The following is a 48,448-nucleotide window of genomic DNA, read 5'->3' on the forward strand; positions in this document are numbered from 1 at the left end:
CACCTTCCTGATGAGAAGTCAGAAGGTGTAAACCTTATTCAGGACGAGACACGGGAATAAAAAAAGCGCGGCATCCCTGCCGCGCTTTTTTTCAACTCGACGCCTTACTGCGCTTTGGTATCGGTCGCTGCCGGGGTCGTTGCAGCAGGTTTGGCTGCTGGTTTCTTCGCCGGTTCAGCTTTCTTCGCGGCAGGTTTTGCCGGAGTTTTCTTGGCATCGGTTTTCGCCGCAGGCTTCTTCGCCACAGGCTTGGCCGCTTTCTTCGCAGGCTCAGCCTTGACCGGTGCCGCTGGCTTCGGTGCTTCCACTGGCGCAGGGGCCGGGGTTGGCACTGGAGCCGGTGTCGGTGCTGGCGGAGTCACTGGCTCCGGAGCCTTGACCGGTTCCGGTTTCTTGTCGTCATCCGAACCGCCAAACAGGTTGGTGAAGAAGTTACCTTTCTTCGCCGCCACTGCGCCGGCCGCTGCAGCGGTCGCCGCTGGAACAACTTTCACAGGCTCAAACGACTTGCCCGCCGCCAGGTCTTCAACCTGACTGGCCGCACGCTGACCGGTGCGCAATGCGCCTTCCAGGGTGCCCGGGTACAAGGTGTCGGTGTGTTCACCGGCAAACGCTACACGTTGCAGCGGACGCTCCCACAAGCGCCAGTACTTGCTGATCTGGCCCGGGCCGAAGGCCAGGTAAGCGCCACCCATCGACGGGTCGGTGCTGTAGCGGCGGATTTCATAACCGGTGAACGAACCGCGAGCCTGTGGATAAAACGCGTGCAGACGAATCAGCACCTGATCGACCATCTGTTTGTCGCCGAAGGCCTGCATCACGCGGGCGTTGTCGCCGGACAGGTTGATCACCACGTTGGCGCCGCCCTTCAGCGCTGGTTCTACCCACAACATGCCGAGGCCGGCGTTGCTGTAGATCTCGCCGGACATCCGCGCCTTGCTTTCCCACACCGGCGTCTTGAACTTCAGCATGATCTGGTCGCGCCAGCCGTAGTTGGTGCCCTTGATCGCGCCCATGTGCTGGGCATCCAGCGACGGGGTCATGATGATTTTGCTCAGCGCGCGCAATGGCACCGCGACTACGACGTAGTCAGCCTGGTAGCCCACGCTGCCGACCTTGACGGTCACGCTGTCCTTGTCCTGGGTGATAGCCGACACCGGGGAGCTGGTCTTGATGGTTTTCAGCTGTTTGACGAAGGCCTGGGCCAACACCGGGCTGCCGCCGAGCAGGCGCGAGGCGCGCAGGTCACGGTCGGAAACACCACGGTAAACGCGGTTCTGCTGAGCGAAGTACAGCAGCGACAGGCGCGAAGGCTCGTCGTAATGGGTACGTATTTCCTGGTTGACCAGTTGGCGAGCCGTAGCCGGCAGCGTCAGACGGTCGAGCCAGTTGGAGACGTTGATCTGATCCAGGGCATACAGCGTGCTGTTCGCGGCCGGGTTCTGCGGATCTTCGATCGAGCGTGCCAGGTCATCGACGGTTTTTTCGTAGCGCTTGAGTGCGTCGGCCGTCACCGGGTCCTTGGTGGCCAGGTCAGCGGCGGTGAAATACACGCCGTCGATCAGGTAGCCCGGGGTACGCACGAACTCAGGCGCTGGCGTGGTGCTCAACTTGAAGGTCGACACGTACTGGTTCAGTACCGGCTGAGCCTTGTCGTTGCCGATCCACTCGCTGGTGGCCATGCCGGAGCGGCCGCCCAGGCTTGGCTTGGCTTCCAGCAGCGTCACCTGCCAGCCTTTGTTTTGCAGCTCGTAGGCCGCAGTGAGGCCCGAAAGCCCGCCGCCGATCACGATCGCCGTTTTATCCTTGGCCAGCGCCGAAACGCTGAACAGCCCCAACATCACCAGCGCACAGGCGCGCAGCCAACCAGCAGACATTCAGCGAACTCCGGAAATACACGAGAAAAAGCGGTTTTGCGAGCCAGACGACTCAAAGAACCGCGAAGAATACGTCAGCCATCAAAACGCCGCCAGCGACGTCTATCACCCCATACAAAGTAGCTCAATCGACACAATGGGTTGTCCCGGCGCGATGCATTGCATAGGCTTGCGCGATTGTTTGCCCGCGCCTGCCGCGGACCGCCTCGAGGAGACTGTAAATGGGCCTGAATAATCAGTGGATGCAACGGGACCTGGCCGTGTTATGGCACCCCTGCACCCAGATGAAAGACCACGAACAGCTGCCGCTGATTCCAATCAAGCGCGGTGAAGGCATCTGGCTGGAAGACTTCGAAGGCAAACGCTACCTCGACGCCGTCAGCTCCTGGTGGGTCAACGTGTTCGGCCACGCCAACCCGCGAATCAACCAGCGCATCAAGGATCAGGTCGATCAACTGGAACACGTGATCCTCGCCGGTTTCAGCCACCAGCCGGTGATCGAGCTGTCCGAACGCCTGGTGAAGATGACCCCGGAAGGCCTGACCCGGTGCTTCTACGCCGATAACGGTTCGTCCTGCATCGAAGTCGCGCTGAAAATGAGCTTTCACTATTGGCTCAACCGCGGCCAGCCGAACAAGAAGCGCTTCGTCACCCTGACTAACGGCTACCACGGCGAAACCATGGCGGCGATGGCCGTGGGCGACGTGCCGCTGTTCACCGAAACCTACAAAGCCCTGCTGATGGACACCATCAAGGTGCCGAGCCCGGATTGCTACCTGCGCCCGGAAGGCATGAGCTGGGAAGAACATTCGCGCAACATGTTCGTCGCCATGGAACAGACCCTGGCCGAGAACCACAACACCGTGGCTGCGGTGATTCTGGAGCCGTTGATCCAGGGCGCTGGCGGCATGCGCATGTACCACCCGGTGTACCTCAAATTGCTGCGCGAGGCCTGCGACCGCTACGGCGTGCACCTGATCCACGACGAAATCGCCGTCGGCTTCGGCCGCACCGGGACGATGTTCGCCTGCGAACAGGCCGGCATCCGCCCGGACTTCCTGTGCCTGTCCAAGGCCCTGACCGGCGGCTACCTGCCGTTGGCGGCGGTGCTGACCACCGACGACGTCTACAGCGCCTTCTACGACGACTACCCGACCCTGCGCGCCTTCCTGCATTCCCACAGCTACACCGGCAACCCGCTGGCGTGCGCGGCGGCCTTGGCGACTTTGGATATCTTCGAAGAAGACAACGTCATCGAGAACAACAAGGCCCTGGCCCAGCGCATGGCTACCTCCACTGCGCACCTGGTCGATCACCCGAACGTGGCGGAAGTGCGCCAGACCGGCATGGTCCTGGCCATCGAGATGGTCAAGGACAAAGCGACCAAGGAAGCCTACCCGTGGCAAGAGCGCCGTGGCTTGAAAGTGTTCAAGCATGCGCTGGAGCGCGGTGCTTTACTTCGTCCGTTGGGCAGCGTGGTGTACTTCTTGCCGCCGTATGTGATTACCCCGGAGCAAATTGATTTCCTGGCGGAAGTGGCCAGCGAAGGGATCGACATCGCGACCCGCAATAGCGTCAGCGTGTCGGTGCCGAAAGAATTTCACCCCGGTTTCCGCGATCCGGGCTAGTACATTCGCTCGTTCCCACGCTCTGCGTGGGAATGCATCCCGTGACGCTCTGCGTCACATCCAGAGCGGACGCGGAGCGTCCGTGGCGGCATTCCCACGCAGAGCGTGGGAACGATCAAACTACAGAGACCCAAGATGAGACTGTCCCGCTTCTTTATCGACACCCCCCTGAGCACCGGCGAGCACGAGTTGCCCGAGGCCCAGGCCCATTACATCAGCCGCGTGCTGCGCATGGCCGAGGGTGATGCGGTGCAATTGTTCGACGGCTCGGGCTTTGAGTTTCGCGGCACGCTGGCCGACGTCGGCAAGAAGCGTGTCACGGTGCAGATCGATGAAAGCTTCGCCGGGCAAGTCGAGTCGCCGTTGCAGATCCATCTCGGCCAAGGCCTGTCCCGTGGCGAGCGGATGGATTGGGCGATTCAGAAAGCCACCGAACTGGGCGTGACCGAGATCACCCCAATCTTCACCGACCGCTGTGAAGTCCGCCTCAAGGACGAACGCGCCGACAAACGCCTGCTGCACTGGCGCCAGGTGGCGATCAGCGCGTGCGAGCAGTGCGGGCGCTCGACGGTGCCGGTGATTCATCCGCCGCTGTTGTTGGCGGATTGGCTGAAGCAGACCGAGGCGGAGTTGAAACTGGTGCTGCATCCGGTGGCGGAGCCGTTGGTGAGTCATGCCAAGCCTGGGACCCTGGCGTTTCTGATCGGCCCTGAAGGTGGGTTGTCGGATGCGGAAGTGGATCAGGCCAAGGGGGCTGGTTTTCATGCCGCCCGGCTTGGGCCTCGGGTGTTGCGGACCGAGACCGCGCCGGTGGTGGCGTTGGCGGTGGCTCAGCAACTTTGGGGGGACTTCTAAAAAGATCGCAGCCTTTGATCGTTCCCACGCTCTGCGTGGGAATGCCTCTTCGGACGCTCTGCGTTCGGCTCTGGATGGGACGCGGAGCGTCCCGGGCTGCATTCCCACGCGGAGCGTGGGAACGATCAGGATCAGGAGTCGGTTATTGCACCGGCTCACTCACCGGTTTGGCGATGATCGCTTTCAACTCGCTGGTCATCGGAAATTCCAGGTTCAGGCCCTTGGGCGGGATCGGCTGCTGGAACCAACGGTTGTAGATGCCATTGATTTCCCCTGAGCTGTACAGGTCGGCGAGTGTCGAGTTCACCAACTCGAGAAATTGCGGGTCGCCCTTGCGCACCATGCAGCTGTAGATTTCCCGCGATTGCTCCTCACCCACTACGACCCAGTTATGCGGATCGCGAGCCTTGGCCCGTTCGCCGTAGAGCAGCGCATCGTCCATGTAAAACGCCGCCGCCCTGCCCGACTGCAACATCTGGAATGCTTCGCCGTGGTCCTTGGCGCTGATCACGAACATGTCGATCTTGTGATCAACGTTGTAGCTCTTCAAAAACCGTTCGTTGGTGGTGCCGGCGGTGGTCACGACATTCTTGCCGCGCAGGTCGGCGAAGCTTTTGATGCCGCTGTCCTTGGCCGTGAGCAACTGCCCCTTCACATAAATAAACCCGTAGGAAAACGCCACTTGCTGCATGCGCTCGGCCGTCACCCCGGTGGAGCCACACTCAAGATCGACCGTGCCGTTCTGCACCAGCGGAATACGGGTTTGCGAGGTCACCAGGTTGTACTTCACCTGCAAGTCCGGCTGATCGAGTTTTTGCTTGATGCGCTCGACAATCTTGCCCGCCAGATCCACCGAGTAGCCCATCGGCTGCCCCGAGTGATCACCCACGTAGGAGAACGGCACCGACGCATCGCGATAGCCCAAGGTGATGCTCTTGGCATTGGCGACCTTGTTCAATGTGCCAGTCAGCGGCACTTCAGTGGCCTGGACCTGACTGCCGAGCAACAGGCCGAGGGTGCAGCCGATCAACGTGATTTTTTGCATTGTTATTCTCCGTTGTGGGTGGGGGTGATTAGCGGCGGGCGGCGATCACGGTGATTTCCACCAGAACCTCTGGACGAGCCAGTTGCGCCTGCAATGTGGTTCGGGTCGGCGCTTTGCCCGGCGACAGCCAGTGTGACCAGACCTCGTTCATGGCGGCGAAATCACGGCCGATGTCGCTCAAGTAAATGGTCGCGCTGAGCAGGTGATCCTTGTCGCTGCCGGCCTCGGCCAGCAGCCCATCGATTTTCGCCAGCACCTCGACGGTCTGGCCGCTGACATCACGGCTCTCGCCCGGCACCTGACCCGAGAGAAACACCAGTTCGCCAAAGGTCAGGGCCGCAGAGAGTCGGCTGTTGCTGTTGATTCGGTTGATGCTCATCTGGTTCTTCCTTATCTAGATCAAGTCAGGCGACGCGAGGCGCGAGGCCGTGCATTTCAATCGAAGGTGCGCGCTGGGTCAGCAAATCGCTAAGCAACCGTGCGCTGCCGCAGGCCAAGGTGAAACCCAGCGCGCCATGGCCGAGGTTGAGCCAAAGGTTGCGGTACGCCGTGGCGCCAATCAGCGGCACGCCGCTGGGGGTGGCCGGGCGCATGCCGGCCCATTCAATGGCGGCGTCGTAGTCGCCGGCATTGGGCAAGGTGTCCTGGGCCTGGCGTTTGATCAATGCCAGGCGCTTGGGATCGAGCGCCGGGTCGAAGCCGACAATGTCGACCATCGCCGCCACCCGCAGTTGAGCACCGATGCGGGCGTAAACGATCTTGCGGTTGTAATCGGTAATGCTCAGGTCCGGCGCACGATGTTCGGCGCGAATCGGCACGGTCAGGCTGTAACCCTTGAGCGGGTACAGCGGCAGGTTCATACCGGGCAACGCCAGCGCCGGGCTGCGATGCCCGGCGGCAATCACCAGTTGTTCGACCGGCAACACCTGCGCGCCCATTTCAATGGCCTGCACCGCGCCGTCCGAATGACGAATGCCGGTGACCGTTTGCCCGAGCAAAAACTCGCAACGCCCCGACGCCTTGAGCCGGGCCACCAGTTGCTGGCAGAACCCGTGGCAGTCGGCGACTTCTTCATCGGGGGTGTAAATCGCGCCCACCAACGGCGCCTCGGCGAGTGCCGGCTCCAGTTGGGCGCATTCGGCCCGGGACAACACCTGTTGCTGTTGCGGATCGGCCAGACCGTGGCGCGCATGCTCGAAACTCGCGGTTTCACGAAACGTCACCAGTTTGCCGTTGCGCCGCCAGTCGAAACCGTCGAGGCGATCCTCGTCCCGCCAGCCTTGCAACGTGGTCTGACTGAGCAGCGCCAGGCGCAGCAAATGCGCGCTGTTGCGCTGGTTCACCGAACGCCGGCAGGCCGCCAGAAAGGACGCCATCCAGCGCCATTGCGCCGGATCAAGGCGTGGGCGCAGCTTCAAGGGCGAGTCACCGCGCAGCATCCAGCCAATCGCCTGCAATGGTACGCCGGCATCGGCCAGCGGCGCGACGTAGCGGTAGGACAACTGGCCGCCGTTGGCGAAACTGGTTTCGCTGGCCAGCGATTCCCGGGCCTCGACCAGCGTCACGTCGATGCCGTCGCGCACCAGTGCGTAAGCCGTTGTCAGCCCGATCACGCCGCCGCCGATGATGCAAACCCGCTGAGCCATGTCAGTCCTTAACCGTTGTTGAAACAGGCCTCAGGTTAGGACCAGGTGACAGCCGTTGAACAATGCATAAAGATGGCTGCCCCATAAACAAAGGTTATGGACTCGCCATGCGCCTGCGCCACATCGAGATTTTCCAAGCCATTCGCCAGACCGGCTCGGTCAGTGGCGCCGCCCAGTTGCTGCACGTCTCGCAACCGGCGGTGAGCAAGGTGCTGCAACACGCCGAACAGCAATTGGGCTTTGCGTTGTTCCTGCGGGTGCGCGGTAAATTGCAGGCCACGCCCGAAGCGCTGGAGCTGGAGCGCGAGGTCGATAAGGTCACCGAAAGCCTGCAAGGCGTGCGACGCCTGGCCCAGAGCCTGCGCCGCGAGCCGGGCCACAGCGTGCGGATCGGCGCGATCCCGGCGTTGGCGCTGTCGCTGCTGCCACCGGCAATCAACGAGTGGACGCAACGTTACCCGGACATCGTCTGCGAACTATCCAGCGCCCACAGCCGTGAGCTGATGCAAAACCTGTTGATGCGCGAAGTGGATGTCGCCCTGACGTTGCAGCCGCCGGATCATCCGGGGCTGAAGGCGCAAGCCCTGGCCAGTGGCATGCTGGTGGCGCTGGCGCCGCTGGGCTATTGGCCCGTCGCCAGCCACGGGCAACCGTTGCCATTGATCGAGTTGGCTGGCGCGCCGCTGATCGGCCTGTCCAGCGCTGACCCGCTGGCGGCCCGGCTCGACAGCTACCTTGAAGCCGTCGATCCGCCGCCCCGGGTGCGCATCGCCGTGCAAACTTATTCGCTGGCCCGGGCGATGGTGGAATCCGGGGCCGGGCTGGCGGTCATCGACCCGTTCACCGCGCTCGGCGCCTCGCCTGCCGCCACCGCGATTCGTCCCCTGGCGCCGGCGCTGCCGATCACCCTGTACGCCGTGACCCGCGCCGACGAACCGCCGCCTCACACCTTGAGCGATTTGTTACAGGTTTTCAGCCGCCGGGCACAGGCGCAGCTGGATCGTTTGATTCTGTAGTGTGTTGCTGTGGGAGCGAGCCTGCTCGCGAAAGCGTCAGGTCAGTCGACATCATCGCTGACTGATCCACGCTTGCGGTGGCTCAGCAATTGTGGGGGGACTTCTCGGGCCCCATCACCTGTAGGAGCGAGGCTTGCCCGCGAAAGCGTCGGTACATTCAACATTTATGCTGACTGACACGCCGCCTTCGCGGGCAAGCCTCGCTCCTACAGGACGCATTATCGTTTAGAGGACGTAAAACAAAATCGCCACAAAATGCAGCAAACTCCCCGCAATCACGAACAAATGCCAGATCCCATGGGCATGCCGCAACCGATGGTCGAGGGCAAAAAAGATAATCCCCACGGTGTACAACACCCCGCCCGACGCCAGCCAGGCGAAGCCAGTCGCGCCCAGTGCCGCAAGCAGCGGTTTGACCGCCACCAGCACAATCCAGCCCATCACCGCGTAGATCACGATCGACAGAATCCGCGCTTCCGAACGCGGCTTGATCTCTTGCAGAATGCCGATCAGCGCCAGCCCCCAGACAATCCCGAACAACGTCCAGCCCCATGGCCCGCGCAGGGTCACCAGGCAGAACGGCGTGTAGCTGCCGGCGATCAGCAGATAGATCGAAAAGTGATCAACCTTCTGCATGATCTCTTTCTTGCGCCCGCGCACGCTGTGGTACACGGTCGAGGCGCTGTAGAGCACCATCAAGGTGAAACCGTAAATCGCCACGCTGACAATCTTCCACGGGCTGCCGTCCATGCTGGCGATCACCAGCATCCACACCACCCCAACCGTCGCCGCCACCGCCCCGACCAAATGCGTCCAGGCGTTCAATCGTTCCCCGTGATACATGAATCGCTTCCCTCAAAATTCGTTACAACATGGCGCAAGGCTCAGGCCTTGAGACTAAAAGCGCAATGTTTCAGGACACATATCTCCCTGCCGTGCACAATCAGGTCATTCCAAAAAGAGTCCGCGCGATGCTGATCGACGAAGAGTTGACCCTGAAAAAACTCGAGGTGTTCCTGGCCTTCATGCGCACCGGCAACCTGGCCCGTGCCGCCGCGGAGTTGCAGACCAGCAATGTCAGCGTGCACCGTGCCATTCATTCCCTGGAAAGTGCCCTGCGTTGTCCGTTGTTCAAGCATGAAGGACGCAACCTGACGCCGCTGGAAAGCGCTTACGTGTTGGAAGAACGGGCGCAGAAGTTGATTCAGGACGTGGTCGAAAGCGTGCGCCTGACCCGCGAAGCTGCCGGGTTCTCGGCGGAACGCTTCAAGCTCGGCTCACTGTATTCGCTGACGGTGAAGACCGTGCCGCAGTTGATCATGGGCCTGAAAATCCGCCGCAGCGAACTCAACATCGACCTGATCCTCGGCTCGAACATTGACCTGCTCTACAAACTCAAGAATATGGAAGTCGACGCGATCCTCGTGTCGCTGGACGACAGCGTCAACGACCCGGATTGCGAGCACATTCAGCTGTTCTCCGATGACATCTTCCTCGCCACCCCGGCGGATTCGAAGTTTGCCCAACGGGCGGAAGTCGACCTCGCGGAAGTGCGCGACGAAACCTTCATCACCCTGACCCAGGGCTTCGCCACGCACCAGGACGGGATCCGGGTGTTCAAGCAGGCGGGGTTCGAGCCGAAAGTGGCGATGCAGGTCAACGACATCTTCACCCTGCTGAGCATGGTCAGCTCGGGGGTGGGTTATGCGTTGCTGCCGGGCAGGATTGCGGCGGTGTATGAGAACCGGGTGAAACTGATTCCGTTGCAGGAAAAGTACCGGTTGCAGCAGCACATTGGCGTGGTGTTCTTGAAGGCCAAGGAGCGTGATCCGAATCTGCTGGCGTTGCTGGCCGAGTGTCGGATGTATGCCAATCGCAATACCTCCACCTGATCGTTCCCACGCTCCGCGTGGGAATGCAGCCCGGGACGCTCCGCGTCCCTACTCAAGCGTGACGCAGAGCGTCACAGGAGGCATTCCCACGCGGAGCGTGGGAACGATCATTAAATCCCGACTTAACCCACAATCCCGCGAACAATGAAGTACAACAACGAAGGCCCAAGCAGACAGCCCAGCCCGGTATGAAACGTCGCGGTCAACGCGCCATAAGGCACCAACCGCCGATCCGTCGCCGCCAGCCCCGCCGTCACGCCGCTGACCGTACCAGCCAACCCACCAAACACCATCGCCGAACGCGGGTTATCCAGGCCCATCCATTTCGCCGCCATCGGTGTACCCACCATCACCAGAATCGCCTTGATCAACCCGGTGGCAATCGACAACGCCACCACATCCGAACTGGCACCAATCGCCGCCCCGGTCACCGGCCCGACGATGTACGTCACCGCGCCCGCGCCAATGGTGGTCATGCTGATCGCATCGCGATAGCCGAACGCCCAGGCAATGCTCGCGCCGACAATAAACGGCAGCACCGTACCCAGCAGCAGCGCAATCGCGCCGACCAACCCGGCCTTTTTCGCTTCGGTGGCTTGCACTTCGAACGCGGTGGCGACGATGGCAAAGTCCCGCAGCATGGCGCCACCCATCAAACCGATACCGGAGAACAGCGACAAGTCCGCCAGGCCTTTTTGCCCGCCGGTCATGGTGCCGCCGACCCAGGCCAGTACCAGGCCGATGACGATGGCAATCGCCGAGCCATGAATCCGCCCGTAAGTCAGGCGTTTGGACAACACCACCGACACCCACATGATGATGCCGACAAACGCGAACGCGGTGACCAGACCATTCGCGGTCAGGCCTTTATCAATGAGTTCCCACATATCAGCGGCCTCCTACTGGCGTGCCGACCGGCGTCACTTGCGCCGGTTCATCGGGCAGTGGCTCGCCTTTGTGGGTCCGGCTGATCAGGGCAATGGTGCAGCCGCAAATCACCACCGAACCGATGGCCGCCAGCACCGCGACCGGGCCGCCGTGCAAGGCAGTCACAACGTTTTGTTGCGCTGCCATCGCCACCACCACCGGAATGTACATCGCGCCCCAGAAGCCGACGCCCATCTCGCAATCCTTGGTCATACCGCCGCGCTTTTGCATGTAGAGCCGCGCGCAGATCAACAGGATCATCGCGATCCCGACCCCGCCGACGTTGGACTTCACGCCCAACAACATGCCCAGGGCATCGCCCATGATCACCCCTGCCAGCGTACAGATCGCCAACAGCGCCACACCGTAAATAATCATTGTTGTAGTCCTCAAAGTGCATCGTCGAAGTTGTTGTTTTTGTGCTTCGCAAGCCTGAGTCGGTGTTCTAGGGTTGGCGGCTTCCCTCCTCACGCAACAGCGCTTGCAAGGTGTCCAGCCGCGCACCGTCGAAGGCAATCACGGTGCCCTGCTCGAACACCCGGCGCGCCAGCCCGGTTAACACCGCACCGGGCGGCAGTTCGATTTGCAGACGCACGCCGCGCTCGTAAGCGCTTTGCACCGTGCCGCGCCAATCGACGACGCGGCACATGTTGAAAGCGAGGTCATCGCGCAGGGCTTCAAGGTTGACGATGGGCCGGGCGCGACTGCCGCTCAGGTAGCCCATCGTTGGGGTTTTCAGGGTCACTGTGGCGAAGGCTTCTGCCAGGGTTTTGGCTGGAGCATCCAATAAAGGACAGTGCGACGGCACGCTGACGGCCAGGCGTTTGGCCAGACCTGCGCCGTGACCTTTCGCCAACTGCGCCACGGCTTTCATCGCGTCGTCGCTGCCGGCAATCACCACCTGGTTATCGGCGTTGATATTGGCCAGGTACACCGGCGTTTCGACGCTGTGAACCTGCGCGAGCAACTGTTCGACTGTGGATAAATCGAGACCGATGATCGCGGTCATGCCGTAGCCCTGTGGATAAGCCTGTTGCATCAGCTCACCCCGCAGGCTGACCAGATGCAGCGCATCGCTGAACCCCAAAGCGCCGGCGACCACCGCTGCCGGATAGGCACCGATCGACAATCCCGCCACGTAATCCGCTGGCTCCTGCAATTGCCGTGAAGCCGCGACCCCGGCGATCAGCAGGCACAGCTGCACCGCCCTCGTCGACTTCAATGCTTCTGCCGAATCCAGCAACAACGCGTCTTCACCGAGGACGTCACTCGCCTCAACTACCGTTTCCCGAGGCAAACGATGGAGCATGCCCGGCTGCTGCGCGCCCTGGCCCGGGAACACCAACAGGCTGCTCACGCTGCTTGCTCCTGAGGGTTCCACGGATCCAGCACCAGACAAGCTTCAGTAGCGTTTTTCAGCAGGACTCGCCGCGCAGGGCCGGCCCATTCGCGCAGGGCGATGGCACCGGAAGGCGTCTGCAACTGCATGTCCACTTGGCACGCAGCCGTATCAAAAATCTTCACCAGTTCCTGAGCCTGTACGCGACTCAAGGGTTGCGGTGTGCGCAGGATCAAGTCGAGATCGCTGCGCTCATGCAATGCCCGGACACCGCTGGCCAATTCAAAACCGGCGCTGCCGCTGATGCCCCAGACGAAACCGCAAGCATCCAGCATCGCCCGCAGTTGAGTCAGGGCACGTAATGCGGGTAGATCCCGATCAATCGAGGCATGACAAAGGTCTTCCGGTTTGACCCGACGCTGAATCGCCTCGACTGACATCACCGTCGCAAACCGCTGCTCACGCAACGGCCCGCGCACGCCCACGGCAATCTGACCCGCCGCGCACAATTCACGCCGCACGACCACCGGTTGGCCAGCGCCAATGGACTCAATCGCCCACAACGGCGCGTCGGCAGGCATCTGCTCCGGGGTCATGCCCCAGAGCAGGTCGTGGGCCAGAAACGTGTTCACCACTGCGCGCTCAACAGTTCGCGAACCTTGCTCGACGCGGCGCGGTTACTGGCGCCCAAGCGGCTGCTCAGATCGCGCCCCTTGGCGGCGACATCACTGATTGCCAGGCTCAGGCATTCAGTCACGCGGGTAAGATCCTGCGCCGTCGGCTGTTCAATCTGTTCCACCGACAAGGTTTCCCAGAGCAAACCGAGGCTGGCATAGCTTTCGATGTCATACGCCATCGGCGGCACGCTGGCGGCCAGTGCTTCCAGTTCTTCAACACTGCGCAGGGTTACTCGCGCCGCCGAGGCCTTGCCCATGGCGTGAACCATTACGCCCGGATCACGCAGGGCGATCAGCCGATTGGCTTGATAGCCGTGAGCGAGAAACGCCCCGGACATGGCCTTGCCCACCAGCAGACCGATTACCGCGTGGCCGGCCAGTCGAGCGCGAGCATAACTGTCCGCCGCACCGGCCAATGCCTGATGAATACCGAGTGCTTCTTCACGGCGACCATAGGCCTGGCTCGGTACATCGACGATGGCGATCAAGGCACGCTTCTGCGATTTGTCGCTGTCGGCCGCAATGACTTCATCGACGGCTTTGGCCAAACCCCAACCTTCCAGCAATCCAACCTCGCCATTACGGGCACGGGCAAAGCGGTTGTCGGGATCAGTCACCACCGCGATAAATCGCACAGGTTGATCACCCAATACACCGTCCGCCACCTTCAACGAAGCAGGCAAACCTTCGACCGGTTTCGCACCGGTACTCAAGGCGTTGAACCAGTTCAAACCTCTCATGAGCGCTCTCCTTGATACAGATCGCGAACCACCGACGGCTCGATTTGCGGCTCAGCATCCAGCCGCGCCAAGCGCTCTAAAAACAACCCGGCCTGTTGGCTACGCTGTTGCGCCGGCAAACCTTGCTTGAGCAATTCACTGACCTGCTGCTGAATCTGCGCCACGTCATCGGCGACGTAACGATCCACCAAACCACTGGCAAACCGCTGCTCGCCCCCGGTCAGGCTCCAGATGAAAGGACGATCCCGCGAATCGTATTCCTCAAGCCCCGCTTCCTGCTCGATCACTTGCGGGCCGTTGAGGCCAAGCCGTGCTTCCTGAGTCACCAGCAAATAACTGCACAACCCGGCGGCAATCGACATGCCGCCAAAGCAACCGACACTGCCAGCCACGACGCCAACCACTGGCTGGTACTGACGCAGATCGACAATCGCCGCATGGATATCGGCAATCGCCGCGAGCCCGAGGTTGGCTTCCTGCAAGCGCACGCCACCGGTTTCCAGCAGCAGCACGGCGCGAGTCGGAATGCCTTTGCGGTTGTCTTCAGCCGCCAGTTCCAGCGCACCGGCCATCTTCGCGCCGCCGACTTCGCCGAGGCTGCCGCCCTGAAACGAACCTTCAATCGCGGCGATCACTACCGGCAAACCACCGATGCTGCCCTTGGCGATCACCACGCCGTCATCCGCTTGCGGCACCACGCCCTGACGCGACAGCCACGGCGACATGATTCGTTGAAACGGGTCGAGCAATTCGCGGAAGGTGCCGGCGTCGAGCAAGGCTTTCGCTCGTTGCCGCGCGCCGAGTTCGACGAAGCTGCGTCTTTGTAGGGATGGCTGGAGGAGATCAGTCATGGCCAATCTCCTCAAAGCCTTGTTCCAGACGCAAGCGCACCACGCCCGGCGTCGCCCCGAAATCATGAATATCAATCGCCATCGCTGGCGGCGTTTGCCCATCAAACATCCGCGCAAACAGATGCTGCCAGCGCTGTTCCGCGCCGTTGACCGAGGTCTGTACCTGGATGGTCAACTTGCCAGCCACACCCGGTTCGATCAGCACTTCCAGATCGCCCGAGCCAACACAGCCCACCAGCGTCCGGCCCCGGGGCGGCTGCCCGGCGGGGAATTCAAAGGATAAGGTTTCCATCAGAAAGCTCCGGATTCGATGCGGTCGATGAACAGGCAGGCGGCGAGCAAGTCGGCAGCGCCGCCGGGCGAGGCGTTCAACGCGATGAGTTGTTCATCCAGTTCATGCAAGCGGCGGCGACCGCCGAGGCTGGCACTGCCGCCCGCGTCGAGTACGGCTTGGGCACCGAGTTGCATGGTTTGCAGGCCTTGTTCGCCAGCGCGGTAGAGCACGCAGGTGTCGGCCAGTCGGGTCATGATCGCCAACAAGGCGTCGAGGCGAGCGTTTTGTTCGCCATGGCCCAAGGCACGGCTGCGTTTGAGTTGAGGCAGTGCGCGTTGCAGGACGGAAGGAAAGCCGAGTTGTGCTTCTTCACGAGCACCGCGTGCGCCGTAGCGTTGCGCGACTTGGGCGCCGTGGCTGAGCGGGCGAGGAGCGTAACGGTCGTCGAGCAACGCCAAACGGGCAGCGCACAAAGTGACGGCGCTCGCGTTAGTGTTTTCAAGGGCGGCGGCAGCGACCAACAGGCCCAGCGCCCAAATCGCGCCGCGATGAGTATTCACGCCGCTGGTGGTGGCGAGCATCGCTTGCTCCCCGTCCCGGCCAATGCGCCCGAGGGCTTCGCGCAGCGGCAAACCGACGTCGCCGAACTGGATGGCCGCTTCCGCCATTTCCTTGAACGCCGGCCACAACGACAACGCCGAAGCGTGCATCAAGCCCAGGTGCAAATCGGTGTGCGCGCCATTGCCGCGACGGTCCACCAGCGCCGGTTTAGGCGACAGGTCCGCTTCGTCGATCAGCGCGTCCACCGCCAAATCCGCCAGCCGATCGGCCAGGGTCAGTGTTTTGGGTTGCAGGTTAAGTGCGTGCATTTACCAGCTCCTGAACTTGGCGGGCGGGTTGTAGAGGCCACCGGACCACTCCACCAGATCGGCCACGCTTTTGGCCGCGAGCAATTCGCGGGTGGCGTCGGTGCGGCGGATGCCGAGGTCTTCGGGCAAGGCGATCAAGCCTTCGCGGCGCATACGCGCGGTGTCTTTCGGGTTGTGGCGCATGCCGATCACGGTGACGCCAGCGACCGCCGCGATCATCGCTTGGCGTTCTTCCAGCGAGCGCGCCTTGTACAAATAGGCGATGCCTTCTTCGGTCAGCAGGTGGGTGACGTCGTCGCCGTAGATCATGATCGGCGCCAACGGCATGCCGCTTTTACGCGCCACTTCCACCGCGTCGAGGGTTTCGACGAAGGTCGGTTTGCCGCCCTCCTGGAACGTCTCGACCATCTGCACCACGAGTTTTTTACCGCGTTCGAGCAAGGCTTCCGGCGCATCGTCGTGACGCATGTCGAGCCAGGCCGGGGTGCCGTGGCGGCGACCGCGGGGGTCGTGACCCATGTTCGGCGCGCCACCGAAACCGGCGAGACGTCCGCGAGTCACGGTGGAGGAATGGCCGTCGCCATCGACTTGTAGGGTCGCGCCGATAAACAGGTCCACCGCGTACTGCCCGGCCAATTGGCAGAACATGCGGTTGGAGCGCAGCGAGCCGTCGCGGCCAGTGAAGAACACGTCCGGCCGGGCGGCGATGTAGTTTTCCATCCCCAGTTCGGTGCCGAAGCAATGCACGCTTTCGACCCAGCCGCTTTCGATGGCCGGGATCAGGGTCGGGTGCGGATTAAGGGTCCAGTTGCGGCAGATCTTGCCTTTGAGGCCGAGGGATTCGCCGTAGGTCGGCAGGATCAATTCGATGGCCGCGGTGTTGAAACCGATGCCGTGGTTCAGGGACTGGACGTTGTGTTTTTCGTAGATTCCACGAATCGCCATCATCGCCATCAACACATGCACAGGCTTGATGTGCCGTGGGTCGCGGGTGAACAGCGGTTCGATGTAGAACGGCTTGTCGGCCACCACCACGAAATCGACCCAGGATGCGGGGATATCGACGCGGGGCAGATCGGTGACGTCGTCCACCAGTTGATTGACCTGGACGATGACGATGCCATCGCTGAACGCCGCCGGTTCGATCAATGCGGGCGTGTCTTCGGTGCTCGGGCCGGTGTAGATGTTGCCGGCGCGGTCGGCCATGAAACCGGCGGAGAGCACGACGTTGGGAATCAGGTCCACCACCAGTCGCGCATAGAGTTCGATGTAGGTGTGGATCGCGCCGATTTCCAGCAGGCCATCTTCCAGCAACTGGCTGATGCGCAGGCTCTGGGTGCCGGCAAAGGAGAAATCGAGCTTGCGGGCGATGCCGCGTTCGAACAGATCGAGGTGCTCAGAGCGGCCGACGCTGGGCATGATCATGTGCAAATCGTGCAGCTTCGCGGGGTCAGCCTTGGCCAGGGAGCGCGACAGGAAATCCGCCTGCTTCTGGTTATTGCCCTCCAGCACCACCCGGTCGCCGGGCAGAATCAACGCCTCCAGCGCCGCGACGATTTTGTCGGTGGGCAACACCACGCCGTCGGCAAAACCTTTGACCAACTCCAGACGCCGCTGCTTCTCGCTGCGCCGCCGCGTCCATCGCGAGTCGGGGGATATTATTGTTGTCATGACCACTCCACGGGTTCGCTGTCGTGGGGTCACCTTAGGAGGGATTGGGAGTGGGCATCAATCAAGCAGAGTGTCGGATCGTTACGCTCACCGTAACGAACCACACAGCCCTCGATCGTTCCCACGCGCAGCAAAGGAATGCCTCAAGGGACGCTCCGCGTTCCAGCTCTCGAATGGGACGCAGAGCGTCCCGGGCTGCATTCCCACGCGGAGCGTGGGAACGATCATGTCCGCGATGAACTGAAGGAAGGGTTTTGCCCCATCAGATTGATCTTTTCCTGCTGCGCCACACGCACGACAAAACTGTTTTCAGCCGCCAGTTTTGCGGCCCAGTCGTCGGGGGTGTAGAGCGTCGGGTTGAGGACGCGGCCCAGTTGCTCTTCCAGAGGCATGAGCCGCTCCATCACTTCACTGTAGTGCAGGCCTTCGCCGATCAGCATGAGATCAATGTCACTGGATGCGTTTGCCGAATCCTTGGCGATGGAGCCGTACACGAAGGCCCAGGTGATCTGTTCGGTAAAGGGTTGCAGCACCTGGCGCAGGGGCTCGGCGATGCCGAAGGTTTTGCGGGCGATGCCCAACAGTTCGGCATAGATCGGGCAGTCGGGATTAGCTTGGTAGTGGGTCTGGTTACCTTGGCGGGTCAGGGTCAGCACGCCAGCCTGCTGCAACCGATCGAGTTCGCGCATAAGGCTGCCTTTACCCACTTGAGCCCAGCGGGCGATTTCGTTGGCGTAAAAGCTCTGGTCGGGTTTGCCGAACAACAAGCCCAGCACTTTTTGCTGGGTGGTGGTGAACAAGGCTTCGCTGAGAGAAAGGTTTTTCACAGTGGCAACCGAAGAGTCCCAAAAAGGGAACGATAGGTCCCTTTTTGGGAATCTTCAACCTTGGCCCACCGATTGATCGTTCCCACGCTCTGCGTGGGAATGCAGCCCGGGACGCTCTGCGTCCCATTCGAGAGCTGGAACGCGGAGCGTCCCTTGAGGCATTCCCACGCGGAGCGTGGGAACGATCACTATGGGGATTTGTGTTTAAAAGTTGCGGCGTAGGAAGGGTTGGCGGCTACGCGGTCTGACGTCGCTGCCTACAGCAATGCGGGAAGCCGCTGACTGGTGGGGTTTTGTGTTGGTCTTTATCGTTTGGGGGTCGCTGCCAATTCAGCGACCGGGTCTGGAATCCCGAGGTGTAGAAGGCGCGAAAGCGCCCCTCATGACGTATGCTTGCGCACCTTTAATGTGTGCATTCAGTTATGGCGGCTGTGCGCGGGAGACCTTCGGGTCTACCGGGTTTTCTCCACCTCGGGTTCCAGCCCGCGTACAGCTGCCACCCCTTCGGCTGGAACCGAGGGAGCAGCTGAAACTCATTACTGGAGATTTCACTATGTTCAAAGCTACCCCCAACCCCCCGGAATCCGGCACCGATTCCAAACCATCCCTCGATGCAGAAAAAATGAAAGAAGCCGCCGACCGCGCCTTCGCCCATTACTTCCCTCCAGCTGATGAAAAACGATCCAAGCGTCGTAAATACCACCTTTTCGCCGTCGCCCCGGGTGTCGACGATCCCGAGGCTATGCTGGCCAGTGCTTCCGAAGATTTGCTGTCGATCAGCGCGATTGCGGCGGATTTGGCGGACGATGTGGAAGGCACGCGCCGTTCGGTGGTCCTGGCGATTAGTCGTCTGACCGATGGCGTGCAGTTGTTGGTAGAGCGCACGCTGGATCATTACGAGGCATTGCAGATGCAGTTGCGCGAACAAGCCAAGGTTTAGCCATTACGCCTGATCGTTCCCACGCGCAGCAAAGGAATGCAGCCCGGGACGCTCTGCGTCCCTTTTGAGAGCTGGAACGCGGAGCGTCCCTTGAGGCATTCCTTTGCTGCGCGTGGGAACGATCAGTGGGCTAGGCCGGCAGTGATCAGCAGTTCTTCCAGCGCCAACAAATCCGGCACCTTCGCCACTTGCTCCCCCACCTGCACCGCCGCTTGCTCAAGCGAACACAACGGCACATCCACATAGCTCAACTGGCTATCCAACTTGTAGGAACGCGGAATCCCCTGCACCAGCAGCGCAATAAACTTCAACTCCGGTCGCCCGCCCAGCGCATTGAGGATGACGATCCGTACGCGCTCGCCAATCACCACTTTGTTGCCACACGCCGACTCGAAACTGAGCAACGGAATTTGCCGATCCCGCCAGGTCACCAATCCCAGATACCACGGTGGTGTATCCAGATCGAACGCCGCCGGTTGATAGTCGATCAACTCCGCAACCGCGACGTTGGGCAGGATCAAATTACGATCCGCCAAGGGCAGCAACAGGCCCGTAAGGTTGCTGGTGCGATGCTCAAGCATGGGTTTTGCTCCACAACGCGATGCTTTCGAGCAGCACCGATTCCTGGTACGGCTTGCCGAGGTAGTCGTTGACGCCAATGGCCATGGCGCGGTCGCGGTGTTTTTGGCCGGTGCGGGAGGTGATCATGATGATCGGCAGGTGCTGCAAACGTTCGTCGGCGCGCACTTGGGTCGCGACTTCGAAGCCGTCCATGCGCGGCATTTCGATGTCGAGCAGCATCACGTCGGGCAGGTGGTCTTCGAGCAGCAGCATGGCATCGACGCCGTCCTTGGCGGTCAGCACGTTCATGCCGTGGCGTTCGAGCAACCGGCTGGTGACTTTGCGCACGGTCACCGAGTCGTCCACTACCAATACCAGCAACGGTTTATGCGGCTCGGCCTCGACATCCTGGGTCACCGGCCGTTGCGGCACGCGGGTTTGCATGGCGCGGATCGGCGCCAGCAAATCGAGAATCAGCACCACCCGGCCATCCCCCAGAATCGTCGCCCCAGACAAACCCTGCACCGCCGCAAATTGCGGGCCGAGGCTTTTGACCACAATCTCGCGGGTGCCGGCCATGGAATCCACTTGCACGGCGATGTGTCGTTCATTGCATTGCACCAGCAGCACCGGCAACGGCAGGCTCTGGCCCAGCAGTTTCGGGCGGGTGCTGGTTTTCAGCAGTTCGCCGAGGTAGCACAGTTCATAGTGTTGCCCGGCGTATTTGTAGGTCGGCGGATCGAGCCGGTAATGCCCTTCGAGTTCGTTGGGCAGTACGCGGACGATGCCGTCGATGGTGTTCAGCGGGATCGCGTATTGATCGTCGAAGCACTGCACCATCAGCGCCCGGTTGACCGACACGGTAAACGGCAGGCGAATGCGAAAATGCACGCCCTGCCCCGCCGTCGAGTCGATCACCATGCTGCCGCCGAGTTGCCGCACTTCTTCATGCACCACGTCCATGCCCACGCCACGCCCGGAAATCTGGGTGATTTTTTCGGCCGTGGAGAACCCCGGTTGCAGGATGAATTGCAGGACGTCGCGGTCGCTGATGTCGCTGTCCGGTGCGAGCATTCCGCGCTTGATCGCCTTGCGCCGCACCGCGTCCAGCGGCACGCCCGCGCCGTCGTCGCGGATGTCGAAAATGATGTCGCCACCCTCTCGCGACAGATCAAGGGTGATGCGACCCTGAGCCGGTTTGCCCGCGGCGATCCGCACTTCGGCGGATTCCAAGCCATGATCCACGGCGTTACGCAGCATGTGTTCCAACGGCGCGGCCATGCGCTCCAGCACGTTGCGATCCATTTCGCCTTCGGCGTTGCCGACGACAAATTCCACGTCCTTGCCCAACTCGCTGGAGACCTGACGCACGATGCGTTTCAAGCGCGGCAGCATCCGTTCGAACGGCACCATGCGCGTGCGCATCAGGCCTTCCTGCAATTCGGTGTTGATGCGGCCCTGCTGTTGCAGCAGGTTTTCCGCGTCCTGATTGGTGCGGTCGAGGGTTTCCTTGAGGTCGAGCAAGTCGGAGGCTGATTCAAACAGCGCGCGAGACAGTTGCTGCAATTGCGAGTGGCGGTCCATTTCCAGTGGATCGAATTCTTCGTAGCCCAGGCGTTCGGCTTCGACTTGCTGACGGCTGAGGATCCGCCCTTGGGTTTCGGTATCGAGGCGGCGCAACTGATCGCGCATGCGCTCGATGGTGGTTTCCATCTCGCTCAGGGCCACGCGGGCATCGTTGACCTGTTGCTCGATGCGGCCACGGAAAATCGAGGTTTCCCCGGCGAGGTTGACCAGATCGTCCAGCAGTTCTGCCGAAACCTTGACCATGTCGGCGCCGGCATCTGGTGCCGGTGTTTCAACCTTAACCGTAACGGGCGCAACGACCGGCGCTTCGGGCACCACTGGATGGCTAAAGTTCTTGATCGCATCGATCAGCCGATCCGCTGGCGGGCAAGGTTGCCCGGCGCGGGTGGCGTCAAGCATCTGCGCCAAGCGGTCGTGGCTGCTTTGCAATAGCGTGAACAGCGGCGCGGTGGGTTGCAGCACCCCGGCGGACAAGCCTTCGTAGAGGAATTCCAGCTCATGGGCGAGGTCACCAATCGGGGCGACTTCCACCATCCGCGCACCGCCCTTGAGGGTGTGCAGGTCGCGCAGCAGGGTTTCCACTTCCTGGCGATTTGACGGCTCGGCCTGCCAGCGCACCAGCGCCGCGCCGGAGTTTTCGATGATGTCGAAACCTTCCTCAAGGAAGATTTCCAGCAGCTCCGGGTCATGGCCGGGCGAATCATGTTCGTGGGCCGTTTCGACCGGTTCCGGCGTGCCGGCATTGCCCTGGCGAAACGTGCGAATGGCTTCAATCAGTTCGTCGGGATCGCCCAACGGCTTCTGGCTCTGCAACTGCTCAAGCAGCACGGCCAAGCGGTCATGGCTGGTCTGTAGCAACCGCGCCAGCGCCTCGCTGTGGCTATAACGACGATCCACCAAACCTTCGTAAAGGTTTTCCAGTTCATGGGCGAGGTTGCCGACCGCCTCGACCTCGGCCATCCGCGCACCGCCCTTGAGGGTGTGCAAATCCCGCTGCAACGACGACAGCGGCGCGGCGTTGTCCGGATCGCTCAACCAGCGCTGCAAGGCCTGGCCGGCGCTTTCGAGGATATCCACGGCTTCTTCGAGGAAGATCGCAACGATCTCGTCGTCGTGTTCAATCTGCGTCGCAGTGTGCGACAGCTCGGCAGTGGCACTGCCCAGTTCGCGAATGCTCAATGCCCGGCTGCCGTCGCTGCGAATCAGGCCCATGGCTGATGGGTCGAGGCTCGCATCGAGCAAACCGCGCAAGGCCCGGACCCGCTCCGGCTGCGGGCTGACTTCCTGGCCGGCGGCCAGTTCGTCGAGCATGTTGATCAGCGCTTCATGGGCACTTTGCGCTTCATGGAAAAACCCGTCGCTGACCGCCAGGCTGCTCTCTTCCACTGCACCGTAGAGGTCGAGCAAGGCTTCGCACAGTTCATCCACCGGGTGCAGATCCGCCAGGTGCGCGCCCTCGCCGAGGGTGGTCAGTTCGTCCAGCAACGCGCTGAGTTCCTGACGCTCGCCGGGATGCTGCTGCCAACGCTGCAACAGGCTTTCGGCGTCCAGCAGGATATCCATGCCCTGGGCCAAAAAGTTGTTGATCAGTTGCGGGTCGCGCTTGACCCGCAAGGCCCGGTTCGGCGCGCTGAGGATGGCTTCCAGGCGTTCGTCCAGCAGCGCATGGGTGCGTTCGATCAACGAACGGGCATCGGGAATTTCTGCCAGCGGATCGGTCTTGAGCTGGCGCAAGCCGAGGCGAAACAGCCCTTCGGCCTCCAGCAGCAATTCGACTTCATCCAGGTCGAGGGCAATCAGGTGTGCCTTGTACTCACGGGCCAGTTGATCCAGCGGCGCGGCGAGTTCGGCAATCGGCACCACGCCGGCCATCGAAGCGCTGCCCTTGAGGGTGTGCAAGGCCCGCTGCAATTCGTCGCTGGCTTGCAGCGGCACATGCTCGGCAGCCTTATCGAGGAAACGATTGAGGCTGGCGAGGTGAGTTTCGGCTTCGTTGCGGAAGATCTCCAGCAACAACGGATCGAGGGCAGCGACGTCTTGGGTGTCCTCATCGGACAGCGATTCATCGCCCTTGGCCAAGGCGTGAGCCCGGGCGGCCAAGCGGTCCACATCGTCGCGCTGGCGCTGGGCATTGGCGGCGAATTCGTTGATGAGTTCTGGCAGCAGATTCAGTGCATCGATCAGCAGTTGTTGCACCGCCGGCCCAGGTTCGACGCTGTGTTCCAGCACCCGGTTGAGCAGGTTTTCCACGGCCCAGGCCAGTTCGCCGAGCACCAATGCGCGGACCATCCGGCCACTGCCTTTCAAAGTGTGGAAGGCGCGGCGCAGTTCGCTCAGGGCTGCGGTATCGCCAACATTCGCCGACCAGCGCGGCAGGTATTCGCGCAGCGATTCCAGCACTTCATCGGTTTCTTCGAGGAACACTTCCCGCAGCTCATCGTCCACCGGTTCTTCGCCCACCGGCGGCGGCAACAGGCTGCCCGGGGTGTTCAGGGCCGGCGGGTTGACGGCGGAAACCGGGCTCGCCAGCACGGCGGCCAGGGATTGCACGGTGTCGGGATCGTCCAGTTCCTGCAGGTCTTGCATGACCTGGGCTTCGTTGGGGCTCAGCACATCTTCAAGTACCGGAACGAGTTTTTCGGCGGGGAAAAACCCGAGGGCGGCCAGGCTGTTTTCCGCGACGTCGAGCAGGTGTTCGCCCAGTTCTTGCGGATCGTCGTTGAGGCGTTCGAGGTAGTACTCGATGCTGGTGATGACGTCGGCCAGGCTGTCGAGTTGTTGCCAGCCAGGATGATCGGTGTCCACCAGCAAGTGTTCGCGGATGAAGCCGTTGCAGGCTTCGATCAGGCTCGCGGCACGGTTCAGCGGAATCATCGCCAGGGCGCCGCGCACCTGGGTCAGCAGCGCCGGCAAGGGTTGAAGTTGCTGACGGTCCCAGTCGGCGTCGATGTAGTCGACGATCATGTCCTTGGCTTGTTGCAGGCAGATCCGCGCTTCGCGAATCACGATCTGGTGAATCTGGGTCAAGTCGGTGGTGGGCAGGCGGCTTTCTTCCTGGCTTTCCGGTTCCACGGTGCCGACCATCCCGGCCAGCGTCGCTTCGACGTAGAGCAAGGCCCCGGCCACGTCCATCAGGATCGCGTCATTGGGTTCGCGCTGGCCTTGCGCAAGGCTCAGCACCACCGCCAGTTGATCGATGATCACCTTGCGCGGCTGGCCGAAACCGAGCACCGCCAGGGTGTCGGCGATTTGCCGCAGGGGCGCGAGCAGGCTTTCCAGGTCCGAGGTGTGCTGGCGGTCGCTGCGCACGAACAGGTCCAGGCGTTCCTTGACCCGCACCAGTTCTTCGCACAATGCAGCGAGCACCGAGCGCATGGCATCGCGGTCCGGGCCGGCGAGGCGTGCGCGTTCTTCGTCGACCATCGCGCTGTCGGGCAGCGCATCGTCCAGTCCGTAGCGATCTTTCATGGTCAGCATCTGCCCGGTGGGATGTTCGGCTTTGGCAATGTAGAACAACAAGCTTTTAAGCAGCTCGGGCGGCGGCGCCTGATTGACGCCGGGCATGCCCTGTTCCAGCAAGCGTTTGAGTTCTTTGTCGGCGTCCTTGAACAGGCTGCGCAGCGCCGGGCTGTTGGCAATCGCACCTTTGCGCAGGCCTTCGACCAGCGCCGAAGCGACCTGCCACAACGGGCTCAGCGGCGCGTCACCGCACAAGGTTTCAAGCTTGGCGAAAACTTTGGTCAGGTAATCCAGGTTGGTTTCGCCATCCTGCTCGCGAAGCAAACCGACCAATGCCATTTGCAACATCTGCCGCAATTTGCGCAGCACGTTGGGTAATTCGGGTGGTTCCAGCAGCGCCAGATCGTCTGGATCCAGCGGCGGCAAGTCCGGCAGTTGCGGGCTGAACAGGCTGGTTTCCGACAGCAGGCTTTCGCCACGGGCACTGCGCAGATCGTTGATCAGCGGCAGCACCACCAGCGGCAGATCGCGACGTGCACCTTGCACCCGGTCGAGGTAGATCGGCAACTGCCCCAAGGCCTGTCTTAACAGATGAATGGCTTCATCGCGATGACTGACGCGGTTTTGTTGCAGGGCGGCGGTCAGTTGCTCCATCTCTTCGGCGAGCAGGGCCGCGCCGTAGAACTCGACCATCTGCAAACTGCCGTGGACCTGATGGATACAGGTCAGGCACTCGCCCAGCGCGTAGGTCGCCTGCGGGTCATCCAGCAGTTGCTCCAACGCTTGATGAGCCTGCTTCAGCGTTTCGGCAATCTCGCCTTTGACCCACTCGAGGGCCACATAGTCGTGCCGATCACCCATAACCACTCCGCTCTCAATTCTTACTGCAATGCTCACGCCCGCAGGCGGTTCAAGCGTTGTCCGTGGCCTGCTTCGGCTCGGTCGGCAGGGTGAAACCCGACACCGAGCGCCGCAACTGGCTGGCCATTTTCGCCAGGTTGCCGATGCTTTCGGCGGTCGCCGTGGAGCCGGAGGAGGTCTGCGTGGTGATCTGCTGGATCACGTTCATGGTCAGGGAAATCTGCCCGGCGGACGACGTCTGTTGCTGCGCGGCGTTGGAAATACTCTGGATCAGCGCCGCCAACGTCTTCGACACGCCTTCGATTTCTTCCAGGGCCACACCGGCATCCTGCGCCAGACGCGCGCCGCGCACCACTTCGGTGGTGGTCTGCTCCATGGAGATCACCGCTTCATTGGTATCAGTCTGGATCGCCCGCACCAGGGTTTCAATTTGTCGGGTCGCGGCGGACGAACGCTCGGCCAGCCGTTGCACTTCGTCGGCGACCACGGCAAACCCGCGCCCGGCGTCACCGGCCATGGAGGCTTGAATAGCCGCGTTGAGCGCGAGAATGTTGGTTTGGTCGGCAATGTCGTCGATCAGGCCGACGATGTCGCCGATTTCCTGGGAAGACTCACCCAGACGCTTGATCCGCTTGGCGGTGTCCTGGATCTGTTCACGGATGTTGTCCATGCCGTGGATGGTGTTGTGCACCACCTCGTTGCCCTTGTTGGCGATTTCCACCGAGCGCTCGGCCACCGCGGAGGATTCGGCGGCGTTGGCCGAGACCTGATCGATGGACTGGGCCATGTCGTTGATCGCCGTCGAGGCTTCGGAAATCTGCTGAGCCTGATGCTCCGAGGCCTGGGCCAGGTGCATGGCGGTGGCCTGGGTTTCCTGCACGGCGGCGGCGACCTGGCCGGCGGTGAGGTTGATGGTTGCCACCAGATCGCGCAATTGGTCCACGGAATAGTTGATCGAGTCGGCGATGGTGCCGGTGAAGTCTTCAGTCACCGAAGCGGTCACGGTCAGGTCGCCGTCGGCCAGGTCTTCGATTTCATCGAGCAGACGCATGATCGCGTTCTGGTTGCGCTCGTTCTTCTCGGCGGTTTCCTGGAGCTGGCGGTTGGTTTCGCGAACCATCACCAGACCGATGAGGATGATCGACATCAGCGCCAACAGGCCCAGCACGTAGCCGCCGATGGTGTCGGTATTGCGCCCGCCAGCGAGGTTTTCGAAACCGGTGGCCAGGTGCGAGGCTTCGTCGAGCAGGGTTTGCGACAAGGTGAAGATGCTGGTCGCCGATTCGCGGACCTTGAACAGTTCCGGCGAGGTTTCGAGGATTTCATCCACCGAGCCCGAGACGAATTCGAACAACTCGGAAATTTCCGTCAAGCGCGAGCGGGCATCCTTGTCTTCGACCTGACTGACTTTCAGCGCCGGGTTGCCCTGGAGCATGCCGGTTAATACCTGACCGAAACGTGCCGCATCACGGCCGAACGCATCGGCGGCTTGTTGGGAGTTTTCGTCGCCGGACAGCACGGTGTTCACCGCGCCCAAGATGCGCTCGGCCAACAGTGACTGGCGCTGAGCCATGGCGACCTGAGCCGCCGGGGCGCCACGTTGAAGGAGGATCTCGACGACTTTTTCGTACTCGACCTGCAACTGCGGCACGGTTTCGGCCAGGGTCGCGGCAACCTGATGCAGGGACAGCACGGTTTGTTCGCTGGAGAGAATGGCGTCGGTGTTTTTCAGCAGGCGTTCCCAGTCCAGCTGCACTGCGCGCATTTCCGGGCGCACGGTGGACGGTGCGGGCGGCAGGCCGGTGCTCGGGTCGCCCTTTTTCAGGTAACCCCAGCGCTGGGCAAAGTCGTTGCGCGCATCGCTGAGCAACTTGAACGCGGCAGCCTTGCCGGCGGCGGCTTCGGTGGCGTTCTTGGCGATACGCTGGGACAACACGCGCAGCTCACCGGCGTGGCCGATGTACTGTTTGTCGTAGGTGGCCTGGGTGTTGAGGTAAGCGAAGTTGGCGAACAGCAGCATGATGAAGATGATCAGCGCGATAAACAGCACGATGATCTGCGAACGGCTGCGGGACCCTTCGGGGGTGCCTGTTTTTGCTTTTGTCATCGGTCCTCGCCTGTACTGCCCAATTCAACCCATCCCCTGTAGGAGCGAGGCTTGCCCGCGAAAGCGGTTATTCATTCAACATTAATGTCGACTGACACGACGCCTTCGCGGGCAAGCCTCGCTCCTACGGGATTGCGGTGCCTACACCGCGACATGCATAAAATCCTGGGACTGCGCCAGCGCAAACGGGCTGAACACTTGCCAGCTCTGTTCACGCTGGAACCGACCCTGGACGAACGCGCCAATCGCGCCGTTCAGTTCGTTCGGCGGCACCGCTTCCAGGCTGTCCTGGGCAAAGTGTTGCAGGCCGTAGACTTCATCGACCATCAACCCGGCAAACACGTCTTTGTATTCCACCACCAGCACCCGCCGTTGTTTGCGCACCGCCGACAATTCATTCCCAAGCTCTTTATCCGAAAAGAAGGCACAAACATCCATGATCGGCAGCAACCGTCCACGCAAGTTGGCCACACCCTTGACCCAGGATTTCACGCCGGGCAGTTGAGTGAGGCGCGGTTCATGCAGGACTTCGCTGACTTCGCCCATCGGCGCGACGTACCAGTGCTCGCCCAGGCGAAAACCGATGCCGCTCCAGCTGTCCTGGCGAGTTGGTTGGGACGGTAAGTCCGCCGCCAGCACGCGACACCGCTGGTCGATCTGCAGCAGCAGTTCGAAAGCCGTCAGCGACTCGGTCATGGCCGGGGGATCAACCGGCCAGCACGTTGTTCAGGGTTTTGATCAGGGTTTCTTCGTCGACCGGTTTGGTCAGGTAATCCTTGGCGCCCTGGCGCGTGCCCCAGACCTTGTCGGTTTCCTGATCCTTGGTGGTGATGATGATCACCGGGATGTGCCCGGTGTCCGGGTCTTTGGTCAACTGGCGGGTGGCCTGGAAACCGTTGAGGCCGGGCATGACGATGTCCATCAGCACGGCGTCGGGTTTTTCCTGGCGGGCCAGGGCCACGCCGTCCGCGCCGTTTTCGGCTTTCAACACTTCATGACCGTGCTTTTCCAGCATGCCGGTCAGTTTGTACATTTCAGTCGGCGAATCATCGACGATCAGAATACGTGCCATGGTCTTCCCCATTCTTGTCGACACCGGGCCCGCTGGCCGAGCGTCACTGTGCGTGTCCTACTGCGGCAAAACGGCGGCGAAGCCCGGTACATGGGCCTGAATCGCGTTCAGCAGTTCTTCCTTGCTGAAAGGCTTGGTCAAAAACTGGTCGGAGCCGACGATGCGCCCCTTGGCCTTGTCGAACAGCCCGTCCTTGGACGACAGCATAATCACTGGCGTGGACTTGAACGCACTGTTGTTCTTGATTAAAGCGCAGGTCTGATAACCATCCAGACGCGGCATCATGATGTCGACAAAGATAATGCCCGGATGATTGTCGGCAATCTTGGCCAGCGCATCGAAACCATCGATGGCCGTGATGACTTCACAGCCTACGTTTTTCAACAGCGTTTCGGCGGTGCGGCGAATCGTCTTCGAATCGTCGATCACCATGACCTTCAAGGCGCTGGAATGCTGTTCCATAAATGCTCTACCGTCGCCTTTGCGAATCAATTTGTCCGTTTGACGGCTCGAAACCCTTGATGCTGAAGGGCCAGCGCGACATGGCGACCTTTTTAGCACAGTCTCAATGACCAATCTATCGGCCGACGGGCGCGGTGGTTTTTCCTTGACCGGGAACACACTCAGCGCCACTCTGACGCCACTTTTTCGTGTCCTTTCGGACCACCCCATTTCGAGGAAAAACCCATGAGCGTTCGCGTCGGGATTGTCATGGACCCTATCGCCAGCATCTCCTATAAAAAGGATAGCTCGCTGGCCATGCTGCTGGCCGCACAGAAGCGCGGCTGGGAACTGTTCTATATGGAACAGAAGGATTTGTACCAGGGCGAAGGTGAAGCACGGGCGCGGATGCGGCCGCTGAAGGTGTTCGCCAACCCGGAGAAGTGGTTCGAACTGGAAGCCGAGACCGACGCGTTGCTGAGCGATCTGGACGTGATCCTGATGCGCAAGGATCCGCCGTTCGACATGGAATTCGTTTACTCCACCTACCTGCTGGAGCAAGCCGAGCGCGCCGGCGTGCTGGTGGTCAACAAGCCGCAGAGCCTGCGCGACTGTAATGAAAAGCTGTTCGCCACGCTGTTCCCGCAATGCACACCGCCGACCGTGGTCAGTCGCCGCGCCGACGTGTTGCGTGAATTCGCCGCCAAGCACGGCGATGTGATCCTCAAGCCGCTGGACGGCATGGGTGGCACCTCGATTTTCCGTCACCGTGCGGGCGATCCGAACCTGTCGGTGATCCTCGAAACCCTGACCGCGCTGGGCACCCAGCAGATCATGGGCCAGGCTTACCTGCCGGCGATCAAGGACGGCGACAAACGCATCCTGATGATTGATGGCGAACCGGTGGATTACTGCCTGGCGCGGATTCCGGCCGCTGGCGAAACCCGTGGCAACCTCGCCGCCGGTGGCCGTGGCGAAGCCCGTCCGCTGAGCGACAAGGATCGCTGGATCGCCGCGCAAGTCGGCCCGACCCTGCGTGAAAAAGGCCTGTTGTTCGTCGGCCTGGACGTGATCGGCGAGAGCCTGACCGAAATCAACGTCACCAGCCCGACCTGCATTCGCGAGATTGATAACGCGTTCGGCACCGATATCGGTGGGATGTTGATGGAGGCGATCGAGAAGAAGCTGCAAGCTGCAAGCCACAAGTCGCAAGCATGAAGCGCACGCCTACAGCTTGTCGCTTGAAGCTCGTAGCTTGAAGCTAAAAACCAACATTGCGTTATCATACCGAGCCCAAAAAAACGCGATGTTGGTTTTTCTGCCATGACTCTGCCGTCCGATCTGCCCGCTGAACTCGCCCATCGTGGCGTGCGCCCGGCCGATCGCCTCGGTTTTACCCTGTTTCTCGCGGCGTTGATTCACCTGGCCTTGCTGTTGGGCGTCGGCTTTACGATGGTCGAACCCAAGCAGATCAGCAAAACCCTGGAAATCACCCTTGCCACTTTCAAAAGCGAAACCAAGCCGAAGAAAGCCGATTTTCTTGCGCAAGAGAATCAGGAAGGCAGCGGCACCCTGGATAAAAAGGCGATTCCCAAGACCACCGAGGTCGCGCCGTTCCAGGACAACAAGGTGCAGAAAGTCACCCCTCCGCCAGCGGCCAAGCCTGAAGTGCCGGAAGCCGCGCCCAAGGCTGCGGTGACCACCATCGCACCGAAGCCGAAAAAAGCCCCGGCCAAAAACGAAGAACCCAAGACCCAACCCAAGCCTGCCGTGGCCGCGCCGACGTTCGACAGCTCGCAACTGTCCAGCGACATCGCCAGCCTGGAAGCGGAACTGGCCAACGAACAACAGCTGTACGCCAAGCGCCCGCGCATCCACCGCTTGAGCGCGGCGTCGACCATGAAAGACAAGGGCGCCTGGTACAAAGACGAGTGGCGCAAGAAGGTCGAGCGCATCGGCAACCTCAACTACCCCGACGAAGCGCGGCGCAAGCAGATCTACGGCAACTTGCGCCTGATGGTCTCGATCAATCGCGACGGTTCGTTGTATGAAGTGCTGGTGTTGGAGTCGTCCGGGCAACCGCTGCTGGACCAGGCTGCCCAGCGGATTGTGCGGCTGGCGGCACCGTTTTCACCGTTTACCGGGGATTTGTCGGATATCGACCGACTGGAAATCATCCGCACCTGGAAATTTGCCCGCGGCGACAAGCTCTCCAGTAACTGAGCGATGGATTTGTGGTGATCGGGTCGACGCCTTCGGGGGCAAGCCTCGCTCCTACAAAGTAAACACCGTACCTGTAGGAGCGAGGCTTGCCCGCGAGGGCGCCCTCAAGCAAACCCAGATCAAAAACACACCCGCGCAGGCATTTCCTACACATCCCCAGCTTGTCAGTTCGCCCCTCCAACGCCACACTAGCGCTCATGAAGAACGTCAGCCCCAGCTACCTCAAGCATCACTTCCTGATCGCCATGCCTCACATGGCCGACCCGAACTTTGCGCATACCTTGACCTACATCGTCGAGCACACGGCCAATGGCGCCATGGGGCTGGTGGTCAACCGTCCGCAAGACCTGAACCTGGCCGATATCCTCGAGCAACTGCGCCCTGACATCGAGCCACCCGTGCTCTGCCAGCATGTGCCGATCTTTATCGGCGGGCCGGTGCAGACGGATCGCGGTTTTGTCCTGCATCCGTCGGGGAAAACCTTCCAGGCGACCGTTGATCTGGAAGGCGAGTTGTCCTTGTCCACTTCCCAGGATGTGCTGTTCGCCATCGCGGACGGCGTCGGTCCGGCGAAAAGTGTGATCACCCTCGGTTACGCAGGCTGGGAAGCCGGGCAACTGGAGGCCGAACTGGCCGACAACGCCTGGCTGACCTGCCCGTACAACGCCGACATCCTGTTCAACACCAGCAGCGAATCACGCCTCGAAGCGGCGGCCCGGCACCTGGGGGTCAACCTCAGCCTGCTGACCAGCCAGGCAGGCCACGCCTGATGGCCCTGCGACTGATCCTGGGTTTTGACTACGGCACCAAACAGATCGGCGTAGCGGTCGGCCAGGTGATTACCGGCCAGGCCCGCGAGCTGTGCACCTTGAAGGCGCAAAACGGTATTCCCGACTGGAATCAGGTCGAAGCCCTGATCAAGGAATGGAAGCCGGACGCCGTGGTGGTGGGCCTGCCGTTGAATATGGACGGCACGCCCAGCGACATGTGCCTGCGGGCCGAGAAGTTCGCCCGTCGCCTCAACGGCCGCTACAACCTGCCCTTCTATACCCACGACGAACGCCTGACCACTTTCGAAGCCAAGGGCGAGCGGCGTGATCGTGGCGGGCAAAAGGGCAGCTACCGCGACAACCCGGTCGATGCCATCGCCGCCGCCCTGCTGCTGCAAGGCTGGCTCGACGAAAACACCGCACTGTTCGAATCCTGAAGAGCTGCAACAAGCGACTCTCTATAGCGACAACCCGAGCCAAACCCCATACGCACCGGCTCGGGCCCAAGAAGGAGCAACCATGAGCCTGCCCAATCCCGCCGACCTGATCAGCCAGATGGCGATCCGTCTCAAGGCACACCTGGAACACCGTGGCATCAGCGAACCGCGTTACATCGGCATTCGTACCGGCGGCGTCTGGGTCGCCCAGGCCTTGCTCGATGAATTGGGCAGCGACTCGCCCCTCGGCACCCTGGACGTTTCCTTCTATCGCGACGACTTCAGCCAGAACGGCCTGCACCCGCAAGTGCGCCCTTCGGCCCTGCCGTTCGAGATCGAAGGCCAGGACCTGGTGCTGATCGACGACGTACTGATGAGCGGCCGCACCATCCGCGCCGCCATGAACGAACTGTTCGACTACGGCCGCCCGGCCAGCGTGACCCTGGTGTGCCTGTTGGACCTGGACGCCGGCGAACTGCCGATCCGCCCGAACGTGGTCGGCGCGACCCTGGCCCTGGCCGCCCACGAACGGGTGAAGCTGTCCGGACCGTCACCGCTGGTGCTTGAACTGCAAGACCTCGCCCTTTAATTCGCCCTATTGAGAGTCCCCCTCGCGATGACGCCTCTAGAAACCAAGCGCCCGCTGCAGCTCAATGATCAGGGCCAGCTGCGCCACTTCCTCTCGCTCGACGGTTTGCGCCGAGAGCTGCTGACGGAAATCCTCGACACCGCCGACTCGTTCCTCGAAGTCGGCGCCCGGGCGGTGAAGAAGGTCCCGTTGCTGCGCGGCAAGACCGTGTGCAACGTGTTCTTCGAGAACTCGACTCGCACCCGCACCACCTTCGAACTGGCGGCCCAACGCCTGTCGGCAGACGTGATCACGCTGAACGTGTCGACATCGTCGGCAAGCAAGGGCGAAACCCTGCTCGACACCCTGCGCAACCTGGAAGCCATGGCTGCCGACATGTTCGTCGTGCGTCACGGTGACTCCGGTGCAGCGCACTTCATCGCCGAACACGTGTGCCCGCAAGTGGCGATCATCAACGGTGGCGACGGCCGTCACGCGCACCCGACCCAGGGCATGCTCGACATGCTGACGATCCGTCGGCACAAGGGCGGTTTCGAAAACCTCTCGGTGGCCATCGTCGGCGACATCCTGCACTCGCGGGTCGCGCGCTCGAACATGCTCGCGCTGAAAACCCTTGGTTGCCCGGACATCCGCGTGATCGCGCCGAAAACCCTGCTGCCGATCGGCATCGAGCAATACGGCGTGAAGGTCTACACCGACATGGCCGAAGGCCTGAAAGATGTGGACGTGGTGATCATGCTGCGCCTGCAACGGGAACGCATGACCGGCGGTTTGCTACCGAGCGAAGGCGAGTTCTACCGCCTGTTCGGCCTGACCACCGCGCGCCTGGCCGGGGCGAAACCGGATTGCATCGTCATGCACCCGGGGCCGATCAACCGTGGGGTGGAGATTGAGTCGGCGGTGGCCGACGGTCCGCATTCGGTGATCCTCAACCAGGTCACCTACGGTATTGCGATTCGTATGGCTGTGCTGTCCATGGCCATGAGCGGGCAGACTGCCCAGCGCCAATTCGAGCAGGAGAACGCCCAGTGAAGCTCAGCATTCTCGGCGCCCGCGTCATCGATCCAACCTCGGGTCTGGATCAAGTTACCGATATTCATATTGAAGCCTGCAAGATTGTCGCTCTTGGCGCGGCACCGGCCGGCTTCACGGCTTTAGAAACCATTGATGCCAAAGGCTTGGTGGCCGCGCCTGGGCTGGTTGACCTGAACGTCGCCCTGCGTGAACCGGGCTATAGCCGCAAAGGCTCGATCGCCAGCGAAACCCGCGCTGCGGCGGCTGGTGGCGTGACCAGCCTGTGCTGCCCACCGAAAACCAAACCAGTGCTGGACACCTCTGCCGTGGCCGAACTGATCCTCGACCGCGCCCGCGAAGCCGGCAACACCAAAGTGTTCCCGATTGGCGCCCTGAGCAAAGGCCTGGACGGCGAGCAGCTTGCAGAACTCGTTGCACTGCGCGATGCCGGTTGTGTCGCCTTCGGCAACGGTCTGGAGAGCTTCCGCAACGCCCGCACCCTGTGCCGGGCGCTGGAATATGCGGCGACTTTCGACCTGACGGTGATTTTCAACTCTCAGGATCATGATCTGGCCGAAGGTGGCCTGGCTCATGAAGGCCCGACCGCGAGTTTCCTCGGTTTGCCGGGGATTCCGGAAACCGCCGAAACCGTGGCCCTGGCCCGGGACCTGCTGTTGGTCGAGCAAAGCGGCGTGCGTGCGCACTTCAGCCAACTCACCAGCGCTCGCGGCGTAGCCCTGATCGCTCAGGCTCAGGCTCGTGGACTGCCGGTGACCGCCGATGTGGCGTTGTATCAGCTGATTCTGACCGACGAAGCGTTGATCGACTTCAGCAGCCTCTATCACGTCCAGCCGCCGCTACGCACCCGCGCCGACCGCGATGGCCTGCGCGCGGCGGTGAAGTCCGGCGTGGTTTCGGCCATCTCCAGCCATCACCAGCCCCACGAACGGGACGCCAAACTGGCGCCGTTCGGGGCCACCGAGCCGGGGATCAGCAGTGTTGAACTGTTGCTGCCGCTGGCAATGACGCTGGTAGAAGACGGTCTGCTCGATCTGCCGACCCTGCTCTCACGCTTGAGTGCCGGCCCTGCCGAGGCCTTGCGCCTACCGGCGGGCAAGTTGGCGGTGGGTGGCGCTGCGGATATCGTACTGTTCGACCCTGCGGCCTCGACCGTGGCCGGGGAAACCTGGCTATCCAAGGGCGAGAACTGTCCGTTCATTGGCCACAGCCTGCCAGGGGTGGTGCGTTACACCTTGGTGGATGGGCGGATTAGCCACCAGGCTTAAGACCGCGTCGCCGCCATCGCGAGCAAGCCCGCTCCCACAGGGAAACGCATTACATGTGGGAGCGAGCTTGCTCGCGATGACTGACTGAAAAACGCCTCAGTAGTTTGGAACTGCCCCTACTCTTGGAGTATTAACGACCAGCCGCCCGGTTACTGATGGTATTCACCACCGAAACCTGAGTATTGAGCGTCCAGAAGTCAAACAGCACCCCCAGAAAGAACACCCCGCCCGTCACCAGGTACAGCAAGCCGCTGATCCACTTCCCTTGATACATCCGGTGCACGCCGAACACCCCGAGAAACGTCAGCAGAATCCACGCCACGCTGTATTCGATCGGCCCGGCGGTGAAGCGCAGGTCGGCTTCACGGTCCATGGACGGGATCAGGAAAAGGTCGATCAGCCAACCGATACCCAGCAAACCGAAGGTGAAGAACCAGATCGTCCCGGTCACCGGCTTGCCGTAATAGCGATGAGCCCCGGTAAACCCGAAAATCCACAGCAGGTAACCGATCAGTTTGCTGTGGGTGTCTTGATAGGTTGAGGGGTGTTGATAGGTGTTCATGAATGTCCTCGAATCACACGATAGATAAATATTGTTGAATTCTTTGTGACTTTTTTACAGGCGTCCGACGTATGGCAAACGCTACCGTCACTTCCGTCAAAGCCTTGTACCACCTGACTCCTGTCAGACAATCGCGTCAATTTGCCGCTTATTTGGTTCCGTTGACTCCCAGGTCCAATCGACCAACGGCCTCGGAAGGGTCAAAAAAGCTGTTATAAAGTTGCGCGCTAACCCATATGAGCCTTGCCTAATGCGTCCATTTTTCAAGACATGGCTAACCATTTGCCTTTTGATGCCACTGGCCGCCCACGCCACCAATCGTGAGCAACGTCTTCCTAACGTTAATGGTTACACCCCGAAATCCCATGTTTCTGCTCCTTCGAGCAAAAACAAGCAAACCGCAAAACACTCCACTGCCCTGGCCACGGTCAACAGCAAGCTGGTGCCACCGATGGCGACCAAGCAAAGCAGCAACGTGTTGAGCCGTGCGGTGAACGTCCTCGGTACTCCATACCGTTGGGGCGGCAGCAGCCCAAGTAAAGGGTTCGATTGCAGCGGTTTGGTGAAATACGCGTTTAACGACGCTACGTTCGACCTTCCACGCACCTCGAACGCCATGGCCAGCGGTCATGGCCAGAAAGTCGAACGCGCGGATCTGAAGCCGGGCGATTTGATTTTCTTCAATATCAAGAGCCGTCGAGTCAACCACGTTGCCATCTACCTGGGCAACGACCGCTTCATCCACGCACCACGCCGTGGCAAAGCGGTGTCCATCGATACGCTGAAGAAGCCGTACTGGGAAAGCCACTACGTGGTGGCCAAGCGGGTTCTGCCGAAAGAACCGAACCAGATGCGCGTCGTTCAGCGTTGATCCGGCATTGATCGTTCCCACGCTCCGCGTGGGAATGCCTCAACGGACGCTCCGCGTTCGGCCGTTTGGGACGCGGAGCGTCCCGGGCTGCATTCCCACGCAGAGCGTGGGAACGATCACTTCCTCCTAGAAGTTATCCGGCGACCGCGCCTTCTCCCGCGCGTGCTCGCGGCTGATCAAGCCTTTGGTCACCAAGTCCTTCAAGCACATATCCAGCGTCTGCATCCCCAGGTTGCCCCCGGTCTGAATCGACGAGTACATCTGCGCCACCTTGTCTTCGCGGATCAGGTTACGGATCGCCGAGGTGCCGAGCATGATTTCATGCGCCGCGATTCGCCCGCCGCCAATCTTCTTGACCAGCGACTGCGACACCACCGCCAGCAACGACTCGGACAGCATCGAGCGCACCATCGACTTCTCATCCCCCGGAAACACGTCCACCACCCGATCGATGGTCTTCGCCGCCGACGTGGTGTGCAGCGTACCGAACACCAAGTGACCAGTCTCTGCCGCAGTCAACGCCAGACGAATGGTCTCCAGATCGCGCATCTCGCCGACCAGAATCACATCCGGGTCTTCCCGCAGCGCCGAGCGCAGGGCGGTGGCGAAACTGCGGGTATCACGGTGAACTTCACGCTGATTGATCAGGCATTTGCGTGATTCGTGGACAAACTCGATCGGGTCTTCGATGGTAAGGATGTGGTGATGGCGATGGTTATTCAGGTAGTCGATCATTGCCGCCAGGGTGGTGGACTTGCCGGAACCTGTCGGGCCGGTCACCAGCACCAGTCCGCGAGGCGCTTCAGTAATCTTGCGAAACACATCTCCCATGCCCAGATCGTCCATGCTCAGGACCTTCGACGGAATGGTCCGGAACACCGCGCCGGCACCGCGATTCTGGTTGAACGCGTTGACCCGAAAGCGCGCCACACCCGGCACTTCAAAGGAAAAATCGGTTTCCAGGTGTTTTTCGAAATCCACCCGCTGGGTGTCGTTCATGATGTCGTAGATCAATTCCTGCACCTGTTTGTGGTCCAGGGCCGGCAGGTTGATGCGCCGCACATCGCCATCGACGCGAATCATCGGTGGCAGGCCGGCAGACAGGTGCAAGTCGGACGCGCCCTGTTTGGCGCTGAATGCCAGCAGCTCAGTGATATCCATAGCGCTCCTCAATTCCAGTAGAATGCCGCGAACCTTCAGACCGGCGGCGCCTCTTGATGTCCACGATAGCAGACAACATTCTCCAGGTTAGTTCGCGTATCCAGGCAGCGACCCAAGCTGCTCATCGCGACGAGCACAGCGTCCATCTGCTGGCCGTGAGCAAGACCAAGCCCGCCGAGGCCCTGCGTGAAGCCCACGCTGCGGGGTTGCGAGACTTTGGTGAGAACTATCTGCAGGAGGCCTTGGCTAAACAGCTCGAATTGGCCGACCTGCCCTTGATCTGGCACTTCATCGGCCCCATTCAATCGAACAAGACTCGCGCTATCGCCGAGCACTTCGCTTGGGTGCATTCCGTGGATCGTTTGAAAATCGCACAACGCCTGTCCGAACAACGTCCTGCCGATCTGCCCCCGCTGAACATTTGCATCCAGGTCAACGTCAGCGGCGAGGACAGCAAATCCGGCTGCACCCCGGCCGACCTGCCGGCCCTGGCCAAGGCCATCAGCGAATTGCCGCGCCTTACGTTGCGCGGGCTGATGGCGATCCCCGAGCCGACGGACGACCGCGCCGCCCAGGACGCCGCTTTTGCTGCCGTGCAAAGCCTGCAAGCCAGCCTCGATCTGCCCCTCGACACACTTTCCATGGGCATGAGCCACGACCTCGAGTCGGCCATCGCCCAGGGCGCCACATGGGTCCGTATCGGTACGGCCCTGTTTGGCGCCCGCGATTATGGTCAGTCCTGATCAATGACTGACGCCTCTCTTTATAAGGACCTGACATGAGCAAGACTCGTATTGCCTTTATCGGTGCCGGCAACATGGCCGCCAGCCTGATCGGTGGCCTGCGCGCCAAAGGTCTGGACGCGGCCCACATCCGCGCCAGCGATCCCGGCGCTGAAACCCGCGCTCGCGTGAATGCCGAGCACGGCATCGACGTATTCGCCGACAACGCTGACGCCATCCGGGACGCCGACGTCATCGTGCTGGCGGTCAAACCCCAGGCGATGAAAGCCGTGTGCGAAGCCATTCGCCCAAGCCTCAAACCCCATCAACTGGTGGTGTCCATCGCCGCTGGCATCACGTGCGCCAGCATGAACAACTGGCTCGGCGCCCAGCCGATCGTGCGCTGCATGCCTAACACCCCGGCGCTGCTGCGTCAGGGCGTGAGCGGTTTGTTCGCCACGGCCGAAGTGACCGCCGAGCAACGCCAACAGGCCCAAGAGCTGTTGTCCGCCGTCGGCATCGCGTTGTGGCTGGACCAAGAGCAACAACTGGACGCGGTGACCGCCGTTTCTGGCAGCGGCCCGGCGTACTTCTTCCTGCTGATCGAAGCCATGACCGCCGCTGGCGTGAAACTCGGCTTGCCGGCGGACATCGCCGCTCAACTGACCCTGCAAACCGCTCTCGGCGCCGCGCACATGGCGGTCGCCAGTGACGTGGACGCCGCAGAACTGCGTCGCCGCGTAACCTCGCCTGCGGGCACCACGGAAGCCGCCATCAAGTCGTTCCAGGCCGGGGGCTTCGAAGCCCTGGTAGAAAAAGCACTCGGCGCCGCGGCACACCGCTCGGCCGAGATGGCCGAACAACTGGGTCGCTAATCAGCTCTTACAAAGGAATCAATGATGCTTGGACTCAATGACGCTGCCATTTTCATCATCAAAACCCTGGGCAGCCTGTACCTGCTGATCGTGCTGCTGCGCTTCATCCTGCAGCTGGTCAGGGCGAACTTCTACAATCCGCTCTGCCAGTTCATCGTGAAAGCCACTCAACCGCTGCTCAAGCCTTTGCGCCGGGTCATCCCGAGCATGTTCGGGCTGGACATGTCGTCGCTGGTATTGGCGCTGCTCATTCAAATGCTGCTGATCGCGGTGATCCTGCTGCTCAAAGGCTTCATGGTCGACTGGCTGTTCCTGGTGCCTTGGGCGCTGATCGCTCTGTTCTCGCTGTTCTTGAACGTCATTTTCTACGCGATGATCATCAGCGTGATCCTGTCCTGGGTCGCTCCGGGCAGCCACAATCCGGGTGCCGAACTGGTCGCTCAGATCACTGAACCGGTACTCGCCCCGTTCCGTCGGATCATTCCGAACCTGGGCGGCCTCGATATCTCGCCGATCTTCGCGTTTATCGTGATTCAGCTGCTGCAGAGCTGGCTGATCCCGCGCCTGGCGTACTTCGCGCTGATGCCGAATGGGTTGCTCGGTCTGATCTGACCGGGAAAGCTGCTCGCTTTAAACAAGTGGCGCTTCTAAGAGCCACCCCTCACCCCAGCCCTCTCCCCATAGGGGAGAGGGGGAAAGGGAGTTGATCGGGGACTTTTCGGAACTTGAGTTCGGCTCGATATTTCAGGTCGATGTAATTCGAAAAAACAACTCGGTCAGTCCCCTCGCCCCCTTGGGGAGAGGGGGAAAGGGAGCTGATCGAGGAATCTTCGGAACTAGAGTTCGGCTCGATACTTCAGGTCGATGTAATTCGAAAAAACAACTCGGTCAGTCCCCTCGCCCCCTTGGGGAGAGGGTTAGGGTGAGGGGTCGATCCAAAGCCGATCACCTATTTCCCAAACACCCCGCCCATTGCTTGCCGCTAGCCACAGCGGTCTTTAGACTTACGCCTCATTTCAACGAGAGCAGGGTCGATGCCAACTGCCTTTCCCGCCGATTCTGTTGGTCTGGTGACGCCGCAAGTGGCGCACTTCAGTGAACCCCTGGCCCTGGCCTGTGGCCGTTCGCTCCCAGCTTATGACCTGATCTACGAAACCTACGGCACGCTGAACGCCACGGCGAGCAACGCCGTGCTGATCTGCCACGCCTTGTCCGGGCACCATCACGCTGCCGGCTTCCACAGCCCCGACGACCGCAAACCCGGTTGGTGGGACAGCTGCATCGGCCCCGGCAAGCCGATCGACACCGACAAATTCTTCGTGGTCAGCCTCAACAACCTCGGCGGCTGCAACGGTTCTACCGGCCCGAGCAGCATCAACCCGGAAACCGGCAAGCCATTCGGCGCCGACTTCCCGGTGCTGACCGTGGAAGACTGGGTGCACAGCCAGGCGCATCTGGCCGACCTGCTCGGCATCCGCCAATGGGCGGCGGTGATCGGTGGCAGCCTCGGCGGCATGCAAGCCTTGCAATGGACCATCACCTACCCCGACCGCGTGCGGCACTGCCTGGCCATCGCCTCGGCACCCAAGCTGTCGGCACAGAACATCGCGTTCAACGAAGTGGCGCGCCAGGCGATCCTCACCGACCCCGAGTTCCACGGCGGCTCGTTCCAGGAAGCGGGCGTGATCCCCAAGCGTGGCTTGATGCTGGCGCGGATGGTCGGGCACATCACCTACCTGTCCGATGATTCCATGGGCGAAAAATTTGGCCGTGGCCTCAAGAGCGAAAAGCTCAACTACGACTTCCACAGCGTCGAGTTCCAGGTCGAAAGTTACCTGCGTTATCAGGGTGAAGAGTTCTCCGGGCGTTTTGACGCCAACACCTACCTGCTGATGACCAAGGCCCTGGATTACTTCGACCCGGCGGCGAACTTCGACGATGACCTGGCGAAAACCTTCGCCGGCGCCACGTCCAAGTTCTGCGTGATGTCCTTCACCACCGACTGGCGCTTCTCCCCTGCCCGCTCCCGGGAACTGGTGGACGCGCTGATGGCGGCCAAAAAAGACGTGTGCTACCTCGAGATCGACGCTCCGCAAGGCCACGATGCCTTCCTGATTCCGATCCCGCGCTACCTGCAGGCGTTCAGCAATTACATGAACCGTATTTCGTTGTGAGTAAGCCATGAGAGCTGATCTGGAAATCATCCAGGAATGGATTCCCGCCGGTAGCCGCGTGCTCGACCTCGGTTGCGGCGACGGTGAACTGCTGACCTGGCTGCGGGACAACAAGCAAGTCACCGGCTATGGCCTGGAAAACGACCCGGACAACATCGCCGAGTGCGTGGCCAAGGGCATCAACGTGATCGAGCAGGACCTGGACAAGGGCCTGGGCAACTTTGCCAGCAACAGCTTCGATATCGTGGTCATGACCCAGGCCCTGCAAGCCGTGCATTACCCGGACAGGATCCTCGACGAAATGCTGCGGGTCGGCCGCCAGTGCATCATCACGTTCCCGAATTTCGGGCACTGGCGCTGCCGCTGGTACCTGGCGAGCAAGGGCCGGATGCCGGTTTCCGAATTCCTGCCCTACACCTGGTACAACACGCCGAACATCCACTTCTGTACTTTCGGCGACTTTGAAGAACTGTGTCGCGAACGTGAAGCGAAGGTCATTGATCGGCTTGCCGTGGATCAACAGCACCGACACGGGTGGGCCAGTAAGCTATGGCCTAATCTATTAGGTGAGATCGGTATCTACCGCGTCAGCAGCCCCGGGCTGCAAGACCACAAGGTCGCGGTCTGAACCACGCCATTTCAAGGAGAACGATCATGGGTCGTCTAGCGCTGTTTGTACTTACTGCCTGCCTGAGCGTCACCGCCATGGCCGCCGACGTCATCAAGGGCGAGCGCAAGGAAACGTTTGGTGATGTGACGGTGCACTACAACACCTTCAATTCCACCTACCTGACACCGGACATCGCCAAAGCGGCCGGTCTGACCCGAAGCAAGAACCAGGGTGTGATCAATGTCTCCGTGCTCAAGGATGGCAAGCCCCTGACCGCTGAAGTGAACGGCACGGTCAAAGACCTGACCAGCCAAAGCGTCGCGTTGAAATTCAAACAGGTCACCGAACAGGGCGCTGTCTACTACATCGCGCAATACCCGGTTGATCAGCAGGAAACCCGTACCTTCGAGATCAACGTGAAGAACGGCGATAAAATCAACACCATCAACTTCAACCAAGAGCTTTTCCCCGGCGAATGATGAACTTCACGCAACTCGTACTGGCCAGCCATAACGCCGGCAAACTCAAGGAACTCCAGGCCATGCTCGGCGCCTCGGTGCAACTGCGCTCGATCGGCGAGTTCAGCAGCATCGAGCCTGAGGAAACCGGCTTGTCGTTCGTCGAGAACGCCATCCTCAAGGCCCGCAACGCCGCGCGCATCTCCGGTCTGCCGGCGCTGGCCGACGATTCGGGGCTGGCGGTGGATTTCCTTGGCGGTGCGCCGGGGATTTATTCCGCGCGTTACGCTGATGGCCAGGGCGATGCGGCGAACAACGCCAAACTGCTCGACGCCATGAAAGACGTGCCGGAAGCCGAGCGTGGCGCGCAGTTCGTCTGCGTGCTGGCGCTGGTGCGGCACGCCGATGACCCGTTGCCGATTCTGTGCGAAGGCCTGTGGCACGGCCGAATCCTGCACGCTGCCAGCGGCGAGCACGGTTTTGGCTATGACCCGCTGTTCTGGGTGCCGTCACGGGATTGCTCCAGCGCCGAGCTGAGTCCAAGCGAAAAGAACCTGATCAGCCACCGCGCCCGTGCAATGGATCTGCTGCGCCAGCGTCTAGGCTTGATATGACACACGACTCATCCGCGTCGCCGCTGATCTTCGGCGGCGCCGCCCAATCGCCTCGGGCCGCGCTCCCCACGCTGCCGCCCCTGGCGCTGTACATCCACATCCCGTGGTGTGTGCGCAAATGCCCTTATTGCGACTTCAACTCCCACACCGCCAGCCCTGTGTTGCCGGAAGAAGAGTACGTCGATGCGCTACTGGCCGACCTCGATCAGGATTTGCATGCGGTCTATGGCCGTGAGCTGAGTTCGATCTTCTTTGGTGGCGGTACGCCGAGCCTGTTCAGCGCCGCGGCCCTGGGCCGTTTGCTCAAAGGCGTTGAGCAGCGCATTCCGTTTGCCAGCGACATCGAAATCACCCTGGAAGCCAATCCCGGGACGTTTGAGCAGGAGAAGTTCGTTGCTTACCGCGCGCTAGGCATCAATCGCCTGTCGATCGGCATCCAGAGCTTTCAGGAAGAAAAACTCAAGGCCCTGGGGCGGATTCACAACGGTGACGAAGCCGTCCGAGCCGCCGGCATGGCCCGCCAGGCCGGATTCGACAACTTCAACCTGGACCTGATGCACGGTTTGCCCGATCAGTCCCTGGATGATGCGTTGAGCGACTTGCGCCAGGCCATCGCCCTGAAGCCGACCCACTTGTCCTGGTATCAACTGACTCTGGAGCCGAACACCGTATTCTGGAATCAGCCGCCGACGCTGCCGGAAGACGACACGTTGTGGGACATTCAGGAAGCCGGGCAGGCGCTGCTCGCCGAAAATGGTTACGCGCAGTACGAAGTTTCGGCCTATGCCCTGCCCGGTCGCCCGGCGCGGCATAACCTCAATTACTGGAGTTTCGGCGACTTCATCGGCATCGGCGCCGGCGCCCACGGCAAGCTCAGCCACCCGGACGGACGCATCGTCCGCACTTGGAAAACGCGGCTGCCGAAGGATTACCTCAACCCGGCCAAAAGCTTCAAGGCCGGCGAGAAAGCCTTGACCAATGACGAGTTGCCGTTCGATTTCCTGATGAACGCTCTGCGCCTGACCGAAGGCGTGGAATCGCGCCTGTACCCGGAACGCACCGGCCTGCCGCTGGAAAGCCTCGCCGAAGGTCGCCGCGAGGCAGAACAAAGCGGCTTGTTGCAGGTCGAACCGTCACGTCTGGCGGCCACCGAGCGCGGACAACTGTTTCTCAATGACTTGCTGCAGACATTTCTGAGCTGATTTCAGCCTTAAGGGAAAACCAATGGATCTGATCCTAGACCTGCTCGCCACCGTGTCCCGCTGGAGCCGTAGCAACCTGTCGGAAATCTCCCTGGCCCTGGTGGGCTGCCTGCTGGTGCTGTTCGGCGCCGACATCAAAGGTTGGGTCGAACAACGCCTGGGCGGCATCGCCGGCGCCCTGCGCGTCCCGCTGATGTCCCTGCTGTGCATGGTCGGCAGCGGCGTGGCGCTGATCTACGCCACGCCCTGGATCATCAAAGGCCTGAGCCAGTTCAACAACTACAGCCTTGCGCCGGTGCTGTTGGTGGTGTTGGTGCTGATCGGCGTAGTCGCGGATCGCCGCTGAATCCTGACGTTTGATCGTTCCCACGCTCTGCGTGGGAATGCCGCCATGGACGCTCTGCGTCCGCCTCTAAATGTGACGCGGAGCGTCACGGGATGCATTCCCACGCGGAGCGTGGGAACGATCAGTCGGGCTAGGCTTAGGACTGTTTTTCGAACTTCAGGTCCCAGACGCCATGCCCAAGTCGTTCGCCGCGGCGTTCGAACTTGGTGATCGGGCGCTCGGTCGGGCGCGGGACGCATTTGCCGTCTTCGGCGAGGTTGCGGTAGCCCGGCGCGACGTTCATCACTTCCAGCATGTACTCGGCGTAGGGTTCCCAGTCGGTGGCCATGTGCAGGATGCCGCCGACTTTCAACTTGCTGCGCACCAGTTCAGCAAACGATGCCTGAACGATACGGCGCTTGTGGTGACGGCTTTTGTGCCACGGGTCCGGGAAAAACAGCATCAGGCGATCGAGGCTGTTGTCGGCCACGCAATTGTTCAGCACTTCGATCGCATCGCAATCGTAGACCCGCAGGTTGGTCAAGCCCTGGGTCAGCACGCCATTGAGCAGCGCGCCGACACCCGGACGGTGAACTTCCACACCGATGAAATCCTGCTCTGGCGAAGCCGCGGCCATTTCCAGCAGCGAATGGCCCATACCGAAGCCGATTTCCAGCGAACGCGGGGCCGAGCGGCCGAACACCTGGTCGAAGTCCACCGGCGCATCGGACAGGGGCAGGACGAACAGCGGCGTGCCCTGCTCCAGGCCCTTTTGCTGGCCTTCGGTCATGCGGCCGGCGCGCATCACGAAACTCTTGATGCGGCGGTGTTGGCGTTCTTCGCCTTCTTCCGTCTGGATAGGCGTGTCGTTCGATTCAGTCATCAATGGCTCTTACTTGATCAGACCATCCAGCGGCGAGGAGGCGCTGGCATAGAGTTTTTTCGGCATGCGGCCGGCGAGGTAGGCCAGGCGACCTGCAACGATGGCGTGTTTCATGGCTTCAGCCATCATGATCGGCTGCTGGGCGTGAGCGATGGCCGAGTTCATCAGCACCGCTTCGCAACCCAGCTCCATGGCGATGGTGGCGTCGGAAGCGGTGCCGACACCGGCATCTACCAACACCGGAATCTTGGCTTCTTCGAGGATGATCTGCAGGTTGTACGGGTTGCAGATCCCCAGGCCCGTGCCGATCAGACCGGCCAGCGGCATGACCGCGATCACGCCGATTTCCGCCAGTTGACGGGCGATGATCGGGTCATCACTGGTGTAGACCATCACGTCGAAGCCTTCCTTGACCAGCACTTCGGCAGCCTTGAGGGTTTCGATCACGTTGGGAAACAGGGTTTTCTGGTCCGCCAGCACTTCCAGCTTCACCAGGTTGTGGCCGCCGAGCAGCTCACGGGCCAGGCGGCAGGTGCGCACGGCCTCGGTCGCGTCGAAGCAACCGGCGGTGTTCGGCAGGAAGGTGTAGCGATCCGGCGACAGGACTTCGAGCAGGTTCGGCTCGCCCGGGTTCTGGCCGAGGTTGGTGCGACGCACGGCGAAGGTGACAATTTCGGCACCCGAGGCTTCGATGGCCAGGCGGGTTTCTTCCATGTCGCGGTACTTGCCGGTGCCTACCAGCAAACGCGACTGGTAAGTACGACCGGCCAGGACGAAGGGCTTGTCGCTACGAACGATGCTCATGGGAAATCCTCTGTAGGGGTGAGGTTCTTGCAGAATTCTGTGCCCTTGCGGGCCGGGCGACTAGCCGCCGCCGATGGCGTGCACGACTTCGACATTGTCGCCGTCGTTCAGCGTGGTGTCGGCATGCTGGCTGCGCGGGACGATATCCAGATTGAGTTCGACCGCCACCCGGCGTCCGGTCAGATCCAGACGGGTCAGCAGGGCCGCAACGGTTTCACCGTCGGGCAGTTCAAGGGATTCGCCGTTCAACTGAATGCGCATGCAAGAAGCCGCCATCATTTTTAGGGGCAGGCATTCTAGCCCGATCGGTCAGGCTGACCCAAGCCATTCGTCTTGAAACACAATCCCGTAGGAGCGAGGCTTGCCCGCGAAGGCGTCGTGTCAGTTGATGAGATGGTGACTGACACGACGCCTTCGCGGGCAAGTCGGGTCGCCGCATCGCTCGCTCCTACAAGGTCAAGCCAATCGCCACGCGGCGAGCCCCAGGCAGAACCAGCCGACCAGGAACGCCAGGCCTCCGAACGGCGTGATGATGCCGAGCTTGCTGATGCCGGTGATGGTCAGCAGGTACAAACTGCCGGAAAACAGCAGGATGCCAATGGCAAAGGATGCGCCCGCCCAGGTGATCAAGCGCCCCGGAATCTGCGTGGCCAGCAGCGCCACGCCCAACAGTGCCAGGGTATGCACCAGTTGGTAGGTGACGCCAGTGTGGAAAATCGCCAGGTACTCGGGGGTCAGACGGTTTTTCAAGCCATGGGCGGCGAACGCACCGAGGGCCACGCCGGTGAAGCCAAAGAAAGCGGCCAGCATCAGAAAGCCACGCAGCATGAAGAACTCCAGTCAGACTCGATCAACAGGGTCTGTATAATGGCCCGCTCAACGGGTTCGGCCAAGCCATCTCTATGCTGCGTTTAATTTTGCGACGATTCACGAAGGCCCTGCTCTGGTTCGCGGGCGGCAGCGTGTTGCTGGTTCTGATCTTTCGTGTGGTGCCGCCACCGGGGACAGCGCTGATGGTCGAGCGCAAGGTCGAATCCTGGTTCGATGGCGAGCCCATCGACTTGCAGCGCACCTGGCAACCTTGGGATTCGATTTCCGATGACCTGAAAGTCGCGGTGATTGCGGGCGAAGACCAGAAGTTCTCTGAGCACTGGGGTTTTGACTTCGGTGCGATTCAAGCGGCATTTGCCCATAACGAACGCGGCGGTACGATTCGCGGCGCCAGCACGTTGAGCCAGCAGGTTTCGAAAAACCTCTTCCTGTGGTCCGGCCGTAGCTGGCTGCGCAAAGGGCTGGAAGCGTGGTTTACCGGGTTGATCGAAGTGTTATGGCCCAAGCAGCGGATTCTTGAAGTTTATCTGAACAGCGTCGAGTGGGATGACGGGGTGTTTGGCGCTGAAGCGGCGGCTCGGCATCACTTTGGTATCGGCGCCCGGTCGTTGTCCCGGCAACAGGCGAGTTTGCTGGCGGCGGTGCTGCCTAATCCACGGGTTTGGAGCGCGAGTCATCCGACCAACTATGTCGCACGACGGGCCGGGTGGATTCGGCAGCAGATGAGTCAGCTTGGAGGTGATAGCTATTTGGTGGGGCTTAATGATTCGCGGCGCGCGCCTTGGGCCCAATAACACCGAAAATCCCCTGTGGGAGCGGGCTTGCTCGCGAAGGCGGTGTGTCAGTCACCCTTTGTGTTGAATGACACACCGCCT

50 protein-coding genes are annotated in these 48,448 nt (G+C 61.3%); 23 read left to right on the forward strand and 27 right to left on the reverse strand.

Features of this window, described 5'->3' with window-relative positions:
- Window positions 1–104: 104 nt before the first annotated feature.
- A complete protein-coding gene (locus BK667_RS24575; protein WP_123599167.1) occupies window positions 105–1,877 on the reverse strand; it encodes a flavin monoamine oxidase family protein in 1,773 nt (590 codons plus the stop codon).
- Window positions 1,878–2,098: 221 nt separating this feature from the next.
- On the opposite strand from BK667_RS24575, the gene BK667_RS24580 reads away from it, so the two are divergent.
- Together BK667_RS24580 and BK667_RS24585 are read left to right on the forward strand one after the other, a co-directional pair.
- Entirely contained in the window at window positions 2,099–3,505 is a 1,407-nt protein-coding gene (locus BK667_RS24580; RefSeq protein WP_123599168.1) for an adenosylmethionine--8-amino-7-oxononanoate transaminase, read from the forward strand.
- 135 nt (window positions 3,506–3,640) lie between these two features.
- The gene (locus BK667_RS24585; RefSeq protein ID WP_123599169.1) at window positions 3,641–4,360 is read left to right on the forward strand and encodes a 16S rRNA (uracil(1498)-N(3))-methyltransferase; all 720 of its coding nucleotides are present in this window, start codon (window positions 3,641–3,643) and stop codon (window positions 4,358–4,360) included.
- 142 nt (window positions 4,361–4,502) lie between these two features.
- Here the strand turns inward: BK667_RS24585 and BK667_RS24595 are convergent, their stop codons facing one another.
- From BK667_RS24595 to BK667_RS24605, 3 genes are read right to left on the reverse strand one after another with little or no spacing between them, the layout of a single operon-like run.
- On the reverse strand, window positions 4,503–5,405 hold the full coding sequence (locus tag BK667_RS24595; protein WP_123599170.1) for a transporter substrate-binding domain-containing protein: 903 nt from the start codon (window positions 5,403–5,405) through the stop codon (window positions 4,503–4,505).
- Window positions 5,406–5,433: 28 nt separating this feature from the next.
- Window positions 5,434–5,784: a RidA family protein gene (locus BK667_RS24600; RefSeq protein ID WP_123599171.1), complete on the reverse strand. Its 351-nt coding sequence runs from the start codon at window positions 5,782–5,784 to the stop codon at window positions 5,434–5,436.
- Between the two features lie 25 nt (window positions 5,785–5,809).
- Window positions 5,810–7,051, reverse strand: coding sequence for a D-amino acid dehydrogenase (locus BK667_RS24605; protein ID WP_123514717.1), 1,242 nt, complete (start codon window positions 7,049–7,051; stop codon window positions 5,810–5,812).
- Between the two features lie 107 nt (window positions 7,052–7,158).
- On the opposite strand from BK667_RS24605, the gene BK667_RS24610 reads away from it, so the two are divergent.
- Window positions 7,159–8,067, forward strand: coding sequence for a LysR family transcriptional regulator (locus tag BK667_RS24610; protein WP_123599172.1), 909 nt, complete (start codon window positions 7,159–7,161; stop codon window positions 8,065–8,067).
- A 225-nt stretch (window positions 8,068–8,292) separates the two neighbouring features.
- Here the strand turns inward: BK667_RS24610 and trhA are convergent, their stop codons facing one another.
- Entirely contained in the window at window positions 8,293–8,910 is a 618-nt protein-coding gene (gene trhA / locus BK667_RS24615) for a PAQR family membrane homeostasis protein TrhA (RefSeq protein ID WP_123599173.1), read from the reverse strand.
- Window positions 8,911–9,038: 128 nt separating this feature from the next.
- On the opposite strand from trhA, the gene BK667_RS24620 reads away from it, so the two are divergent.
- Window positions 9,039–9,959, forward strand: coding sequence for a LysR family transcriptional regulator (locus BK667_RS24620; RefSeq protein ID WP_123599174.1), 921 nt, complete (start codon window positions 9,039–9,041; stop codon window positions 9,957–9,959).
- 122 nt (window positions 9,960–10,081) lie between these two features.
- Here BK667_RS24620 and madM read toward each other — a convergent pair whose 3' ends face one another.
- The 10 genes from madM to BK667_RS24670 all read right to left on the reverse strand — a co-directional run bounded on the left by madM (window position 10,082) and on the right by BK667_RS24670 (window position 18,134).
- Window positions 10,082–10,846: a malonate transporter subunit MadM gene (gene madM, locus BK667_RS24625; RefSeq protein WP_054616914.1), complete on the reverse strand. Its 765-nt coding sequence runs from the start codon at window positions 10,844–10,846 to the stop codon at window positions 10,082–10,084.
- A 1-nt stretch (window position 10,847) separates the two neighbouring features.
- Window positions 10,848–11,264 (reverse strand): malonate transporter subunit MadL, encoded by a 417-nt coding sequence (gene madL / locus BK667_RS24630; RefSeq protein ID WP_123514712.1) that lies wholly within the window; start codon window positions 11,262–11,264, stop codon window positions 10,848–10,850.
- Window positions 11,265–11,331: 67 nt separating this feature from the next.
- The gene (mdcH, locus tag BK667_RS24635) at window positions 11,332–12,243 is read right to left on the reverse strand and encodes a malonate decarboxylase subunit epsilon (RefSeq protein ID WP_123599175.1); all 912 of its coding nucleotides are present in this window, start codon (window positions 12,241–12,243) and stop codon (window positions 11,332–11,334) included.
- The gene (locus BK667_RS24640) at window positions 12,240–12,860 is read right to left on the reverse strand and encodes a malonate decarboxylase holo-ACP synthase (RefSeq protein ID WP_123599176.1); all 621 of its coding nucleotides are present in this window, start codon (window positions 12,858–12,860) and stop codon (window positions 12,240–12,242) included. Before BK667_RS24640 ends, mdcH begins: the two co-directional genes overlap by 4 nt.
- The gene (mdcE, locus tag BK667_RS24645; RefSeq protein ID WP_123599177.1) at window positions 12,854–13,642 is read right to left on the reverse strand and encodes a biotin-independent malonate decarboxylase subunit gamma; all 789 of its coding nucleotides are present in this window, start codon (window positions 13,640–13,642) and stop codon (window positions 12,854–12,856) included. Before mdcE ends, BK667_RS24640 begins: the two co-directional genes overlap by 7 nt.
- Window positions 13,639–14,493 (reverse strand): biotin-independent malonate decarboxylase subunit beta, encoded by an 855-nt coding sequence (locus BK667_RS24650; RefSeq protein ID WP_123599178.1) that lies wholly within the window; start codon window positions 14,491–14,493, stop codon window positions 13,639–13,641. The genes mdcE and BK667_RS24650 overlap by 4 nt, the downstream gene beginning before the upstream one ends.
- Entirely contained in the window at window positions 14,486–14,785 is a 300-nt protein-coding gene (locus BK667_RS24655; RefSeq protein WP_123404225.1) for a malonate decarboxylase subunit delta, read from the reverse strand. Before BK667_RS24655 ends, BK667_RS24650 begins: the two co-directional genes overlap by 8 nt.
- Entirely contained in the window at window positions 14,785–15,636 is an 852-nt protein-coding gene (locus BK667_RS24660) for a triphosphoribosyl-dephospho-CoA synthase (protein WP_123599179.1), read from the reverse strand. Before BK667_RS24660 ends, BK667_RS24655 begins: the two co-directional genes overlap by 1 nt.
- Complete coding sequence (gene mdcA / locus BK667_RS24665; RefSeq protein WP_123599180.1) at window positions 15,637–17,307, reverse strand: malonate decarboxylase subunit alpha; 1,671 nt, start codon at window positions 17,305–17,307, stop codon at window positions 15,637–15,639.
- A 224-nt stretch (window positions 17,308–17,531) separates the two neighbouring features.
- Window positions 17,532–18,134 (reverse strand): transcriptional regulator, encoded by a 603-nt coding sequence (locus tag BK667_RS24670; protein WP_123599181.1) that lies wholly within the window; start codon window positions 18,132–18,134, stop codon window positions 17,532–17,534.
- A gap of 553 nt (window positions 18,135–18,687) precedes the next feature.
- On the opposite strand from BK667_RS24670, the gene BK667_RS24675 reads away from it, so the two are divergent.
- Window positions 18,688–19,074: a DUF6124 family protein gene (locus BK667_RS24675; protein ID WP_123599182.1), complete on the forward strand. Its 387-nt coding sequence runs from the start codon at window positions 18,688–18,690 to the stop codon at window positions 19,072–19,074.
- A 122-nt stretch (window positions 19,075–19,196) separates the two neighbouring features.
- Here the strand turns inward: BK667_RS24675 and BK667_RS24680 are convergent, their stop codons facing one another.
- The 6 genes from BK667_RS24680 to pilG all read right to left on the reverse strand — a co-directional run bounded on the left by BK667_RS24680 (window position 19,197) and on the right by pilG (window position 29,183).
- Complete coding sequence (locus tag BK667_RS24680) at window positions 19,197–19,655, reverse strand: chemotaxis protein CheW (protein WP_123514696.1); 459 nt, start codon at window positions 19,653–19,655, stop codon at window positions 19,197–19,199.
- Window positions 19,648–25,542 carry an Hpt domain-containing protein gene (locus tag BK667_RS24685; RefSeq protein WP_123599183.1) on the reverse strand — a complete coding sequence of 1,965 codons (5,895 nt, stop codon included), beginning with the start codon at window positions 25,540–25,542 and terminating at the stop codon, window positions 19,648–19,650. The genes BK667_RS24680 and BK667_RS24685 overlap by 8 nt, the downstream gene beginning before the upstream one ends.
- A 49-nt stretch (window positions 25,543–25,591) precedes the next feature.
- Window positions 25,592–27,649, reverse strand: a complete 2,058-nt coding sequence (locus BK667_RS24690) for a methyl-accepting chemotaxis protein (RefSeq protein WP_123599184.1) — start codon at window positions 27,647–27,649, stop codon at window positions 25,592–25,594.
- A 141-nt stretch (window positions 27,650–27,790) separates the two neighbouring features.
- Window positions 27,791–28,345, reverse strand: a complete 555-nt coding sequence (locus tag BK667_RS24695; protein ID WP_123599185.1) for a chemotaxis protein CheW — start codon at window positions 28,343–28,345, stop codon at window positions 27,791–27,793.
- A 10-nt stretch (window positions 28,346–28,355) separates the two neighbouring features.
- Window positions 28,356–28,721: a twitching motility response regulator PilH gene (gene pilH, locus BK667_RS24700; RefSeq protein ID WP_027926574.1), complete on the reverse strand. Its 366-nt coding sequence runs from the start codon at window positions 28,719–28,721 to the stop codon at window positions 28,356–28,358.
- A gap of 57 nt (window positions 28,722–28,778) precedes the next feature.
- Complete coding sequence (gene pilG / locus BK667_RS24705) at window positions 28,779–29,183, reverse strand: twitching motility response regulator PilG (RefSeq protein ID WP_008152601.1); 405 nt, start codon at window positions 29,181–29,183, stop codon at window positions 28,779–28,781.
- A gap of 225 nt (window positions 29,184–29,408) precedes the next feature.
- Between pilG and gshB the strand changes: the two genes are divergently transcribed.
- The 7 genes from gshB (at window position 29,409) to BK667_RS24740 (ending at window position 35,481) form a co-directional block, all read left to right on the forward strand.
- Window positions 29,409–30,380, forward strand: coding sequence for a glutathione synthase (gene gshB, locus BK667_RS24710; protein ID WP_123514688.1), 972 nt, complete (start codon window positions 29,409–29,411; stop codon window positions 30,378–30,380).
- A 105-nt stretch (window positions 30,381–30,485) separates the two neighbouring features.
- Complete coding sequence (locus tag BK667_RS24715) at window positions 30,486–31,385, forward strand: energy transducer TonB (protein ID WP_123599186.1); 900 nt, start codon at window positions 30,486–30,488, stop codon at window positions 31,383–31,385.
- 197 nt (window positions 31,386–31,582) lie between these two features.
- Window positions 31,583–32,155 carry a YqgE/AlgH family protein gene (locus BK667_RS24720; RefSeq protein ID WP_123514684.1) on the forward strand — a complete coding sequence of 191 codons (573 nt, stop codon included), beginning with the start codon at window positions 31,583–31,585 and terminating at the stop codon, window positions 32,153–32,155.
- Window positions 32,155–32,592: a Holliday junction resolvase RuvX gene (ruvX, locus tag BK667_RS24725; protein WP_005792259.1), complete on the forward strand. Its 438-nt coding sequence runs from the start codon at window positions 32,155–32,157 to the stop codon at window positions 32,590–32,592. Before BK667_RS24720 ends, ruvX begins: the two co-directional genes overlap by 1 nt.
- Before the next feature lie 82 nt (window positions 32,593–32,674).
- Complete coding sequence (pyrR, locus tag BK667_RS24730) at window positions 32,675–33,181, forward strand: bifunctional pyr operon transcriptional regulator/uracil phosphoribosyltransferase PyrR (RefSeq protein ID WP_123514682.1); 507 nt, start codon at window positions 32,675–32,677, stop codon at window positions 33,179–33,181.
- Between the two features lie 27 nt (window positions 33,182–33,208).
- Window positions 33,209–34,213, forward strand: a complete 1,005-nt coding sequence (locus BK667_RS24735) for an aspartate carbamoyltransferase catalytic subunit (protein ID WP_053163287.1) — start codon at window positions 33,209–33,211, stop codon at window positions 34,211–34,213.
- On the forward strand, window positions 34,210–35,481 hold the full coding sequence (locus BK667_RS24740) for a dihydroorotase (protein ID WP_123514680.1): 1,272 nt from the start codon (window positions 34,210–34,212) through the stop codon (window positions 35,479–35,481). Before BK667_RS24735 ends, BK667_RS24740 begins: the two co-directional genes overlap by 4 nt.
- Window positions 35,482–35,611: 130 nt before the next feature.
- On the opposite strand, the gene BK667_RS24745 is transcribed toward BK667_RS24740, so the two are convergent.
- Entirely contained in the window at window positions 35,612–36,043 is a 432-nt protein-coding gene (locus BK667_RS24745) for an NINE protein (RefSeq protein WP_123599187.1), read from the reverse strand.
- 250 nt (window positions 36,044–36,293) lie between these two features.
- On the opposite strand from BK667_RS24745, the gene BK667_RS24750 reads away from it, so the two are divergent.
- Window positions 36,294–36,914 carry a C40 family peptidase gene (locus tag BK667_RS24750; protein WP_123514676.1) on the forward strand — a complete coding sequence of 207 codons (621 nt, stop codon included), beginning with the start codon at window positions 36,294–36,296 and terminating at the stop codon, window positions 36,912–36,914.
- Between the two features lie 126 nt (window positions 36,915–37,040).
- On the opposite strand, the gene BK667_RS24755 is transcribed toward BK667_RS24750, so the two are convergent.
- Window positions 37,041–38,075, reverse strand: coding sequence for a type IV pilus twitching motility protein PilT (locus tag BK667_RS24755; protein WP_123514674.1), 1,035 nt, complete (start codon window positions 38,073–38,075; stop codon window positions 37,041–37,043).
- A 56-nt stretch (window positions 38,076–38,131) separates the two neighbouring features.
- On the opposite strand from BK667_RS24755, the gene BK667_RS24760 reads away from it, so the two are divergent.
- From BK667_RS24760 to BK667_RS24800, 9 genes are all read left to right on the forward strand, one after another.
- Entirely contained in the window at window positions 38,132–38,818 is a 687-nt protein-coding gene (locus tag BK667_RS24760) for a YggS family pyridoxal phosphate-dependent enzyme (protein ID WP_123599188.1), read from the forward strand.
- Between the two features lie 35 nt (window positions 38,819–38,853).
- Window positions 38,854–39,672 carry a pyrroline-5-carboxylate reductase gene (proC, locus tag BK667_RS24765; RefSeq protein ID WP_123599189.1) on the forward strand — a complete coding sequence of 273 codons (819 nt, stop codon included), beginning with the start codon at window positions 38,854–38,856 and terminating at the stop codon, window positions 39,670–39,672.
- 24 nt (window positions 39,673–39,696) lie between these two features.
- On the forward strand, window positions 39,697–40,284 hold the full coding sequence (locus BK667_RS24770; protein WP_123514668.1) for a YggT family protein: 588 nt from the start codon (window positions 39,697–39,699) through the stop codon (window positions 40,282–40,284).
- A 422-nt stretch (window positions 40,285–40,706) separates the two neighbouring features.
- The gene (gene metX / locus BK667_RS24775; protein WP_123599190.1) at window positions 40,707–41,846 is read left to right on the forward strand and encodes a homoserine O-succinyltransferase MetX; all 1,140 of its coding nucleotides are present in this window, start codon (window positions 40,707–40,709) and stop codon (window positions 41,844–41,846) included.
- Between the two features lie 7 nt (window positions 41,847–41,853).
- Entirely contained in the window at window positions 41,854–42,474 is a 621-nt protein-coding gene (gene metW / locus BK667_RS24780) for a methionine biosynthesis protein MetW (protein WP_123514664.1), read from the forward strand.
- Window positions 42,475–42,500: 26 nt separating this feature from the next.
- Complete coding sequence (locus tag BK667_RS24785; protein ID WP_123514662.1) at window positions 42,501–42,935, forward strand: DUF4426 domain-containing protein; 435 nt, start codon at window positions 42,501–42,503, stop codon at window positions 42,933–42,935.
- Complete coding sequence (gene rdgB / locus BK667_RS24790; protein WP_123514660.1) at window positions 42,932–43,528, forward strand: RdgB/HAM1 family non-canonical purine NTP pyrophosphatase; 597 nt, start codon at window positions 42,932–42,934, stop codon at window positions 43,526–43,528. Before BK667_RS24785 ends, rdgB begins: the two co-directional genes overlap by 4 nt.
- Window positions 43,525–44,730 carry a radical SAM family heme chaperone HemW gene (hemW, locus tag BK667_RS24795; RefSeq protein WP_123514658.1) on the forward strand — a complete coding sequence of 402 codons (1,206 nt, stop codon included), beginning with the start codon at window positions 43,525–43,527 and terminating at the stop codon, window positions 44,728–44,730. Before rdgB ends, hemW begins: the two co-directional genes overlap by 4 nt.
- A 22-nt stretch (window positions 44,731–44,752) precedes the next feature.
- Window positions 44,753–45,076, forward strand: a complete 324-nt coding sequence (locus BK667_RS24800; protein ID WP_054044425.1) for a DUF3392 domain-containing protein — start codon at window positions 44,753–44,755, stop codon at window positions 45,074–45,076.
- Between the two features lie 136 nt (window positions 45,077–45,212).
- Here the strand turns inward: BK667_RS24800 and trmB are convergent, their stop codons facing one another.
- The 4 genes from trmB to BK667_RS24820 form a co-directional block, all read right to left on the reverse strand.
- Window positions 45,213–45,938 (reverse strand): tRNA (guanosine(46)-N7)-methyltransferase TrmB, encoded by a 726-nt coding sequence (trmB, locus tag BK667_RS24805; protein WP_123599191.1) that lies wholly within the window; start codon window positions 45,936–45,938, stop codon window positions 45,213–45,215.
- A gap of 9 nt (window positions 45,939–45,947) precedes the next feature.
- Window positions 45,948–46,742: a thiazole synthase gene (locus tag BK667_RS24810; RefSeq protein ID WP_008068101.1), complete on the reverse strand. Its 795-nt coding sequence runs from the start codon at window positions 46,740–46,742 to the stop codon at window positions 45,948–45,950.
- 60 nt (window positions 46,743–46,802) lie between these two features.
- Window positions 46,803–47,003, reverse strand: coding sequence for a sulfur carrier protein ThiS (thiS, locus tag BK667_RS24815; RefSeq protein ID WP_167394879.1), 201 nt, complete (start codon window positions 47,001–47,003; stop codon window positions 46,803–46,805).
- Between the two features lie 195 nt (window positions 47,004–47,198).
- Entirely contained in the window at window positions 47,199–47,570 is a 372-nt protein-coding gene (locus BK667_RS24820) for a DUF423 domain-containing protein (RefSeq protein ID WP_123509824.1), read from the reverse strand.
- A 74-nt stretch (window positions 47,571–47,644) separates the two neighbouring features.
- On the opposite strand from BK667_RS24820, the gene mtgA reads away from it, so the two are divergent.
- Window positions 47,645–48,367: a monofunctional biosynthetic peptidoglycan transglycosylase gene (gene mtgA, locus BK667_RS24825; protein WP_123509823.1), complete on the forward strand. Its 723-nt coding sequence runs from the start codon at window positions 47,645–47,647 to the stop codon at window positions 48,365–48,367.
- The last annotated feature ends 81 nt before the right edge of the window (window positions 48,368–48,448 follow it).

It is taken from the genome of Pseudomonas frederiksbergensis, assembly GCF_003732705.1.
Lineage (GTDB): Bacteria > Pseudomonadota > Gammaproteobacteria > Pseudomonadales > Pseudomonadaceae > Aquipseudomonas > Aquipseudomonas frederiksbergensis_F.

Excerpts from the sequence above, each read along its gene's own strand:
- BK667_RS24685 (WP_123599183.1), bottom strand. The coding sequence starts at position 25,542 with ATGGGTGATCGGCACGACTATGTGGCCCTCGAGTGGGTCAAAGGCGAG.
- BK667_RS24820 (WP_123509824.1), bottom strand. The coding sequence starts at position 47,570 with ATGCTGCGTGGCTTTCTGATGCTGGCCGCTTTCTTTGGCTTCACCGGC.
- BK667_RS24715 (WP_123599186.1), top strand. The coding sequence starts at position 30,486 with ATGACTCTGCCGTCCGATCTGCCCGCTGAACTCGCCCATCGTGGCGTG.
- BK667_RS24720 (WP_123514684.1), top strand. The coding sequence starts at position 31,583 with ATGAAGAACGTCAGCCCCAGCTACCTCAAGCATCACTTCCTGATCGCC.
- BK667_RS24745 (WP_123599187.1), bottom strand. The coding sequence starts at position 36,043 with ATGAACACCTATCAACACCCCTCAACCTATCAAGACACCCACAGCAAA.
- mdcE (WP_123599177.1), bottom strand. The coding sequence starts at position 13,642 with ATGAGAGGTTTGAACTGGTTCAACGCCTTGAGTACCGGTGCGAAACCG.
- madL (WP_123514712.1), bottom strand. The coding sequence starts at position 11,264 with ATGATTATTTACGGTGTGGCGCTGTTGGCGATCTGTACGCTGGCAGGG.
- ruvX (WP_005792259.1), top strand. The coding sequence starts at position 32,155 with ATGGCCCTGCGACTGATCCTGGGTTTTGACTACGGCACCAAACAGATC.
- BK667_RS24695 (WP_123599185.1), bottom strand. The coding sequence starts at position 28,345 with ATGACCGAGTCGCTGACGGCTTTCGAACTGCTGCTGCAGATCGACCAG.
- BK667_RS24660 (WP_123599179.1), bottom strand. The coding sequence starts at position 15,636 with ATGCACGCACTTAACCTGCAACCCAAAACACTGACCCTGGCCGATCGG.
- BK667_RS24595 (WP_123599170.1), bottom strand. The coding sequence starts at position 5,405 with ATGCAAAAAATCACGTTGATCGGCTGCACCCTCGGCCTGTTGCTCGGC.
- madM (WP_054616914.1), bottom strand. The coding sequence starts at position 10,846 with ATGTGGGAACTCATTGATAAAGGCCTGACCGCGAATGGTCTGGTCACC.
- metW (WP_123514664.1), top strand. The coding sequence starts at position 41,854 with ATGAGAGCTGATCTGGAAATCATCCAGGAATGGATTCCCGCCGGTAGC.
- pyrR (WP_123514682.1), top strand. The coding sequence starts at position 32,675 with ATGAGCCTGCCCAATCCCGCCGACCTGATCAGCCAGATGGCGATCCGT.
- trmB (WP_123599191.1), bottom strand. The coding sequence starts at position 45,938 with ATGACTGAATCGAACGACACGCCTATCCAGACGGAAGAAGGCGAAGAA.
- BK667_RS24755 (WP_123514674.1), bottom strand. The coding sequence starts at position 38,075 with ATGGATATCACTGAGCTGCTGGCATTCAGCGCCAAACAGGGCGCGTCC.
- BK667_RS24810 (WP_008068101.1), bottom strand. The coding sequence starts at position 46,742 with ATGAGCATCGTTCGTAGCGACAAGCCCTTCGTCCTGGCCGGTCGTACT.
- mdcA (WP_123599180.1), bottom strand. The coding sequence starts at position 17,307 with ATGACAACAATAATATCCCCCGACTCGCGATGGACGCGGCGGCGCAGC.
- BK667_RS24580 (WP_123599168.1), top strand. The coding sequence starts at position 2,099 with ATGGGCCTGAATAATCAGTGGATGCAACGGGACCTGGCCGTGTTATGG.
- trhA (WP_123599173.1), bottom strand. The coding sequence starts at position 8,910 with ATGTATCACGGGGAACGATTGAACGCCTGGACGCATTTGGTCGGGGCG.
- BK667_RS24680 (WP_123514696.1), bottom strand. The coding sequence starts at position 19,655 with ATGCTTGAGCATCGCACCAGCAACCTTACGGGCCTGTTGCTGCCCTTG.
- BK667_RS24800 (WP_054044425.1), top strand. The coding sequence starts at position 44,753 with ATGGATCTGATCCTAGACCTGCTCGCCACCGTGTCCCGCTGGAGCCGT.
- BK667_RS24650 (WP_123599178.1), bottom strand. The coding sequence starts at position 14,493 with ATGACTGATCTCCTCCAGCCATCCCTACAAAGACGCAGCTTCGTCGAA.
- BK667_RS24655 (WP_123404225.1), bottom strand. The coding sequence starts at position 14,785 with ATGGAAACCTTATCCTTTGAATTCCCCGCCGGGCAGCCGCCCCGGGGC.
- BK667_RS24785 (WP_123514662.1), top strand. The coding sequence starts at position 42,501 with ATGGGTCGTCTAGCGCTGTTTGTACTTACTGCCTGCCTGAGCGTCACC.
- hemW (WP_123514658.1), top strand. The coding sequence starts at position 43,525 with ATGACACACGACTCATCCGCGTCGCCGCTGATCTTCGGCGGCGCCGCC.
- BK667_RS24575 (WP_123599167.1), bottom strand. The coding sequence starts at position 1,877 with ATGTCTGCTGGTTGGCTGCGCGCCTGTGCGCTGGTGATGTTGGGGCTG.
- rdgB (WP_123514660.1), top strand. The coding sequence starts at position 42,932 with ATGATGAACTTCACGCAACTCGTACTGGCCAGCCATAACGCCGGCAAA.
- mtgA (WP_123509823.1), top strand. The coding sequence starts at position 47,645 with ATGCTGCGTTTAATTTTGCGACGATTCACGAAGGCCCTGCTCTGGTTC.
- BK667_RS24735 (WP_053163287.1), top strand. The coding sequence starts at position 33,209 with ATGACGCCTCTAGAAACCAAGCGCCCGCTGCAGCTCAATGATCAGGGC.
- BK667_RS24760 (WP_123599188.1), top strand. The coding sequence starts at position 38,132 with ATGTCCACGATAGCAGACAACATTCTCCAGGTTAGTTCGCGTATCCAG.
- pilH (WP_027926574.1), bottom strand. The coding sequence starts at position 28,721 with ATGGCACGTATTCTGATCGTCGATGATTCGCCGACTGAAATGTACAAA.
- thiS (WP_167394879.1), bottom strand. The coding sequence starts at position 47,003 with ATGCGCATTCAGTTGAACGGCGAATCCCTTGAACTGCCCGACGGTGAA.
- gshB (WP_123514688.1), top strand. The coding sequence starts at position 29,409 with ATGAGCGTTCGCGTCGGGATTGTCATGGACCCTATCGCCAGCATCTCC.
- BK667_RS24610 (WP_123599172.1), top strand. The coding sequence starts at position 7,159 with ATGCGCCTGCGCCACATCGAGATTTTCCAAGCCATTCGCCAGACCGGC.
- BK667_RS24585 (WP_123599169.1), top strand. The coding sequence starts at position 3,641 with ATGAGACTGTCCCGCTTCTTTATCGACACCCCCCTGAGCACCGGCGAG.
- metX (WP_123599190.1), top strand. The coding sequence starts at position 40,707 with ATGCCAACTGCCTTTCCCGCCGATTCTGTTGGTCTGGTGACGCCGCAA.
- BK667_RS24620 (WP_123599174.1), top strand. The coding sequence starts at position 9,039 with ATGCTGATCGACGAAGAGTTGACCCTGAAAAAACTCGAGGTGTTCCTG.
- proC (WP_123599189.1), top strand. The coding sequence starts at position 38,854 with ATGAGCAAGACTCGTATTGCCTTTATCGGTGCCGGCAACATGGCCGCC.
- BK667_RS24770 (WP_123514668.1), top strand. The coding sequence starts at position 39,697 with ATGCTTGGACTCAATGACGCTGCCATTTTCATCATCAAAACCCTGGGC.
- BK667_RS24600 (WP_123599171.1), bottom strand. The coding sequence starts at position 5,784 with ATGAGCATCAACCGAATCAACAGCAACAGCCGACTCTCTGCGGCCCTG.
- pilG (WP_008152601.1), bottom strand. The coding sequence starts at position 29,183 with ATGGAACAGCATTCCAGCGCCTTGAAGGTCATGGTGATCGACGATTCG.
- BK667_RS24675 (WP_123599182.1), top strand. The coding sequence starts at position 18,688 with ATGTTCAAAGCTACCCCCAACCCCCCGGAATCCGGCACCGATTCCAAA.
- BK667_RS24690 (WP_123599184.1), bottom strand. The coding sequence starts at position 27,649 with ATGACAAAAGCAAAAACAGGCACCCCCGAAGGGTCCCGCAGCCGTTCG.
- BK667_RS24750 (WP_123514676.1), top strand. The coding sequence starts at position 36,294 with ATGCGTCCATTTTTCAAGACATGGCTAACCATTTGCCTTTTGATGCCA.
- BK667_RS24605 (WP_123514717.1), bottom strand. The coding sequence starts at position 7,051 with ATGGCTCAGCGGGTTTGCATCATCGGCGGCGGCGTGATCGGGCTGACA.